We start from the raw sequence: 55,844 nt of genomic DNA, 5'->3' as shown, positions 1-55,844 counted from the left end.
ACGTCCTCGACCCCCTCGACGGACGCTACCGCCGCCTCGATTTCGTCCGTCAGCATCTCGCGAGCGGGACAGCCCGAGTACGTCAGCGTCACCTCGAGGATCGCGACGCCCTCCTCGACCTCGAGCCCGTAGACCAGCCCGAGATCGACGACGCTGATCGGCATCTCGGGGTCCTCGACCGCGTAGAGGGCGTCCCAGACGTCGGCCTCGAGGCCGGTCGCGTCCGCACCGGTCGCAGGCAGATCGGTCGCCGGGCCGCCCTCGCGGTAGTCGGTGTACGCGCAGGGCGTCGTCCCCGTCTCGTCGTCGGCGGGTGGCGTCTCGCCACTCATTCCCGATCCCCCATCAGTTTCGTCGGCGCCTCGCGCTCGAGTTCGCGGTAGGTGTGGGTGAGTTCGTCGTGGAGGTCGACCCACGCGTCGGTGTGGGTGCCGTCTCGGCCACGCTCCTCGGGGAGCGTCGCCGCGGTGACGACGAGCGCGTCCTCCTCGTCGGTTCGCGTCTCGACGGGCACCTCGAGGTCGAGCGACTCGAGGGACGGCACCACCGTCGAGAGCCACGCCTCGCCGAGTTCCTCGAGGGTCGCGTCCCGGAGTCCGAGGTCGACGACCGCGGCTTCGGTCTCCTCGTCGGCCGGTTCGAACAGCGTCAGCGCGTGCGGGAACAGCCGATCGAGGGCGTCCTGCAGCCGCTGGCGTCCGTCCTCGCCCGCAGCGAGCCGTTCGAGCCAGTTCCGGGCGTGCTCGAGGTGGTAGGTCTCCTCTTGGCGAATCTTCTCGACGCGGTCGGCGATCTTGGGGTGGGACGAGTCCACGAGCGCATCGAACCGGAGCTCCTCGGCTGAATCGTAGAGGTACGACCGGAGGACGGCGTCGGCCCAATCGCCCTCGGGGAAGGGCAGTTCGACGAGCGTGCTGTGCCGGAAGTCGCCGGGGTCGCGCTCGTAGACGAGGTCACGCTCCTCGAAGTCGAGGTCGCCGAGCACGTCGTACCAGAGACGCGCGTGGCCGAGTTCGTCCTGGGCGACGTTCGCCAGCGCGAGGTCGGACTCGAGGGTCGGTGCGCGGACCTGCCACTCGGTGTAGCGTTCGGCCAGCACGAACTCGTCGTCGCCCAGGCGCTTCAGCAGAGTCTCGAGGGCCTCTCGCTCGCGTTCCTCGAGGTCGTCCGGATCCTCGAAGCTCATCGGTCGTCACCCCTCCGTCGCTCGGCGGTCGCCTGTTCGTCCTCGGACTCGACGACCTCGCTCGCGTCCCCGGCGGTCGTATTGTACGCCGTCGCCCACCGGTAGATCTTGTCGGTCGTCCCGCCGAAGGCGACCTCGTCGGCGCCGATCTCGCCGATCTCTTCCCGCGGGACGACCCAGAGGCTGTTCGTCGGCTTGCGTCGGCCGTGTTGAATCGCGGCGAACTGCCTGGCCATCTCGCGGTCGGGCGCGTGGACGTTTCCGCAGTGGGCGTGGTACCCTCCCGCCTTCTCCTGGCGGAACACTTCCCAGATCATGGTCAGTCGGCCGCCTGCGGCGCCGTTCCGTCGGCGGCTACCGCGTCGTCCTCGAGCGCGTCGCGAACCCAGCCGACGGCCTCCCGGGCGCGCTTGCGCTCGTCGATCTGACCGACTCCGGGCTCGTACTCGTTTTTCGCGATCGTGAAGAACTCGTCCCAGTCCAGGTCGTCCTCCTCGACCGCGTAGGTGCCGTCGTCGCGCTCGCGAATGCGCGGCTCGTCGGGGATCTCGAGGCCGTGCTTGCGAGCTTTGGGGATGTACTGGTCGAGGAAGGCGTCGCGGAGTTCGTCGTTAGACTGCTGTTTGAGCCCCACTGCGGCCGCGAAGTCGTGGTGGGTGCTGTCGTCGTCGGTCGGCCCGAAGAACTGGATGATGCGGGGCCACCACTCCTCGAAGGCCGCCTGGGTCAGTCGCCGCTCCTTGCGCGAGCCCGTCATCAGCTCCGTGAGAATGTCCTCGCCGTGTTTGACGTGAAAGCCCTCCTCGAAGCAGACCTTGTCCATCGCGTGGGCGTAGGGCTCCCAGCTGGTTCGCCGCAGCGTCGCCTGCCGGCGCATCGCTGCCCCGTCGACGAAAAACGAGATCATCGGCACCTCGACCCAGCTCTCGAGGGGGTAGTGAAAGCAGTTCAGGAACTTCCCGTCGCCGTTCGCGAGGTCGTCGAGCATCTCCTCGCGGCTTTTGACCCCGAGCGTCTCCGCGGCGCGGTACAGCAACTGAGCGTGGCCGATCTCGTCTTGCGTCTTCGCGGAGAAGGCCAGCTTCCGGTCGATGCTCGGCGCCTGCCGGATGAACGGTCGCTCGAGGTACGCCCCCATGATCTCGCTGTTGGCGTGAAACTCGATCATCCGGGTCGCGGCCTCCCGGTACTCCCGCGGTAGCTCGTCGGCGGGGCTGAAGGCCCTGGGCCCCGCGCGCTCCTCGATTGCGTCCAGGTCCATGTCATTATAAATCGGGACAGACTCGCCCTTAGCACTTGACCGCCACATGACGTGGCTTTAAGTCCGAACGGCGGGAAGAACCGAACCGGTTCGCCGTGATCGAGGACTGTCTCGCGGTGGAGTTCGGGGTCCGACACGACGACTGTCCGCTCGCGGAGGCGACCGCGGCGACGGACGCCGAGATCGACGCGCGTCCCCCGCAGCGACGCAGCGACGGGCACGACCTCCTCCAGTTCGAGGCGTCGACGTCGGATCGGCTCGCGCGGGTCCTCGAGGACGACGAGCGGATCTCCTACCTCTACGTCTCGCGGACGGACGGCCGCTCTCGGTACCGCTGTCTGTCGAAACACCCCTGCGTCGTCCGCCGACTGATCGACGGCGGGCTCATCGTCGAGACGCTGCGCTACCGCGACGGCGCGGCGCGGATCGGCGGGGCCGTCGTCGGCCGCGACGTTCTCAAGGGGGTGATGGAGGCGGCCGGGGAGACCGTCGGCGTCACCCTCGAGCGCGTCTACCCCCTCGAGGCCGAGACGGCCGAGTCTCCGGCCCGCCGGTGGGAGCTGACGCCGGCGCAGGAGGCGTGTCTCCGGGCCGCCCTCGAGGCGGGCTACTTCGAGATCCCGCGCGAGGCCAGCTCCGAGGACGTCGCGGCGGAGCTGGGGATCAGCAAGTCGGCGTTTCTCGAGCGGCTCCGGCGGGCGGAGGCGACGCTGTTCGACGGGATGTTCGGCTAGCCGTCCCGATCTCGGCGGGCGATTCTCGAAGTAAATTATTTATACTGAGGTTTTAATGAGTGTCGCATGGCCTACAGCTACGAGCCCCACTACTTCGAGGACTTCGAGGAGGGACAGACCTTCGAGAGCGTCGGGCGGACGGTAACCGAGGCCGATTTCGTCATGCACTCCGCGTTGGCCGGGGACTGGACGGAACTGCACACCAACGCGGAGTACGCCGAGGACAGCGCGTTCGGCGAACGGATCGCCCACGGTCCGATGACGTTCGTCCAGGCGACGGGGTTCGTCTACCGAACCGGAATCGTCGAGCGGACCGCGTTCGCGTTCCTCGGGATGAACTACATGGATCTGCCGAACCCGGTCTACATCGGCGACACGCTCTCGCTCGATATCGAAGTCACCGAGACCAAAGACGCCGGAAGCCGCGACGACGCCGGGCTGGTCGTACTGGACACCGAGATGACCAATCAGGACGGTACGGTCGTCTTCCAGGGCGACATGAAGTTCCTCATCAAGACCGCGGAGTGACAGGCGACCGGAGTCGGAGCCGCTCCCCGATTTCGGCTCGCCCGTCGATCCGGGCGGGCGTCGTCGTTCCGCCTCGGACCGATTGCTCCAGACCGAACATTTACTTCCGCCCTCAGTGTGGGTAGCCGTAATGTCGCTTCTCGTTCCGTTCGACGGTTCGGTGCTCGCCCGCAAGGCCCTCGAGCGCGCCTCGACGTTCGGCGACCTCCTCGAGGAGGAGGTCGTCGCCCTGACCGTGATCCCCGACGACGAGGGGTACGCCCGCGATCGGGGCTGGATCGGCAAGGGGGAGCCGTTCGACGCCGAGGCGATCGCTTCGGGGATGCAACGCCGGGTCGAGGACGTCGCGCCGGAGGCGACGTTCCGGGTCGAGCGCGTCAACTCCGACGAGCCGACCGCGACCGCGACGACGAACGTCGTCCGCGAGATCAAACGGATCGCCGGCGAGCTCGGCGCCAGCGTCGTCTTCATCGGCTCGGAGAACGCGGGATCGGTGATCTCGCCGCAGTCGAGCGTCGGCAGCCCCGTCGCGAACGACCACCGCTACGACGTCTACGTCGTTCGTCACTCCGAGTCCGAGGCCGGCGACATCGAGGACGTCGACTCCGTCCGGTCGTAGCGCTCCCGACGGGGCGGCCGGAGGAACGTTTATTCGACTGAGCAACCTCGGGTCAACTAAGACATGGTCGACCGCAACGGGTGGGACGCCGACGCGTCGGTGCCTACCGGTCCGTCCCACGACCCGCCCGCGTCGTTCGTCGAGCAGGCGAACGTCGCGGACGAGGCCATCCACGAGGCGTTCGAGCGGGAGTGGCCCGACTGCTGGGAGCGGGCGGCCGACCTGCTCTCCTGGGACCGCCGGTACGACACCGTCCTCGAGGAGGGCGAGGCCCCCTTCTACGAGTGGTTTTCCGGGGGGAAGCTCAACGCCTCGTACAACTGCCTGGATCGACACCTCGAGGCGGGCCGGAAGACCCACGCGGCGATCCGGTGGGAGGGAAAGCGCGGCGAGCGCGAGACCTACACCTACCAGGACCTCGCGACGGCGGTCAACGAGTTCGCGGCGACGCTGCTGGATCTCGGCGTCGAGGAGGGCGATATCGTCACGCTGTACCTGCCGATGATTCCGGAGCTGCCGATCGCGATGCTCGCCTGTGCACGCATCGGCGCGCCCCACTCGGTGGTGTTCGCGGGGCTGTCCGCGGACGCGCTGGCGACCAGGATGGACGCCGCCGACAGCGAGTACCTGGTGACCTGCGACGGCTACTACCGCCGGGGCGACGCGTTCAACCAGAAGAGCAAGGTCGACAACGCCCTGATCTCGCTCGAGCAGGACGTCGAGACCGTCGTCGTCGATCGGCTCGGCGAGGACCTCCCTCACGTGCTCGGCGAGCGGGAGTACGACTACGACGAGCTGGTTGCGGCCCACGCAGGCGAGACCGTCGAGCCCGTCACGCGGGACGCCGAGGACATGCTCTTTCTGATGTACACCTCGGGGACGACGGGCGAGCCCAAGGGCGTCGTCCACACCACGGGCGGGTACCTCGCGCACGTCGCCTGGACCTCGCGGGCGGTGCTCGACGTCAAACCTGCGGACACCTACTGGTGTGCGGCCGACATCGGCTGGATCACGGGTCACTCCTACATCGTCTACGGGCCGCTGGCGCTGGGCACGACGACGGTGATGTACGAGGGCACCCCCGACTACCCCGACCGGGATCGGCTCTGGGAGATCGTCGAGAAGAACGCCGTCGACGTCTTCTACACCGCGCCGACGGCCATTCGAGCCTTCATGAAGTGGGGCGAGGAGTACCCCGAGAAACACGACCTCTCCTCGCTGCGGCTGCTCGGGACCGTCGGCGAGGCGATCAGCGCTCGCCCGTGGCGCTGGTACCGCGAGCATATCGGCGGCGGGGAGGCGCCGATCGTCGACACCTGGTGGCAGACCGAGACGGGCGCGATCACGGTTTCGACGCTGCCGGGCGTCGACGGGATGAAACCCGGCTCCGCCGGCCCCGCCCTGCCGGGGATCGACGCTCGAGTCGTCGACGCCGAGGGCGATGAGGTCGACCCCGGCGAGACGGGGTATCTCACGATCGCCCGCCCGTGGCCCGGGATGGCCCGCACCCTCTACGACGGCGACGACCGCTTCCGGTCGGAGTACTGGAGCCAGTTCTCCGATCCCGACGACGACCGCTGGTGGTACTTCAGCGGCGACGCGGCGACGATCGACGACGACGGCTACATCACCGTCCTCGGCCGGGTCGACGACGTGATCAACGTCTCCGGACGCCGGCTGAGCACGATGGAGATCGAGGGCGCGATCACCGGCGTCGACGGCGTCGTCGAGGCCGCGGTCGTCGGGCGCTCGAGCGACGGCGACACCGAGATCTACGCCTACGTTAGTACGGAGGCCGGCTGCGATCCCGACGGAACCCTCCGCGAGCGGATCGTCGAGAGCGTCGAGTCCTCGATCGGTCCCATCGCCACTCCCGCCTCCGTGGTGTTCACCCCCGAGCTGCCGAAGACCCGCTCGGGCAAGATCATGCGTCGCCTACTCGAGGACGTCGCGAACGACAACCAGCTGGGCGATACGAGCGCGCTGCGAAACCCCGAGATCGTCGGCGAAATCCAGTCTTCGGTCCGAACCGAGTAAACGGTTCGCGTACGCGACGATCGCGAACGCCAGACCTGGCCACAGCTCGAGGGGAAAGCGGAGTATCAGTCGCTTACTCGACCGGTGCCGATACAGTTATTTTCGCGCGTTCAAAATACTCGAAACGTGAGTCTCGAGGAGCCCGAACCCGAGTCCGCCGCGCTCTCACGCGAGGGGTACGAGTCGCTTCTCGACGCCGCCGAAACCTACCGGGAGGCGCTCGTCGTCCGCTGTTGTGGCGAGGTCGGGCTCCGCCCGGCCGAACTCGCGGACGTGACTCCGGGGGCGATCGACCGGGTGCGGACCGACCCGCCCCGCTACCTGCTCCGACTTTCCGGCTCGCGGGTCGCGTATCTCCCGACGTCCCTCGAGCGGGAGCTGCGGCGGTACGTCCGGAGCAACGGGATCTCGAGCGACGAGCCCGTCTTTTCGGTCTCGGCCCGACGGCTCCAGATGCTCGTCGCCGAGGTCGCCGAACGCGCCGGCGAGCGGTTCGACGAGCCGACCCTCGCGTCGGTCTCGACGGAGGACCTCCGGCGGTACTTCCTCGAGACCGCGCTGATCGACCGCGGAATCAACCCGCTGGTCGTCAAGCGGGTCGGCGGCTGGAGCAGCTTCGAGGCCCTCGAACCCTACCTCTCGAGTCCGACCGACGACGAGATCGTCGAGGAGTTCGCCGCCGTCGAGGCGAACCCGAACCCCGACTCGGGCGGCGAACGGACGGTGAGCGACGGGAGCGTCGTGCGGTCGCTGCTGACCGCGAGCGACCGCTGCGCGCTGGTCAGGCTCGAGTCCGACGGCTACGTCGATCGGTGGAACCGCAGCGCCGAGTCGACGTTCGGTTACTCCGCCGGCGATATCGTCGGCACCCACGTCTCGGCGCTGTACGCCGACGAGGCGGTCGAGCGGGGTCTGCCCGGCCGGGCGCTTACCCGCGCCCTCGAGGAATCAAACTACGAGGGCGACGACTGGTTCGTTCGCGAGGACGGGAGTCGGTTTCGCGCGGTCGCGGTCGTCACGCCGCTGCGCGACGACCGACACCGCTCCCGGGGGTTCGCCCTGCTGGTCTGTGACGTCTCGCAGCACCACGAGCGCCTCGAGGCGGTTCGATCGGATCGCGAGGACCTCGAACGGACGTCCGACGTCGCCGCCCGCCACCGAGCGCTGACGGACGCGCTGCTCGAGGCGACGAGCCACGAGGAAGTCGAGACTGCGACCTGTACCGTCCTCGCCGACGGCCGAACCTACGACGCCGCCTGGATCGACCGGACGACCCACTCGGACCGCCGCGGCGAGTGGCGGACGGCCGGCGGGCTCGAAGCCGACGAGGTCGACCGACTCGTCCCCGACGAGTGGGGCGAACCGCGGTCCTCGGCTCGGGACCGGCGTCCGAACGGAACGGGCGTTTCGGAGAGCGACGACCCGGGAGACGGGATCGCCGAGGCGACCGGAACCGGGGCGGTCGCGGTCGCGACGGGGATCGAAGCGACAGTTGCGGACGGCTCCTTCGCGGGTCGCGTCGCGGCCGTCCCGGTGTGGTACGGCGACACCGTCTACGGGCGGTTGACGGTCGCGACCGAGCGCGCGGCGGCGTTCGACGAGACGGAGCGAGCCTGGCTCGAGACGATCGGCCGACAGGTCGGATACGCCGTCGCCGCGATCCGCCGGCGCAACCTTCTGCTGTCGGATCGCGTGGTCGAACTCGAGTTCGTCTGCCGGGACGAGGACTCCTTTTTCGTCGAGACGAGTCGACGGTTCGACTGTCGCGTCGAACTCGACTCGCTGGTACCGCTCTCGGATTCGACGCAGCTGTACTACGTCCGCCTCGAGGGAGCGTCGCCGGCCGACGTCTTCGAGCGCGCGGAGGCGGTTCCCGGGATCGACGACTGTCGGCTCATCGAGACCTACGAGGACGCCTGCCGCCTCGAGTTCGTCGTCGAGGGGTCCTCGCCGACGCTGACGCTGACCGAGTACGGCGTCACCGTCCGCGAGGCGCGCTTCGAGGAGGGAACCGGAACGATCGTCGCCGAGTGCGCGGCCGACGCCGACATCCGGACGATCGTCACCGGACTCCGGTCGGCGTTTCCCGACTCGGAGCTGGCCGGCAAACGCGAGACCGAACGCCCGGTCCAGACGGGTCGGGAGTTCCGGGAGGGGCTCGAGGAGCGACTGACCGACCGCCAGGAGGCCGCCCTGCGTGCGGCCTACTCCGGCGGGTACTACGACTGGCCCCGCGAGAGCACGGCCGAGGAGATCGCCGACGCGATGGGCGTCTCCTCGCCGACGCTGCACAGCCACCTCCGCAAGGGTCAACGCGAGCTGTTGCGGACCTTCTTCGACGATCCCGCCGACGAGTAGCCGTCGACGATCGACGAACGGATCGACGACGAGAACCTAGATCTTTAGCGTCCCCTCGCAGCCCGCCGATCCCGTCGCGCGGTCGCGACCGCCGCGTCGGCGGACGTCCGGATCGAACCGCCGATCGACGCTACTTCCACACTATATTTGGTGAAAATAGAACTGTCGCCACCGCGTTCCGCGGCGTTTGGAGGGATCGTTTTGTACAACTAGAGGCAGGCTTTACTATGGCTGTTGTTCACTGAGTGGTTGTACCATGTCACAGGACGACGTTAGTCTCGAGGCGCGGCTCGAGGAGCAGGACACCTTCGAGCCGCCCGAGTCGTTCGTCGAGCAGGCGAACGTAACGGACGAGGGGATCTACGAGGAGTTCGAGGAGAACTGGCCGGAGTGTTGGGAGGGGGCAGCCGATCTGCTCTCCTGGGAGCGGGAGTACGACACCGTCCTCGACGAGGGCGAGGCGCCGTTCTACGAGTGGTTCTCGGGCGGGGAGCTCAACGCCTCCTACAACTGCGTCGACAGACACGTCGAGTCGGGCGACGGCGACCGAACCGCCGTCGAGTGGGAGGGCGAACTCGGCGAGACCCGCTCGTACACCTACGAGGAGCTTCTCGAGGAGGTCCAGGCCGTCGCCGCGACGCTCCAGGACCTCGGCGTCGAGGAGGACGACGTCGTCACGCTGTACATGCCGATGATCCCGGAGCTGACGATCGCGATGCTCGCCTGCGCCCGCATCGGCGCGCCCCACTCGGTGGTGTTCGCCGGCTTCTCCGCCGACGCGCTCGCGACCCGGATGAACTCCGCTAACAGCGAGTACCTGCTCACCGCCGACGGCTACTACCGCCGCGGCGACGCGCTCGATCACATCTCGAAGACCAACGAGGGCCTCGAGGACGTCGACCACGAGACGACGACGGTCGTCGTCGACCGCCTCGGCGACGACCTCGACCACTCGCTCGAGGACGGCCAGCACGACTACGAGGAGCTGGTCGCCGACAACCGCGGCGAGACCGTCCAGCCCGTCACGCGGGACGCCGAGGACATGCTGTTCCTGATGTACACCTCGGGGACGACGGGCCAGCCCAAGGGGGTCAAGCACACGACCGCGGGCTACCTCGCCTACACGGCCTGGACCTCCCAGGCGGTGCTCGACCTCGAGCCCGGTGACACCTACTGGTGTTCGGCCGACATCGGCTGGATTACGGGCCACTCCTACATCGTCTACGGGCCGCTGGCGCTGGGCACGACGACGGTGATGTACGAGGGCACCCCCGACTATCCGGACAAGGACCGGTTCTGGGAGATCGTCGAGAAGAACGAGGTCGACGTCTTCTACACCGCGCCGACCGCGATCCGGGCGTTCATGAAGTGGGGCAAGGAGTACCCCGAGAAACACGATCTGTCCTCGCTGCGGCTGCTCGGGACCGTCGGCGAACCGATCAACCCCCGCGCCTGGAAGTGGTACTACAAGCACATCGGCAACGAGGACTGTCCCATCGTCGACACCTGGTGGCAGACCGAAACCGGCGGCCACATGATCACCACGCTGCCGGGGGTCAACGAGATGAAACCCGGCTCCGCCGGACCCGGCCTGCCCGGCGTCGACGCGCGGATCGTCGACGCGCAGGGCGAGGAGGTCGACGCCGGCGAGGCCGGCTACCTCACCGTCCAGAAGCCGTGGCCCGGAATGTTGCGCACGCTCTACCGGAACGACGACCGCTTCATCGAGGAGTACTGGGAGGAGTACTCCGACCCCGACGCCGACGAGTGGGTGTACTTCCCCGAGGACGGCGCGAAGATCGACGACGACGACTACATCACCGTCCTCGGCCGGGTCGACGACGTGATCAACGTCTCCGGCCACCGGCTGGGGACGATGGAGATCGAGAGCGCCATCGTCGGCGTCGAGGGCGTCGCCGAGGCCGCCGTCGTCGGCGGCGACCACGAGGTGAAAGGCGAGGCCGTCTACGCCTACGTCATCACCGAGGACGGCTACGAGGGCGACGACGACCTCTCCGAGGAGATCATCGAGGGTGTCGTCGACGCCATCGGCCCGATCGCAAAGCCCGAAGAGGTCGTGTTCACGCCCGAACTCCCCAAGACCCGTTCGGGCAAGATCATGCGCCGCCTGCTCGAGGACATCGCCAGCGGCAACGAACTCGGTAACACGTCGACGCTTCGCAACCCCGAGGTCGTCGACGACATCCAGCAGCAGGTCGAATCGAACTGACGAGTTCCCTCCGAGGGGAATTCTTCGAACACCGAAAACACGTGGTCGACACGCGACACGCGCGACTATGTCAGAGAAAACCAACCACGACACGGACGACCCCCACGACATCGCAACCGACGGCGGACTGAGCGATGTCGAACGAGAACAGCAGATCGACTATATGGACGTCGAAATCAACCTCCTGAAGCCGGCGACACCCTTCATGCGGGATCACCTGCGGATCATCTGGACCGGCTTCGCCATCTGGGTGTTGACGACGTTCGCGCCGATTACGGCGACGCGTCTCGCACCCGACCTCATGACGAGTCAGATGCCGCTGATCGGATTCCCGTTACACTACTTCTTGCTCGCGATCGTCGGGCCGGGGGCGGCGCTCGTCCTCTCGGTCTGGTACGCGCGCAAGCGGGATCAGATCGACGACAAGTACGGTATCGAACAGGGCGTCGTCGAACCGGAGACGACCGATTCCGTCCCGGACGACGCGGCAGCAACTGACGGAGGTGTCGACGAATGATCGACGGCGCTCCGTTGCTGGCGGATCTCGCGGCCGGCGCGACGGACGGAATCGTGTTGCAAACCGACGAGGGACTGCTTCCGGAGGGGCTCAACGTCTCGTTCAAACCCATCCCGTCGGTCATCGTCATGGGTATGATGCTCCTGTTCATCGTCGCCGGCTTCATGTTCAAGGTCGCCGACACCGACGACATGTGGGTCGCCGGCCGTTCGATCGGGAACATCGAGAACGGGATGGCCATCGGGGCCAACTGGATGTCTGCGGCGACGTACCTCGGCGTGGCAGCCACCGTCGCCATCTCCGGCGTCTACGGGCTGGCGTACGTCGTCGGCTGGACGACGGGATACTTCATCCTGCTGATCTTCATGGCCGCCCAGATGCGTCGGTTCGGGAAGTACACCGCACCCGATTTCGTCGGCGATCGCTTTAACTCCGACACCGCACGTGCCCTCGCGGCCATCACCACGTTCCTGATCGGGTTCGTCTACGCGCTCGGACAGGCCCGCGGGATGGGACTCGTCGGGATGTATATCCTCGGCGACTGGTCGGCGCTCACCGGCGGCGCGCTGTCGGCCTACCAGACGATGATGGTGGTGTTCATGGTGATCACCGTCGGGTACCTCTCGCTGTCGGGGATGCTCGGCGCGACCAAGAACATGGTCCTCCAGTACGTCATCCTCATCGTCGCGTTCCTGCTCGGGCTCCTCGTCACCGGCTGGTCGGCGGGGTACACGACGATCCTCCCCCAGCTCGAGTACGGGATGATGATCGACGGTCTCGCCGCCGAGTTCTCGGAGCCGTTCGCCGGCGGGAGCTACTACCTGTGGATCGCGACGTGTTTCAGCCTGGTCTTCGGGACGTGCGGACTGCCCCACGTGCTGGTCAGGTTCTACACGGTCAAAAACGAGCGCGTGGCCCGCTGGTCGTGCACCTGGGGGCTGTTTTTCATCTCGCTGCTGTACCTGAGCGCGCCCGCCTTCGCCGCGATCGGCACCGCGCTCTACGGTGAGGAGATCGGCGCCGTGTACGGCGACCCCGGCATGACCGGCGCCGCCGGCGACGTCCTCGTCGTGCTGGCCGCACAACTCGCCGAGTTGCCGTCGTGGTTCGTCGGCTTCGTCGCGGCGGGCGGGATCGCCGCGGCGGTCGCGACGACGGCCGGACTGTTCATCGCCGCCTCCTCGGCGATCTCCCACGACATCTACGCGAACATCATCAACGAGGACGCGACCCAGCGCCAGCAGGTGCTCGTCGGCCGCCTGAGCATCATCCTGATCGGCCTGCTCACGATCGTCTTCGCGATGAATCCGCAACAGCCGATCGCGGCTCTGGTCGGGTTCGCGTTCTCGCTCGCGGCCATCGTGCTGTTCCCGATGTTCTTCCTCGGCCTCTGGTGGGAGAACACGAACCGTCCGGGCGCGCTCGCCGGCATGACGACCGGGATCGTCGTCTGGTTCATCCCCATGTTCAACGAGGGGAACTTCGGCCTCATCGACGGCGGACTCGGCATCGACGTTATCGCGACGTGGATGCCGGCCATCGGGTCGGCGCTCATCGGGACGCCGATCGTGTTCGCGGTCACGATCGTCGTCTCGCTGGTGACCACCGAGCCGCCGCTCGAGACCAAACAGATGGTCAGGCAGTGTCACAGCCCCGACCCGATGCCGAAGGACAAGACGGCCGCCGACATCGTCGCCGAAAAGAACGGAAGCGGAAACACTCCCGCGGACGACTAACCGATGTACGAACGCATACTCGTTCCGACAGACGGCAGCAAGGTCGCTGAGGCAGCGGTCGAACACGCGATCGATATCGCCGAGCGCTACGGCGCCGACGTCCACGCGATATTCGTCGCCGACACCGACGCGATCGCGTACGGGCTGGGAACCGAACAGGTCGATCGGATCCGTCAGGGCCAGTTCGAGGGCATGACGGAACTTCGGGAGGACGCCGAGGAGGCGACCGGGTACGTCACGGACGCGGCCGAAGCCGCCGGCCTGACCGCCTACGAACGCCACGCCGGCGGCCAGCCCCACCGACTGATCGCCGACTACGCCGAGGACAACGACATCGATCTCGTCGTGATCGGCAGTCACGGTCGCTCGGGCGTCCGCCGGGCGCTGCTCGGGAGCGTCACCGAACGGGTGCTCCGGTCGACGCACGTTCCGGTGCTGGTCGTCGACTACGAGCCCGACGACTGAGCGGACGCAAGACTGAGGTTCCATCGAACCCACGCTCTCGACATGAGACGGCTACGATCCACGCACGCCGGAGGGCCGACGCGATGAGCGTCGTCGATCGCGTGCGCGAACACGTCGCCGAGAACGGAACCGGCATGCTGTACGACCTGCTGTTCGCCGTCGTCTGGGTCGCGCTCGTGAGCTTCCTGTTCGATTTCGTCTTCACGAGCGCGCCCACGTGGGCCTTCTACATGTTCATGGCCGCGGGGATCCCGGCGTACTTCGGGTTCTTCTTCTCGCTCGAGACGGCCAAGCGACAACGCGACTGAGCGAGTTCGCCTTAGGGGACTACGGCGGAACGGACTCAGTCGTCGCCCCTGGCCTCGATCGCCCGCCGTCGCAGGCGGAAACACAGGATGGCGGCGCCGCCGAAGATGATCGGCGTCAGCAGGTCCTGCGGCGATCCGGACAGGGCGGGAAACACGCTCATTCCGGCCATTACGGCGAACAGCAGCGCCAGCAATCCGGCGATCGGAACGATGAACCCGTCCGTGAACGTCGTCCACCCCTCGTCGTTCGGTTCGTTGCTCATACGCACCGTCGGCCGTGTGTTACCTAATAACTACGCGTTCCGACCGTGGCTCCCCGCCCGTTCGCAGGGACCTTCGGCCGGGGGCTGCGCGGAAAGCGAAACCCCCTAACCGTCGCCCGAACTCCTCGTAACCATGCACAACGATAGCGAGGTCGCCGTCCTCCGGCTCGGCCACCGGCCCGGTCGGGACGAGCGGATGACGACCCACGTCGGGCTGACGGCGCGTGCGCTCGGGGCCGACCGCGTCTGGCTCCCCGACAACGCCGGCCAGTCCCTCGAGACCGTCGTCGACATCACCGACCGGTTCGGCGGTCCCTTCGAGGCCGAACTGACCGACTCGCCCCAGGCGCGCATCCGGAACTGGGAGGGGCGGGTCGTCCATCTCACGATGTACGGCGAGCGGATCCAGGACGTCGAGGACGAGATCCGTTCGGCCCGGGAGGACGACGGGGAGCCGCTGCTGGTCGTCGTCGGCTCCGAGAAGGTTCCGTTCGACGTCTACGAGGCCGCCGACTGGAACGTCGGCGTCACCAACCAGCCCCACTCCGAGGTGGCGGGTCTGGCCGTGTTTCTCGACAGGCTGTTCGAGGGCCGCGAACTCGAGCGCGAGTGGGTCGACGCCGACCGCGAGGTGATCCCGATGGAAACGGGCAAGCGCGTCGAACCCGCCGAGGAGTCCTAGAGCAGCCCGGTCTCCCAGAGGACCGTCAGCACGGCGACGAGAATCCCGAGCAGTCCGGCGATGAGCGCCTTCCGCGAGTCGTCCATACCATCGGCGTGACACCGATCCGGCATATGCTTTGTCTCTATTCAATACGCAGTGAATTAAACCACCTCTCGAGCTACGGCTTGAGCGGGCCCAGCAGCCCCAGCGGTCGACGGAGTCGACGGCCGACCGCGCGGGCGATCGATCGGATCATTGCCGCCGTCCCGGTCTCCGACTCGTCGAGGACGTAGCCCGTGCCGACCCGCTCGAGCGGGCCCGTATCGCCGACGGTTTCGACGACGCGCTCGAAGTCCTCGTCGGGCAGTCCCGTTCGATCCTGTAGCTCCCCGCGCGACAGCGGGCGGCCGGCCTCGCGAAGCTCCCGGAGGACCGCCCAGCCGTGGGCCGAGACCAGGTAGTACTCGTCCTCGGAGAGGTCGTCGTCAGGGTCGCTCGAGCGGTCGATTCCGTGACGGAGGTCGTACAGCGAGTCGAGACAGAGCCACGCGGCGACGGCGGCGAGGACCCCGTAGACGACGGCACCGTCTCCGATCGCGAGGGAGGCGAATACGAGTCCGCCGACCGCACCGAGGACGACTCCGGCGGCGGCGTCCGGATAGTCGCGTGCGGTGCAGACGGCCCTGAGCGCGTCGAGTGCGACGAGTCCCGCCGGGATCGCGATCACCGAGCCCGCAGAGAAATCCGTCATAACCGCGAAAACGGCGAGGACAGCCGTGACTCCGACGACCGCTTTCGGATCGAGTTCGTCGCCTATCGCCGCTCGAAACGACGTCATCGTTCGGTCGTACGTCATATCAATCCATATATCTTTGTGGATCGCGGATACCCGAATCGGAGCCGTCGACTCGGTACGGCGTCGCTCAAAAGACTTAATGGGCCGATCGCGCTACGTGTAGGCAATGGCTTTTGAGGACCTGCTCGAGGATCCGGTCATCCAGAAGTACTTGCACGAGCTGGTCGGTCCCACGGGGATGCCCGTCGCGGCGGCGCCGCCGGACGGGGAAGTGACCGACGAGGAGCTCGCCGAGGAGCTGGATCTCGAGTTGAACGACGTCCGGCGCGCGCTGTTTATTCTCTACGAGAACGACCTCGCCAGCTACCGCCGGCTGCGCGACGAGGACTCGGGCTGGCTCACGTACCTCTGGACCTTCGAGTACGACAACATCCCGGAGAACCTCGAAGAGGAGATGTACCGGCTCCACGACGCCCTGGAGGATCGCCGGGAGTACGAGCGCAACCACGAGTTCTACCTCTGTGAGATCTGCTCGATCCGTTTCGAATTCGGCGAGGCGATGGACTTCGGATTCGAGTGTCCCGAGTGTGGCTCGCCGGTCGAATCGATGGACAACGATCGCCTGGTCGACGCGATGGACGACCGCCTCGACGCCCTCGAGGACGAACTGAACATCGACGCCGACGCCTGATGGTCGTACTCGCAACCAAGCTCTACGTCGAGGGCGACGCCCGCGAGCGCGCGACCGATTCGCTGCGCTCGCTGATCGACAACGAGATCGGCGGGCTCGACGTCGCGTTCGACCTCTCGATCCGGGACGACGACTTCCCCGAGGTCGCCCTCGAGGGCGAAGACGTCGTCGTCGCGGGTAACGTCCTCCGCGAGGAGTTCGGCGAGATCGGTACCGACCTCGAGCCCGGCGAAACCTACGTCGGGACGCTCGAGTCCTGGAGCGACGAGGGGTTCGTCCTCGACGCCGGCCGTCCGATCGAGATCCCGGCCGACGAACTCGGGCTCGGCCCCGGCTCGCCGACCCAGATCCGCGAACGGTACGGGCTGGTCCAGCACCTCCCGCTGCGGTTCGTCTACCGCGAGGACGAACCGCCCCGCCTCGCCGACGAGGAGCGCGACCACCTCTACGAGTGGACCCGCGGCGACGGTCGGCTCAACGTCAACAGCGCCACGCGTGCCGAGGTCCGGGCGACGCTCAACCGCGCGGGCCACGCGCAGGACTACGTCACCGTCGAACGCCTCGGTCTGCTCGAGCAAAGCGTGATCTGTACCGAAGGAACGGATCCGCCGGGCCTGCTCGCGAGCGTCGGCGAGTACCTCCCCGCGGAGCTGCGATGCGTCGTTCCCTAGCATGAATCGGCGGCTCGCTCTCGCGGCGATCGCGGTCGCGTTGCTCGCGACGACGGCCGGCTGCTCGGCGATCTTCGGCGGCATCTCCGACGAGGAGCTCGACCGCGACCAGGAGTACGACGATCTGCGGGACGGCGACGCCGACGTCGCCGTCGACGTCGAGAGCGGAAGCTTCCTCACCAGCGGCGAGTTCCGCGCGGTCTACGACCTCAACGAGACCGAGGAGCTGTCGCTGTACCGTTCGAGCCTCTACCGGGAGGAGGCCCTGGATGTCCACAGCGTCCGCTACTGGTATCCCAACGGAACCGAGGTGACTGGATCGGAACTCGAGATCGAGCAGGGTCGCTCGAGCACCGACGTCGCGGTGCCGGACGGAAACGGCACGCTCGCCTTCTCCGGGGACACCGGTAGTCGAACCTTCCAGCTGCCGGCGTACGTCTCCGGTTCCTACGAGGTGACCCTTCCCGCGGGGTATCGAACGACGAACTTCCTGTTCGGCGACGTCAGCCCCGGCGAGTACGAACGCGAGATCGTCGACGACCGGGAACGACTGGTCTGGGACGAGGTCGATAGTACGATCTCGCTTCGGTACTACCAGACCCGAGACGTTCCGCTGTTTGCTGGCCTCGTGGGAGCCGTCGTCCTGCTCGGCGGCGCCGGCATGCTCTACTACTACCGGAAGGTCCAGCGGCTTCAACAGCAACGCGAGGAGATGGGGCTCGACGTCGAACTCGAGGACGACTCCGACGACGGGCCACCGCCCGGATTGAAGTAGTCGACGCCGCCCCGTCCTCCGAACTCACGTCTCGATCGAGACGGTCGTCACCGTCAGCCGCAGGCGGTCAGCGCCGCAGCCGTCCAGTTCGTCCTCGACGTCGTTCCACGCTCGCCGGTAGTCGGTCTCGAGAGCCGACACGGCGACGTTCTCCTCGATTTTGTGCGTTTCACTGCTCCGGTTGGCGACTCGAGCCGTCACCGTCGTCCGCCCGCCGGTACGGACCGTCCGATCGCCCGCTTCGACCCGCACCAGCGAGATCGTCGCGGTCCCGCCGCGACACGACACCGTCGGTCGCGTTCGGAGTCGACTTCCCCGCTCGTCGGCTCGGATCACCGCGCCGCCGTCGTAGGCGACCGTTCCGGCCGCCGACCGGTAGGCGAGTTCCCCCAGCCGGATCGGTGCGCCGACAGGGTCGCCGTCGACCGCGACCGTGACCTCGGTCCCGCCGTTGGCGACGGTCAACTCGCCGTCGCCGAGCGCCACGGCGGCGACGCGTCGCTCGAGACCGCCGTATCGCGCGAGCGCGTCGAGCTCCGCCGCGAGGGTCGTCATCCCCCGTTCGGCCGCGCGGAGCTGCTCGGCTTCCCGGTGATCGTCGACGACCCCGAGTCCCGCGACCGACAGGACCCCGACCGCTGCGAGAACGAGCCCGAAGACGAGCACGAACGAGAGCACCTCCGAGACGGCCCTCTCGTCCGATTCCGCCCCGTCCGTTCCCGTTCGGGCGCGGATCACCGCTCGCTCACCTCGAGCGCGATCCGCCCGTCCGCGGCGACGACTTCGAGCGGTCCGCCCGGGACGGTCCCCGCCTCGAGGTCCGCCGCGGTCGAAACCGGGACGACGACCGCGACGTCGACGCCGTGGGCGTCCAGTCGGAGACAGCCCGTCCCGTCCGCAACCTCGTCGCACTCGGTCCGAACGGCGACGTCATACCCGCTTCCCGCGACCGTTCGAGGCGCGCCGACTCGAGCGACGGCCTGGTTCCCGCCGACGGCGATCCGATCCGCGGCCTCGATCTCGCCGGCTAGCTCCTGGCCGACGGCTTCGAGCGAGCGCTCGGCGGCCCGTTCCGTCTCGGCCTCGAGCGCGGTTCCGGCTCCGGCCAGCAGCAGTGCGATCAGCGCCGCCGAGATTCCGAGCGCGAGGACGTACGTAACGGTCATCGAGACCCCTCGCTCCGCCACCCGACCGTCGATCACGGCTCCCCCTCCGGACAGGCCGCCTCGATCGTTCGCGTCCGCTCGGAGCGCCGATTTGGCGCTTCGATCGTCGCGCGAACGGTCGCGTTTTCGACCGCGTAGGTATCGTCGCGGCGCGTTATGGAGACGTCCTCGAGCTCGAGTCCGATCTCCGTCGACGTCGCTCCCGTACGGACGGTTCGGTAGTCGTCGGCGAAGACGTCGAGTTCGGCCTCGACGACCCGCTCGAGCGAGTGAGGCGCGGTCGACGCCGACCGGTCGCTCGCGCGCTCGAGCAGGCAGCCGATCCCCCGCTCGAGCTTGGCCTCGACGACCGCCTCCTCGCCGGCGTCCGGGCTCGCGGGCGACGAGGCGACTCCGACCGTTCCCGCCGCGGCGACGAATCCGATCGCGATCACCGCCAGTGCGACCGCTCCGAACACCAGGAGCTGCCCCCGGTCGCGGGACGATCGACCGGGCCCGCGACCGATCGATCCTACCATACGGTTACGCGCACCTCCACGACGGCGTAGACGGCGCCGCCCCCGGCGGTCGGCGCGATCGGATACTCCTGGGTCTCGCGGGCCGTCTCGAGGTCGACGTGGTTCCCGTCCGCGGTCAGGCGGTCGCCCTCGAACAGGGTTACCGCGTAGCTCGCGGCGACAGCCTCGGCCGACGGCGACCCCTGGTCGACGAGCGTCGTCGTCTCGGGACCGTCTTCGTGGTGGGTGACGAGTTCGACGTCGTAGTTCCACCCGCGGTCGGCGAAGCGCGCCTCCAGGATCGCCCCGAGCGCGGACCGTTCGGCGAAAGCGTCTACCCCGTAGGTTCGTTCGCCGTCGCCGTCCGCGGACGGACGATCGGTACCGTAGAACGCGCTCCGGCCCGCTTCGGCGCTCCCGTTCCAGGCCGTCGCGTCGGGGTGCCAGCTTCGAACCGTCGCCGAGAGGTCGCCCTCGCCGGCGACGACGAGCGCGTCCCGGGTCTCCTGCTGGAGCTGCGACCGGGGAGTCCGATCGTCCGCCCCGTGGGACACGAGCGCCGCCGACTGCGCCGCGACCAGCAGCGCCGTCAGCAGAATCGTCGCGGCGACCGCGCCCTCGAGGGCGTACGCCTGTCCCCTGTCGGCTCCGGTCACGGGTACACCTCCACGACGAGTCTGTAGGCCGGATCGTCCGCCCCGACCTCGAGTTCGATCGATCCGTCGAGCGAGACGATGCGGGCCGCGCTCGCCGCGGGTCTGCCGTCGGGGGCGGTCGGCTCCGCCACGAGCGGGACCCCTCCGTCCGCGTGCTCGAGGAGCGATCCGTCGAGCCGCTCGAGGCGGACGCCGACGTCGTCGCCGACCCCCGGCGGACGCCCGGGGTCGTCGCCCTCGAGCGCCGCGACGACCCGCGCGCCGTCGAGTTCGTTGTGCGTCGCGAACTCGGCGAGGAACCGATCCGCGATCCGCTCGGCTCGCTCGCGCTCGGCGTCGGCGGCGTCGGACGGCGCGAGCGTCGGGAGCGCGGCGAAGACGAGCGCGACCGAAAGCAGGAAGACGCCGATCCCGACGGCGAAGTCCTGGGTCGTTTGCGCGCGGTCGTCCGCGGGCGCCACGTCAGACCACCACCGTCCAGCCGACGAGCGCGACCGTCGACAGCCCGAGCGCGTACTTGAGTCCGCTCACCGGCTCGAGGGTGCGGACGTATCCACACAGGAATCCGGAGACGATCGCCTGCAGCGTTACCGCGTGGAACAACAGGAGACCGACGACGTCGGCGCGAACGGCGCCGCCGGACGCGGCACCGGCGTTCGACGCCCGGATCTCGCCGAGTCCGGCCCCGGCCACCGAGTCGAGAAACCGCGTCTCGAGGATCGCGATCACGGCGAACACCGTCATGAAGGTCATGACGATGACGACGACCTGCATCCGGGTTCGCGATCTGCGCTCGCGCTCGAGTTCGTCGTGGATCTCGCTCGTCCGGGCGGCGGTCCGAAGGACCGGTGCGATCCGGTTCGACGCGGCCTGGCTCTCCGCGATCAGCCGCGTCGTCCTTGCCAGGCGGGGCGTCGGGTAGGCGTTTGCGAACTCGACGAGCGCCCGCTTCAGGTTCGTTCCGTAGTCGACCTTCCACCGTATCCGCTCGAGCTCCCGGCTCAGCCTGCCGGTTCCGGTCTCGGCGACCGACTCGATCGACTCGAGCAGCGTCAGCCCGGTCTCGTTCGCACTCGAGAGCTTCCACAGCTCCGCGGAGAGCGTCTCGAGGACGGCCCCGCGGCGGCGGACGTTCCACTCGTGGGCGAGCGCGAGCGGAGCGCCGACGACGTACAGCGGGAGGTAGGCGTAGACGGCGGTTCCGTAGAGGGGACGCTCGACCAGCCCGCTCCAGCTCGTCGGCGCCGACCCGCTCGCGACCGCGAGCGCGATGGCGCCAAGCGACGCGGGAACGGTGACCGCGAGCGTGTACGACGGGTTGTCCCGGAAGAACAGGTGGGGGCGACGCGCCGCCGTCGCGACTCGACGGATCCGCTCGCGGAACGCGATCCGCTCGAAGACGGCGTACTCCCCGGACCGGTTCGGCGCGCTCGGGCCGAACACGTCCCGTTCGCCGTCCGCGTCGAGGACGAGCGTTCCGTCGCCCGGGTCGTCGTGCGTAACCGTCGATATCAGGACGAGAAAGGCGATCCCGATCAGCGGGACCAGTCCGTAGACGGTCAGGTACAACACCTCGCTGGGCACGGCCGCGTTCGGAAGCAGCTGCATGACGACCGTGACGATGAGCAACAGCAGCGGGAACAGCGAGAGGGTCATGTACAGCTCGCCGAACAGCTCGAGAGTTTCGAGCGTGCGCTCCTGTTCGCCCTTCGCGGCTCGCTCGAGTTTCGTTCGCTTCTCCTCGAGGAACCGCTCGACGTCGCCCCCGCTGTCGAGGATCGAGAGCAGATCGGTCAGAAACCGGGCGAGGTCGTCGCTGGGCGTCTCCCGGGCCCGTCGACGGATCGCGGTTCGGTAGTCGCCGTCGGCGTAGGCCGCCTCCCTGTGGACGGTTCGATACTCCCGGGCGACCTCGCCGTAGGCGTCGTCGGCCCGCGCCGTCGCCTCGACGATCTCGAGGCGGTTCAGCCCGCCGACCGATAGGGCGTACATAAACGAGACCGCGTCGGGGAGCAGCATGTTGATCTCCCGCCTGCGCCCCGCAGCGCGCGCGTAGGGGATCGCCACCAGCGAGCCGAACCCGGCGAGAAACCCCAGCGTCCCGAACGCGAGCCCGGTAGCCGTCACGAGCGCAGGTACCTTGAGCGTCTCGACGATCGCGACGGCGGTTCGGTTCGGCAGCGAAACGCCGAGGAGCTCGCCGACGCCGACGACCCCGGTCCCGAACAGTCCGTAGCCGACGAGTACGCCCAGAACCGCCAGACAGAGACCGGCGACGACGCCGATCCCGATCGCCCGCGAGAGGTAGTGCTCGACGGTGGCGTCGATTCTGGCCTGGGCGAGCTTTCGCTCGAGGCGAGCGACGAACCGGCCGTCCTCGGCGAACGCGCGGGCGGACACCGGGAGGAACCGATCGCCCAGCGAATCGGCGCTCGGGAGCGACTCGGAACCGCGGCTCATTCCGTAACTCCGCTCCGGTAGCGGTCGAACAGCGACTCCTCGGCCCGCTCGAGCACCGTCGCCGCCGTCCGCGCCGTTCCCGCCGACGGTTCCGGTCGGGAGACGCGGTCCTCGATCGCCGGATCGACGTCGATCGAGACGCTCTCGAGCTCCCTGAGCGCCGGGAGCCGCGCCGCGAGTTCGCCGCCGGCGATCGCCGCGAGGAGCGCGTCGGGCTCGTTCATGTACGCCTGGACGGTCGCGGCGACGTCGGCGTAGGCGTCGATTCCGTTCGCGACGAGGTGGGCGAGCACCACCGTCCGCTCGAACAGTTCCCGCTCGAGGCGGCGCTCGCTCCAGCCGCGGTCGAACGCGATCTCCTCGAGGGTGCTCGAGGCGCCGACCCGCCGAAAGTCGTCGCCGTCGGGCTCCCACCGGTAGACGTCCTCGACGTTGATCTCGTCGCGCTCCGGATCGTAGCTGTTGATCTCGGTCAGCGACCGATTCCGCCGGACTCTGGTGCCGTCGACGCGGGTCTGGGTCTGGACCGCGACCAGGTCCAGCGCGGTGAACATCGTCTTCGAGACGTCGATCGGCGCCGTCGTGAACCGCTTGAGCACCTCGTCGACGGAGTCGGCGTGAAAGGTAGTGTGCGTGGTGTGGCCCGTCGACATCACCTGAAACAGCGTCCGCCCCTCCCGGCCGCGAACCTCGCCCATCACGATGTGGTCGGGGCGCTGTCGGAGCGTCGCCTCGAGCAGGTCGAACTCGTCGACCGCGTCCGCGCCGTCGTCGGCGAAGGAGGGGCGGGTTACGCTCGCGATCCAATTGCGCTGTGGCAACTCGAGTTCGCGGGTGTCCTCGATCGAGACGACCTTCGTGCCCGCGGGGATGAACAGCGAGACGGCGTTCAGGCTCGTCGTCTTTCCGGAGGCCGTGCCGCCGGCAAAGAGCAGGCTCTTGCGGTTCTCGATCGCCAGCCACAGTAGCGCCATCTGATCGATCGAGAAGGTGTTCCAGTTGACGAGGTCGACCGGGGTGAACGGCACGTCGGTGAACTGGCGGATCGTGTAGTTGCTGCCGTGGTCGGAGACCTCCCGGCCGAGCGTGAGCTGGGCGCGCGAGCCGTCGGGCAGCGTCGCGTCGACCTGGGGACGTCGCTTGCTGATCCCCGCGCCCGAGCGCTGGGCGAGCGAGACGACGAACTCGTCGAGCTCGTCGGTGCCGTGTCGGACGTTCGTGACGAGCTGTTCGTACTCGGCGTGGTAGACGAACACCGGCGAGTCGTAGCCGTCGCAGGAGACGTCCTCGATCGCGGCGTCGCGTTTGAGCCCGTCGATGCGCTCGTAGCCGACGAAATCCCGCGTCAGGTAGTACCGTAGCTTCTCGATCTGGTACTCGCTCAACGTCTCCGGATCGGCCTCGAGGATCGCCCGCTCGGGGCGGACCTCGGCGCCCTCGAGCCCGGCGTCGGCGTCGCGGCCGCCGGCTCCGAGGGCGCTTGCCACCCTACCGAGCAGTCCACCGCCGTCGGCGGGCTCTCGGACGAGGCCGTACCGCTCGAGCAGCCGCCGGAGCTCCGACTCGACGACCGACCGCCGACCGCCGTCGTCGCCCTCGGGGGACTCCCCGTCGGCGTAGGCGATCGACGTCCGCAGCCGCTCGGCGAGAAACGTCCGGAGCTCGCGCTCGATCGCGGTCAGGGACGGCTCGATCAGGTAGTACTTCCGCTCGTTCTCCCGCTCGGAGCGAAAAACGACGACGAAGGCGAACGGCTCGTTCACCCAGTACCGCTCGAGCTCCCGGAGGTGCGGTTTCTCCCCGTCGGGAACGGCGCGCTCGAGATCGTACCGGCTCGCGACCGTCGGCGTCCCGTCGTCGCGGGAGAAAAACGCCGCCTCGTCGACCCCGTCCCGGACGGAGACGGTTCGATCTCCGACGAGCGCCTCGAGCTCGCGCCCGCTTCGGACGCCCGCCGCGAGTCGGTCCTCGAGCGCGGACCGCGCCTCGCGTCCGCGGCTCGGTCGCCGACCGATCCGTTCGGTACCGTCGGTGTGCATGGCCCGACCCTCGCCGCCCGATAGTACAAAAACTCGCGGCCCGCGAGCGACGCCGCGCCGGACCGAGAGTCGCCGTCGCCGCGATCCGCGGGGGCTCTGGTACGGTCGTCAAACCGTCGATCCCTCGAGCGGTCGGATCAGCTCGTTCGCCGTCGACTACGGGGTTACCAGCGAAAATCTAGAGCGGGTAAGATGAAAACGATGGTGTGGTGTCCCCGTCTGTGGGTATCGAACGTAACTACCACCGCTACGTCGCTGAGCCGCGAACCGAGCCGCGGCGGTCGGTCGCACTCGCTCTCGAAACGGATGCGAGACCGTCGGTTTCGTCGTCGGACGGACCCGCGCTCGAAACGCGGCGGGAGTGACGGGACGCGGCGACTGCGATCGCGCCGGCTCCCGTCTCGAGTTCGCCCTCGCGAGTCGGTGACACGTCACCGCGCTCGGCTCGAGAACGGGCGTGGCGGGAGTGAGCGAACGCCTCGCGTTCGCGAGCTACGTCACGCTCGCGAGACGGAATTCGAACCACGGTCGTTTCGCTTCGCTTCACTCCCTGATTCGAACCCACCATGCCGGTTCGCTCGCCACCACGTGGCTCGCTGTACGGGCGTGACGGGATTCGAACCCGCGATCAGAAGGTTAGGAACCTCCTGCCCTCTCCGCTAGGCCACACGCCCCGTCGAAGAACAGCGTTAGTTCGGCTCCGTGTCGGTTTCGTCCTCGGTGGTCACGGGCTCCGTGTCGACGAAGTCGTCGTCGGTATCGCCGAACTCGTCGTCGCCGAGATCGTTGTTCTCGCCGTCGTAGCCCTCGCGCATCTCCTCGAGTTCCGTTTCGACCTTTTCACGCCCCTTCTGGAATTCGCCCATCGCCTCACCGGTCGACCGCGCCAGCTTCGGGATCTTGTTCGCCCCGAAGAGCAAGATGGCGATGAAAAGGATGATCAGTAGTTCCGGACCCCCTGGAATAGGGGCAAACAGCGGTGCGATTTCTACCATCTCTATCCGTGGCTTACGGGCTGGCAATTATAACCTTTTTGGACCGGACGGTAAATCCGCCCTCCTGGCGGTCAGAGCGGCGAAACGCACGTCTTCGGAGGAGATACAGTCTCGACGCGGCTGCGGCGAAGACAGTCCCTCGACCCGCATCGATATCTCCCCGAATCGCTCCCGAGTGGCCCCCCGGATCGTCGGTCGTCTCGCCGCAGTGTACGGACTCGAGTCCAATCGTCCGGGTTGCCGGTATCTATATATGTAAGAATTACTGATAGTAAGTTAGTGTGATGGGAACGAGGACGACCGCCGACGGCTCGCGATCGCACGAGGACCGACCCGGGACGAGAAAACGGGACGGTGATCGGCGTGGGTGAGTCGATCGTTCTCGAGTGGACGCCGCTGAACGCGTGCCGGCGTCGACTCGTCTTCGAACCGCGGGATCTCGGCGGGTGGACCCGAACCGAGGAGGAGCGACGGGACGAGGAGTGGCGAGTCGTGGATCGGGAGGTCGTCACCCACGTCGAACTCGAGAGTTCGGGTTCCGACGGGGATTCGGGCGTAACGACCTATCGCGGTCCGTAGCGGGAACTCGCCTCCCGCGTGGACCGATCGGTTCCCGAACGGCGTCGAACCTCCGCTTCCGGGAGCGAAACTGTCTTTCCGGTCTGGGCGTAAGTCCGGGGCGATGGTAGATACCGGAGACGCTGCGCCCGACTTTACCGCACCGCTCGCGAACGGGGACGTCGACTCTATTACGCTCTCCGAGCGCCTCGAGGACGAGGCGCCGATCGTCCTCGCCTTTTTCCCCGGCGCGTTCACGGGCGTCTGTACCGACGAGATGTGTACGTTCCAGGACCGACTCTCGGCGTTCGACGACGTCGACGCGACGGTGTACGGTATCAGCCGCGACACGCCATTCGCCCAGAACGAGTTCCGCGAGCAAAACGACCTCGAGTTCGGCCTCATCAGCGACCTGAACAAGGAGATCATCGCCGACTACGGCGTCGAAATGGACTTCGCGGACATGGGCGTCTACGGCGTCGCCAAACGCTCCGTCTTCGTCGTCGACGCCGACGGCGAGATCACCTACGCGTGGGTCAGCGACGACCCCGGCGTCGAGCCCGAGTACGCCGAAGTCGAGGACGCCGCGGCCGACGCGGCCTGACCTACCCGTAGTCCTTTTTAAGCCGGACCGCCTCGTGCGGGTATGAGCGATTCTTCGACCGACGAGCAGACGGGTCGTCTCTACGTTCCGACTGCGGACCACCATTTCCCCGACGAGAAGCTCAACCGCGTCCTCGAGTTTATCGACGAGGACGAGGAGATCCAGACCTACCTCGAGGCCCAGAACGTCAACGCCGTCGACCGAATGCGGTACAACGACCACGGCGTGAAACACATCGAGATCGTCCGCAACCGCGCGCTCTGTCTGTACGACCTGTTGAAGGCGGGCGACGTCGAGTTCAACGGCGCCAGCGAACAGGGGCTCGCGGAGGCCGACGAGGCGGTGATCGTCGCGCTCGCGGCGACGCTTCACGACGTCGGCCACGTCGTCCACCGCGACCAGCACGCCTACTACTCGATTCCCCTGGCCGCGGACATCCTCGATCGGGTGCTGCCGGAGTTCTACGACGTCGCCGAAACGGTCCGAATGAGAGGCGAGGTCTTGCACGCGATCCTCTGTCACCACACCGCCGAGACGCCCCTGACCACCGAGGCCGGCGTCATCCGCGTCGCCGACGCGCTGGACATGGAGCGGGGTCGCTCCCGCATCCCCTACGAACAGGGCGGGCGCGGCATCAACACCCTCTCGAGCCAGGCGATCAGTCGCGTCTCCCTGTACGAGGGCGACTCCCGCCCGGTGATGGTCGAAATCGCGATGACCAACGCAGCCGGCGTCTACCAGGTCGACAACCTGCTGAAGTCGAAGCTCCGCGATTCGGGCCTCGAGGACGAGATCCGGATCGTCGCCGTCAACACCAACGAGAACCACGAACAGCTGGTCGAACGAATCGAACTGTAGCGCTCTCAGGCGAGGCGGTAGCGGCCGTCGACCCGCTCGACGTAGTCGCGCTCGCGCAGCGTCCGCGCGACCGAGAGGAAGGCTCCTTTTTCGACGCCGAGCGCCGCGCAGACCTCGTCGGCGCTCGCGTTCGGCCACTCCCGCAGGTAGAGGTAGATCAGCTTCGCTTGCGCCGAGTCGAAGTCGTCGGGAATCGAAACCGTCGGTCGCGAGTCGAGTCGCATAGTTCACCATCCGTAGTTCGACGATATTAAAACTGAGTATCGTCGATCGTCGAACGGCTGTGCGGACCTCGATCGAGTCAGGATCCTTTTCCCGTCGCCGCTCGTTTCGGCCGGTATGAATATTCCGCTCATCGTTCTCGGCCTGTTAACCGGGGCACTCACCGGAGCCTTCTTCGCGCTCGTCGACGTTCCGATCCCCGCGCCGCCCGAACTCCCGGGGCTGATGGGGATCGTCGGGATCTACCTCGGCTACAGACTGGTCGAACTGTCGGGGGCGAGCCTGGACGCCCTCGAGTCGATCGGGCTCTAACGTCGACTGTCGAATCCGGTATCGTCAGGGAGCGACGTCCAGCCCGGCGGCGAACTCGCGGGCCCGCTCGCGGATCGCCGCGGCATCGGCGACGACGACCTCGCCGTCGCGCTGGAGGACCTCGCCGTCGACCATCGTGAAGGTCACGTCGTCGCCGTGGGCCGCGAAGGTCAGGTGCGAGAGGACGTCGTGGATCGGCGTCGCGCGCGTGAGGTCGGTCTCGAGGCCGACGATATCGGCCTTCCACCCCGCTCGGAGCTTCCCGACGCGGTCGAAGCCGGCGGCTTCGGCGCCGTTTACCGTCGCCATCTCGAAGACCGTCCGCGCGGGCAAGGCCTGGGGTTCGAGGCGATCGACCTTCTGTAAGAGCGAGGCCTGGCGCATCTCGGTGAACGGATCGAGCGCGTTGTTACACGGCGGCCCGTCGTTGCCCAGCGCGACGTTGATCCCCCGGTCGAGGTAGTCGAGCACCGGAGCGACGCCGCTGGCCAGTTTCATATTCGAGGACGGGCAGTAGGTGACGTTCGTGCCCGTCTCGGCGAGCACCTCCCGCTCGCTCTCGTCGGTCCAGACGCAGTGGGCCAGCACGACGTCCTCGCCGGTGAGGCCGACCTCGTCGAGCCAGTGGACGTTCCGGTAGCCGGTTTCTTTCTCGACGGTCTCGATCTCGCCGCGGTTCTCGCTGGCGTGAGTGTGGATCCGAACCCCGTCGTAGGCGTCGGCGAGCTCTCGACTGCCCCGCAGACAGGCCTCGGTACAGCTCACGGCGAAGCGGGGCGTCACCGCGTAGCGGAGCCGTCCGTCCGCCGCGCCGTGGTACCGCTCGATCAGCCGTTCGCTCTCGGCTAGGGCCGCGTCGGCGTCCTCGAGCAGCCCTTGGGGCGCCTCCCTGTCCATCAACACCTTCCCGAGTCGACCCCGGACGCCGAGCTCGCGGGCGGCCTCGAACGCTTCGTCGGCGTGGGCGACCGAGAGGTGATCGATGCAGGTCGTCGTCCCGCTCTCGATCAACTCGAGGTAGCCCAGCTCGGCGGCCGCGCGCATCTCCTCGGCCGAGAGCTCGGCCTCCATCGGCAGCACGTACTCGAACAGCCAGTCCAGCAACTCGGTGTCGTCGGCGATCCCGCGCCCGAGACTCTGGACCGAGTGGACGTGGGCGCCGACCGTGCCCGGCATGAGCACGTCACAAGCGTGGCGCTCGTGGTCCGGATACGTCTCGAGACACCGCTCCAGTTCCCCGACGGCGACGATCTCGTCGTCCGCGACGACGACTGCACCGTCCTCGATAACGGTGTCGGCGTCGGCGACGACGGTTCCCGACAGCAACATTCCCTCTCCCGGTAGCCGATCCAGCGGCTTATCTCTGTGGGTGTCTCGCCGCACGCTCTCGTCGCTCAGGAGGATCGCAACCGCATCGAAGCCCTCGAGAACACCCACGCGAAGCAGATCAGCCCGGTGAACGTGATGTAGGCGACGCCGAACGGTACCACGATCACCGGCAGGGAGTCGGCGAACAGGTAGCCCGCGAGGACCAGCGCCGGAATGAGAACGAGGTGCAATCGGACGAATCGCTCGAGTCCCATTACCTGAACCAACGGACGAGCGAACGTATAGCCCTGCTGGTCTCGATTCGAGCCGAAAAGGGACGGTTCGGTCAGTAGCTGCGCTCTTTGGGCTCGTAGGTTTTGTCCTGGCCCTCGAGGATGACGGGCCGGTAGAAGATCGACGGCTCGCCGTCGTCCCACGAGATCAGCGTGTGCTTGAGCCACTCGTCGTCGCGTCGCTCCTGGTTTTCCTGGCGCCAGTGGGCGCCGCGGAACTCGTTGCGCACCAGGGCGCCGAGCGCGATCGTCTCGGCGACGTCGATCAGGTTGCGCGTCTCGTAGGTCTGCTGGAGATCGGTGTTGAAGGTGCGGGAGGGGTCGTCGACGTAGACGTCCTGGTACTCCTGGCGACACTCCCGGATCACCCGCAGCGCCTTCCTGATCCCGTCGCCGGTGCGGAAGACGTTGACGTAATCGGTCATCGCCTTCTGGAGTTTCGCGCGGATCTGGGCGTGCTGGACGCCGTCGTCTTTGTCCATCAGACGGTCGACGCGGGCCCGTTCCCGTTCGACGGCGCGCTCGAGTAGGCCGTCGGCCTCGGCGGCGACCCCGCCACCGTCGGCCGCGACGCCGCTCGAGGTGTCGAGGCCGGCTTCGCCCGGTCTGACGGGCAGTTCCGTCTCGGTTTCGTCCTCGACGTCGTCGCCGTACCCCGTCCGGATCCGGGCCTCGCCGAGGTCCTCGCCGGCGGCGTGGCGGCCGGCGCGCTTGCCGAAGACGATCAGTTCGGGGAGGGCGTTCCCGCCCAGTCGGTTGCCGCCGTGGACGGAGACGCAGGCGCACTCGCCGGCCGCGTAGAGGCCGCCGATGTTGGTCTGGCCGTTCTCGTCGACGTCGATCCCGCCCATCGCGTAGTGCTGACCGGGCTTGACCGGCATCGGCTCGACGAGTCCGTCGACGCCCTCGAAGTCCTCCGCGAGGTGGAGGATGTTCTCGAGGCGGTCGAGGATGCGCTCCTCGCCGAGGTGGCGCATGTCGAGGTGGACGTACTCGTCCTCGACGCCCCGTCCCTCGCCGACCTCGGTGAGCTCGGCGCGGGCGACGACGTCTCGCGAGGCGAGTTCGCCCGAGTTGTTCGCGTAGCCGTGCTCGAACATGAACCGTTCGCCCTTCGCGTTGTAGAGGATCCCGCCCTCGCCGCGGACCCCCTCGGAGATCAGAACGCCCGTCGACGGCAGCGACGTGGGGTGGAACTGAATGAACTCCATGTCCTCGAGTGACGCGCCGGCGCGGTAGGCCATGGCGTGGCCGTCACCGGTACACGAGACGGCGTTCGTGGTGTGATCGAACGCCTGGCCGGGACCGCCGGTCGCGAGGACGACCCCGTTGTTGGCCTTGAACCCCTGGACGTTGCCCGACTGGACGTCGTAGGCGACGACGCCGTGACAGGAGCGGTCGTTGGGGTCGGCGGCGTCGTCGGTGACGAGGTTCATCACGTACCACTCGTCGTACACCTGAATCCCCCGTTTGACGACCTGCTCGTACATCGTGTGCAGCAGGTGGTGGCCGGTTTCGGCGCCGGCGTAGGTCGTCCGGGGGTAGGAGAGGCCGCCGAACGGACGCTGGGAGACCCGTCCGTCCTCCTCGCGCGAGAAGGGCATCCCCCAGTGTTCGAGCTGGATCGTCTCCTCGGGGGCGTCCTGGGCCAGGGTCTCGACGGCGGGGGCGTCGGCCAGGTAGTCCGACCCCTTCATCGTGTCGTAGGCGTGGAGTTCCCAGTCGTCGCCCTCCTGGAGGGCGGCGTTGATCCCGCCCTCGGCCGCGCCGGTGTGGCTGCGGACCGGGTGGAGTTTCGAGACGATCGCCGTGTCGGCGCCCGCCTCGTGCGCTGCGATTGCGGCCCGGAGGCCGGCGCCGCCGGCGCCGACCACGATAACGTCGTGTTCGTACATCTTACCAGAACTTCAGGTTCTTCTTGACTGCCTCCCGCTTGAGCTCCTGAATGTGCTCGGTCAGGGGGATGTCCTTCGGACACACCTCGGTACAGGAGAACTGGGTCTGGCACCGCCAGACGCCGTGTTCCTGCTCCAAGATGCGGAGTCGGTGCTCTTTGATCTCCGCGCCCTCGCGGTCGTCCATCGCGAACTTGTAGGCCTTGTTGATCGCCGCCGGCCCCAGGTACTGGTTGTCGCCGGCCGCGATGTTACAGCTTGACATGCAGGCGCCACACCAGATACACCGCGAGGACATCTTGATCTTCTCGCGGTTCTCGGGGCTCTGGCGCTGTTCCTCGAGGTCGTTCGTGGCCGGGGTATCCTCGTCCTGGAAGTACGGCTCGACGGCGTGCATCTGGTCGTAGAAGTGGTCCATGTCGACGACCAGGTCCTTGACGACCTCCTGGTGGGGCAGCGGCTCGACCCGGACCGGCTGCTCGAGTTCGGAGATCTGGGTCTTACAACCCAGGCGCTGTCGGCCGTTGACGAAGAAGGCGTCGGAGCCACAGACGGCCTGCCGACAGGAGTGTCGGAAGGTAAGCGAGGAGTCGAACTCGTCGCGAGCGTACATCACCGCGTCGAGGACGGTCATCCCCTTCTCGAAGGGGACGTAGAAGTCGTCGAACCGGGGCTCCTGTTTGCCCTCGACTTCGGGGTCGTAGCGGAACACCTTGAGGTGTACCGTCTCCCCCTCGACGTCGGACTCGTCGACGGCCTCGGCCTGAGCGAGTCCCTGTTCTTTCTCCTTGAGCCGCTCCTGCTGTGGCGACTCGGCGCCCCGCATCTCGGGGTCCTCCGGTGCTTCCTGCGATTCGGGTTCTTTCGGTTGTTCCTGTTGCGTACTCATGTTAGGTCCACCCCGCCATGGCGACCGCGACCCAGACGCCCTGTGCGACGAGCGCGATTCCGGCCAGCGAGAGCACGGCAAGCACGAGTTTTTTCGGCGTTCCCTCGAGTCCCTGGTTGACCAGCGCGTTGTAGACGCCGTTGACGCCGTGGAACGCGCCGGCGACCAGGAACAACACCATCGTCACGAAGTACCCGATGGTGCTCATCCGCTCTTGTGTCCCGGCGAACGTAACTTCTGCGGCGTGGTTGACGAAGTGCAACTGGAAGAAGTGAAACGCCAGCACGACGACCAGAAACGCCGCGGTAATCCGCTGGAGCAGCCAGCCGGTACCGCCGCGGGTAAACGAGGAGTATCGCTCCGCCATCAGAGCGCCACCCCGTCCAGGAACGTCGGCACGCTCGCGACGGTGATGATCCCGGTCAACACCAGCGAGGCGTAGAAGCTCTTGTCCTGTGCGGTGAGGCCGACGCCGAGGTCGACCATCAGCAGTCGAATCCCGTTCAGGATGTGGAAGACGGCCACCGCCAGCAGCCCGACCTCGAGTATGCGGATAATAAACAGCGACTCGAGTCCCTGGATAGTCTGGGTGTAGACGTCCGTTTCCTGCTGGATCAGTGCCACGTCACCGCTGGCTGCACCGATGGCCGTACTCAGCACGGCGATGTGGGTAAACAGGTAGCCGATCAGCATCCACCCGGTAAACTTGTGGAAAATCCACGCCCACATTCCGGCCGAGAACTCCTTCCAGCGCCCGAAGTCCTCGATGAGACCGCGATTGTAAGACTGACTCATACACTCATGTGGACGGTTTGACCGGGGAGGTATAGAAGTTACCTTTATCGGCCGGTTTACCGGGTTCCGAAGGTCGGTCCTTGCGGCGCCGTCGCCGACCGCTCACATCGGAAGCTGGGACTGCGACCCGGTTCTCGTCTTCGTGCGGTCGTTTTCCAGGGCCGTCCGCGTGTCGGACTCGAGCCCGACCAGGTGACAGAGCGGGTTCCCCGGGTAGACGACCGGGTTCTCGAGGACGCCGACGATAAGCCCGGTAAAGGGGGCCTCGACGGTGACGATGTCGTCTTTCTCCTTGAACGGGTTCGTGATGGTACAGATCACGTCCCCCTCCTCGACGAGCGATCCCCGTCCGTGTTTCATGTCGACGATCCCGCCGGCGTCGGCCCGGAGCCAGGTCTTCTCGTCGTCGGTGTCGATGACGGTCCGCCAGCCGGGCCAGTGGACGGCCGCACCCGGGTGGAGCCCGAACTCCGCGAACACGCTGGCGACGCCGGTGAGCGCGCGGTCGATCAGCCGCCGCTGGAAGCGGTGTGCCTCGCCCATCTCGATCGTGACGGTCGGAATGCCAGCGTCGGTCGCCTCGCGGCGCAGGGTGCCGGAGGGCCCCTGACCCGCGATGATGACGTGGGAACTGAACGCGCAGGCGACCCGCGCGGCGTCGGAATCGTCCATGTTCGCCCGTGCGTGGAGCATGTTCGTCCGTCCTCGCGTCGAGGTGTGGAAGTCGATCCCCAGGTCACAGGGCTCGATGAAGTTCGTGAAGATCCGGTGGGCCATCCGCCTGGCGCTGGTCGACCCCTCCCGGCCGGGGAACGATCGGTTCAGATCCCGATCGTAGATCGGCAGGTACCGCTCCTGGGCCAGAAAGCCGGGGACGTTCATCACCGGCAGACAGACGAGCGTGCCGTGAAGCTCGGCGTGATTCCAGTCGTGAGCGACCTCGCGCACGACCTCGATCCCGTTGAGTTCGTCGCCGTGTGCCGCCGCCGAGAGGAACGCCGTCGGTCCGGGGTGGTTCCCGTTGATGATCGTAACCGGGATCCGCACGGGATCGCCGAGGTACGTCTCGCTGATTCCGTACCGGATGTTCGCCGACTCGCCGGGATCGACCCGGCCGCCGTCGTACGTAAAGACGTCGTCGTCGATCGGCGGCGAACCCGACGACTCGCTCGAGTCGCCGTCCGCCGCGTCGTTACCGCCCATAGGTGCCCACTGGGTCGGCACCCTCGTGAATCTTTGTTCGCCGTCTCGACGCGCCCGCGATTCGGAAACGTAGCGAGAAAAGTACGTAAGACAGTTGAAATTCAGGGCATAGATTTTGTATGCCCGAACGGTACGGTACAGGCATGGAGATTCGCGAAGCGACCGACGCCGACACCGACACGATCCGTTCGATCGCCCACGACTCGCTCTCGTCGACCTACACGGACTTTCTCGGGGAAGAAACGATCGAGGACGCCGTCGAACAGTGGTACGGCGAGGAGTTCACCGAGGATATCGCCGACGACCACTCGCTGATTCTGGTCGTCGAGCGCGACGGCGAGGTTATCGGCTTCTCCCACAGCGAACTGGTCGGCCAGCAGTACAGCAACGGCCGGCTGCTGTGGCTCCACATCGACCCCGACGCCCGCGGCGACGGGATCGGCGTCCGGCTGCTCGTGCGCACCCGCGAGAAGCTCCTCGACGCCGGCGCCGACCAGGTCCAGTGTTTCGTCCTCGAGGACAACGAGGGCGGCAACGCGTTCTACGCCGACCACGGCTTCGAGCAGGCCGACCAACGCGAGGTCGAGATCGGGTCCGAGACGTTCACCGAGAACGTCTACGTCGAGGGCGAGATCGAAAGCGGCGACGACTGGACCGCGATCGACGAACTCGAGCTCGACGGGGAGACCGTCTACGTCAGCTACGGCGAGGCCAATCGGGGCTCGAAGGCGCCGTTTTACGGCGCCTACGAGAGCGAGGACCAGTCCGAGCGCTACGGCTGGCTCTGCGGGAACTGCGACTCGATCGACAACGCGATGGACACGATGGGGCGCATCGAGTGCAACGCCTGCGGGAACCGCCGCAAGGCGACGCGGTGGGACGCCTCCTACCTGTAGCGAAGCGGTAGCCCCGACACGTCTCCCTCGTCCGTGACGTTCGTCTCGTTGGGCCTGTAGGCTCCGCCTACCCGTCGATACCGACGGTCGCGGGCCGTCAGCGTGGACTTCGAGCGCGTCGCTGCGGCCGTCCTCCCGGAGTTGTCTCCGCATTACAATTGGGTCCCCGCTGGTCGTCTCCCTCGAGTCGCGGATCGCCTCCGACCTCGTAGCACGGCGTTCGACGGCCCACCTCCAGTATGAACAGACAGGATCACATCGTTCGCGGGTTCAAGGCGACGCTGGTCTCGCGGGCGATATACATGGTCTCGAGCGCGCTGTTGATGCTCGTGCTGGCGCGGTTTCTCCTCGACCCGGACGGCTACGGTGCGCTGTACTGGGCGATCGGCGTCCTCGCGGTGATCCAGCTCGTCGCGGACCTCGGCCTCGGCAAGTCGGCCGCACGCTACTTCTCGGAGTACCGCGAGCGGGACCCGGGCCAGATACCGCACCTGATCCGGACGACGCTGGCGCTGAAGATCGCGCTGCTCTCGATCGTCACGACGGCGCTCCTGGCGTTTCACGAGCACCTCGCCGCGGCGCTTGGCGATCCCGGCGCCGCGCCGTTTCTCGCGGCGGGGGCGCTGTACATCGTCGCCTTCTCCTTTAGCACGACCTCCCAGATCGCGCTGCAGGGGTTCAATCGCCTGGGGTACAGCGCGGCGATCCAGGCGATCAGCGGCGCCGGCCGCCTGGTGTTCGCGGTCGCGTTCGTCGTCCTCGGAACGGGGGCGCTGGGCGCGCTGTTCGGCTACGTCGTCGGGTACTCGATCTCGGCCGCAGTGGGGCTGACGATCCTGTACCTCGAGTACTACGCCCGCTACGAGCCCGCCGAGACCTACGAACCCGGGCTCGCGCGGCGTCTGGCCGAGTACAGCGTCCCCCTCACCGCGACCAGGAGCGCGAACGTGATCGACAAGCGCATCGACGTCGTCCTCGTGGGAGTCTTCCTGACCCCCGCCGCGGTCGCGTTCTACCAGCTGGGCAAGCAGATCACGGACTTCGCGCTCGCGCCCGCGGAGGCGCTCGGGTTTACGATCTCGCCGAACTTCGGCGAGCAGAAGGCGACCGGGCAACTCGAGTCCGCCCGACGGATCTACGAGACGTCGCTGACGAACGTGCTCCTGCTGTACGTCCCTGCGGCGGTCGGACTCGTCATCGTCGCCGACCCGTTCGTCACGATGGTGTTCGGCGCCGACTACGCGGGCGCGGTGCCCGTCCTGCAGGTCCTCGCGGGGTTTATCGTCCTGCAGGCGATCACGAACCTGACCAGCGACAGCCTGGACTACCTCGGGCGCGCCCGTTCCCGGGCGGTCGCGAAGGGGGCGACGTCGGTCGCGAACTTCGGGCTGAACCTCGCGCTCATCCCGACCTTCGGCGTCGTCGGCGCCGCCGCGGCGACGGTCGCGACCCACTCCGTCTACGTCGCCGTCAACCTCTACATCGTCCACAGCGAGCTCTCACTGCGGCTCGAGCGGCTCGGTCGGACCGTCGCCCGCGTCTGCGGAATCACTGGCGTGATGGCCGTCGCCGTCTCGCTCGTGACGCCGCTGATCTCGAACGTCGTGATGTTGTTCGTCGCGATCGCGCTCGGGGCGGCCACCTGGGGGGTGCTCGCGGTAACGACGGGGATGATCGACGCCCAGCAGGTTCGGTCGGTTATCTCCTGACGACCCCGGGTCTTCCGACGCTTGCTATCGCTCATGAACGCTTATCAATACCGTCGCTCACTATACTGTATGGCTGTTTCCGATTCCGTCACCGTCGGCGTACTGAGCCTCCACACCAGCAAGGAGACGAAGGCGATCCTCAACGCGGTCGAAGAGCTGGGCCACGACACCGAGTGGCTCCGCGCCGAGAACACCGCCGTCAGCGTCGCCGACGGGAGCGCCACCCTCGAGCCCGCCGTCGACGTCATCGCCAACCGAATGCTGCTGTCGAACACAGAACAGCCCTGCGAGGAGCTCGGCCTGGCGAACACCGTCTCGGGACTGGTGCCGATGCTCAACGAGCCGAAGTCGGTGCTGACGGCGATTCACAAGCTGTCGACGGCGACGGCGCTGGCGGCGGCCGACGTCAGAGTTCCCGACGTGACGCTGGCGCTCGGCAACCAGAAACTCGCCGAGGCGCGGTCCCGGTACGGCGAGGAGGCCGTCTACAAGACGGCGATCGGAACCCACGGCGGCGGGACCTGGAAGGTCGGTCCGGACGACCCGATCAACGCGAAGGTCGGCAACCGGTACGCGTTCCTCCAGGAGCTCGTCGACCTCGAGGACGCGCGCCACCGCGACGTCCGCGTCTACGTCGTCGACGGCGAGATCATCGGGGCGATGTACCGCTACGCGCCCGACAACGACTGGCGGACCAACGTCGCGCTCGGCGGGAGCGTCGAGGACGCGACCGACGACCTCCCCGAGACGGCCCGCGAGATGGCCCGACGGGCCAGCGACGCCGTCGGGCTCGACTACGCCGGCGTCGACCTCGTCGAGGGCGAGGAGGGCTGGTTCGTCCTCGAGGTCAACCCGACTGCGGGGTTCAAGGGGCTGTACGAGGCGACCCGGATCAGTCCCGCCCCCTACATCGCCAAGCTCGCGATCGAGCAGGCGGGCGGCGAGGTCGACGACGACCGCGTCGCGGAGCTGTCGGCGGTGCTCGACGACTCGCGGCCGTCGGCCCAGCCGTCCGACGCGTCGGCGTTCGACGGGGAGCCGGCGGTGATCGGCTACACCGAGGAGGTCGTCCTCTCGGGGACCAGCGGCTCGAAGACGGTTCTCGCGAAATCCGACACCGGCGCGACCCGGACGAGCATCGACACGTCGCTGGCGGCCGACATCGGCGCCGGCCCGATCAAGTCGATCACGCGGGTCAAATCCGGCAGCAGCAAGACCTCGAAGAGCCGCCCCGTCGTCGACGTCGTCGTCGGCGTCGGCGGCAACCAACACACCGTCACCGCGAGCGTCGAGGACCGCAGCCACATGGACTACCCCGTTTTGCTCGGCCGTGACATCCTCGAGAACTACCAGGTCGACGTCAGCCGGCGGATCGACCGCGACGCGCAGGACAGACCCGAGGAGGAGGAGTAATCGGCCGCGGGCGGCGGGACCCCGGACCCGACGGCGGACAGCCGCGAACCCCAGACGGGTCCGATCGACCCCATTCGGGCCGTAGCCAGAGATCCTCATCGCGAGCGGCGCGGTTCCGCCACGGATAAAAGTTCGTGAATGAGAAAGATCGGTTGGGCGATAGCGAATAGTTCCTTATCGGATTAGACAATCTTAATACGCGAAAGCCACAATCGAACTACGATGACGAGGTCCAACCAAGACTGGTGGCCGAACCGGTTGAACGTGGAGATCCTCGACCAGAACGCCTGTGAGGTCGGGCCGACGGACGAGGACTTCGACTACGCCGAGGCGTTCGAGGAACTCGACTACGAGGAGCTGAAGTCGGACATCGAGGACGTCATGACCGACTCCCAGGAGTGGTGGCCGGCCGACTACGGCCACTACGGCCCGCTGTTCATCCGGATGGCCTGGCACAGCGCCGGCACGTACCGCATCAGCGACGGTCGCGGCGGTGCCTCGGGCGGTCGACAGCGCTTCGCGCCGCTGAACAGCTGGCCCGACAACGCGAACCTCGACAAGGCTCGCCGCCTGCTCTGGCCGGTCAAGCAGAAGTACGGCCGCAAGCTCTCGTGGGGCGACCTGATCGTCCTGGCCGGAAACGTCGCCCTCGAGTCGATGGGGTTCGAGACGTACGGCTTCGGCGCCGGGCGCGAAGACGAGTACCGACCCGACGAGGCCGTCGACTGGGGCCCCGAGGACGAGTGGGAAGCCTCCGAGCGCTTCGACGAGGACGACGAACTCGAGGGTAACCTCGCCGCCACCGTGATGGGGCTCATCTACGTGAACCCCGAGGGTCCCGACAGCGAGCCGGACCCGGAGAAATCCGCGGAACGGATCCGGGAGTCGTTCGGCCAGATGGCGATGAGCGACGAGGAGACGGCCGCGCTCATCGCCGGCGGACACACCTTCGGGAAGGTCCACGGCGCCGAGAACCCCGACGAGCACGTCGGTCCCGAGCCCGAGGCGGCTTCCATCGACCAGCAGGGACTGGGCTGGGAGAGCAGCCACGGCTCCGGGAAGGGCGCCGACACGATCACCAGCGGCATCGAGGGTCCCTGGAACACCACGCCGACCCAGTGGGACATGGGCTACATCGAGAACCTCCTCGAGTACAACTGGTGGCCCGAGCGAGGTCCCGGCGGCGCCTGGCAGTGGACCACCCAGAACGGCGAGCTCGACGAGGCCGCCCCGGGCGCCGAGGAGCCGGCGGAGAAGGAGGACGTGATGATGCTGACGACGGACGTCGCGCTCAAGCGCGACCCCGACTACCGGGAGATCCTCGAGCGCTTCCAGGACAACCCCAACGAGTTCCGGAAGGCGTTCGCGCGGGCCTGGTTCAAGCTGATCCACCGCGACATGGGTCCGAAAGAGCGATACGTCGGTCCGGAAGTTCCGGAGGAGGAGCTGATCTGGCAGGACCCGATCCCCGACGCCGACTACGAGCTGATCGGCGAGGACGAAGCTGCCGACCTCAAAGCGGAGATCCTCGAGACGGACCTGTCGGTCTCCCAGCTGGTCAAGACCGCCTGGGCGTCGGCCTCGACGTACCGCTACGGCGACAAGCGCGGCGGCGCCAACGGCGCCCGCATCCGCCTCGAGCCCCAGCGCAGCTGGGAGGTCAACGAGCCCGACCAGCTCGAGACGGTGCTGTCGACCCTCGAGGAGATCCAGGAGGAGTTCAACGGCTCGCGATCCGACGACGTGCGGGTCTCGCTTGCGGACCTGATCGTGCTGGGCGGCAACGCGGCCGTCGAGCGGGCGGCGGCCGACGCCGGCTACGACGTCGAGGTCCCGTTCGAGCCGGGCCGGACCGACGCCTCCCAGGAACAGACCGACGTCGACTCCTTCGAGTCACTCAAACCCGTCGCGGACGGGTTCCGCAACTACTACAGCGACGAAGCCGACCGGTCCCAGGAGGAGCTGCTGGTCGACAGGGCTGATCTCCTGAACCTGACGGCGCCCGAGACGGCGGTGCTCGTCGGCGGCCTGCGCGCGCTGGGCGCCACCTACCAGGACACCGACCTCGGCGTCCTCACCGACCGTCCGGAGACGCTGACCAACGACTTCTTCGTAAACCTGCTCGACATGGACTACGAGTGGGAAGCGTCCGACGGCTCCCAGGACATCATGGGCTGGGAGGCGACCGCGGAGTCGGACACCGACGAGGTGTTCGGCCTGCGCGACCGCGAGACGGGCGAGGTCGAGTGGGCGGCGACCCGCGCGGACCTCGTCTTCGGGTCGAACTCCCGCCTTCGCGCCGTCGCGGACATCTACGCGTCCGAGGATAGCGAGGAGAAGTTCGTTCGGGACTTCGTCGACGCCTGGAGCAAGGTCATGCAGCTCGACCGCTTCGACCTCGAGTAACGCTTCGGCCTCGAGTCGCCGATATTTTTCGCCGACTACCCGTCCTCGAGCTCCCGCCGGAGCACCAGCTCGTCGTCGGTGATCTCGCCGACCTGCGACCGCCGGACGGAGCGATCGTCGTCGTCGCGCTCGAGCCAGCCCAGCCGCGCCTTGATGCGATCCGTCAGCCCGGGCTCCGGGTCGACGTAGGCGGTGTCGCCCTCGACGGCGGTGACGATCCCGATCCGTTCGCCGGCGTCGTCGACGACGGCTTTCCCCGCGTCGTCGTCCTCGAGTTCGCGGACGATCGGCTCGGTTCCGGGGACCGGTTCGGCGGTCGCCGTCGTCTCGGCGCCCTCTGCGCTCGGCTCGGCCGTTCCGTACTCCTCGGGGTCGACGAGCTCGCCGTCCAGTACGTCGCTGTCGAGGACGTCCGAGTCGAGCACCTCGGTGTCCTCGAGCGCGAACCGCCTGCGGACGCGCTCCTCGACCCGCTCCTCGACGGTCCGACGCTCGAACAGCTCGCTTCGGACGAGGTCGCCCGCTCCGTCGACGGCCTCGTTCCGGAGCTCCCGATCGACCGACTCGGCGGCGGCGTCCGACCGCGCCACGTCCTCGAGGACGGACCGTGGGACACTCTCCGGATCGGCATCCGCGTCCGGCTCGACCCGTGGCTCCTCGCGGGCGACGTCGACGCCGACGACCTCGCTCTCGACGGCGTAGCGTTCGACCTCCTCGATCGTCTCGACGCGGGATTCCGCCGTCGTCACCGCGACGGCGCCGTCGCCGACGAACTCGGTGTCGACGACCGTCCGCTCGAGGAGCTCGGACTCGATCAGCTCCCGGTCGACGACCTCCCTGTCGACGACCTCGCTTTCGACCGTGTCGCGTTCGACGACCCGGCTCTCGCCCTCGACGTCGCTCTCGACGACCTCGGTCGTTACCGTCTCGCCCCGCCGGAGGGCATCCTCGAGTTCGGACCGCTCCTCCGAGGCCCGCTCGAGGGCCGCCTCGCGCTCGAGGAGCTCGAACTCCTCGAGTTCCCCGGGGTCACCGGTCGACCCGCCGCGGTAGAGAAAGACCAGTTCGCCGTCCCGGAGGTGCTCGTCGAACTCGGCCCAGGCGTCCGACGCGTCCTCGTCCGCGTCGAGTTCCCCCCGCCGGGCGAACGAGTAGCCGTGTCCCTCGCCTCCGTGGGTCGATACCGGGACGGCGTCGCGCGACTCCGCCCACTCGCGGATCCGATCGGGATCGGTCGTCATCCGGCGTCGCTCGCTCCCGCCGGAGATCGTCTCGTCTGTCATACAGACGTTGGCGCCCGGCCGACGCTTCAGCCCGTTGCCGGCGTCTGCTACTCGGACTCGTACTCCGCCCAGATGTACCGCGTCGCGACGCTGCGGTAGGGACGCCAGTCCTCTGCGATCTCGCGCATCTCCGCCCGGGCGAGCTCGTCGCCGTTTCCGTACAGGTTCTCGATTCCGCGTCGAACCGCCAGATCGCCCAGCGGGAGCACGTCGGGGCGCTCGAGGACGAACAGGAGGTACATCCGCGCGGTCCAGTCGCCGACCCCCCTGATCTCGGTGAGCCGATCGATCACCGCCTCGTTCGAGTACTCCGCGAGCCCCGCCCGCGTGTAGTCGCCGTCCCGAAACGCCCGGGCGGCGTTTCGGACGTACTCGATCTTGCTGCGGGAGAGCCCGGCCTCGTAGAGCGCCTCCTCGTCGGCGGCCAGGACGGTCTCCGGCGTCACCTCCCCGCCGAGCACGTCGAACACCCGTCCACGGATGGCGGCCGCGCTCGCGGTCGAGACCTGCTGGTTGATGATCGAGATGCAGAGTCGCTCGTACTCGGTCCAGTCGGGTTCGACGTACGGGTCGTGTCGATCGACGAGCTCGGCCATCACGGGATCCTGACGGAGAACTGGGGCTGCCTCTTCTATCATACCGGTGGGAGACGGAATAAGGGATCGCGAGCAGATATACGTCTCGCTTGCGCGGCGGTCCGCTCAGTCCGACTCGAGGGCTTTCTCGTCGGGCGTCTCGGGTTCGACGCCCGCCAGCCGCATCGCGTTGCCCGTCACGCCGAGGCTCATCCCCATGTCGCCGACGACGACCGCGTGGATGACGGTCACGATCCCGAACGGCGCGCCCGCGGCGAGGACGGCCTTGACCGCCAGGCTCGCCCAGACGTTCTGACGGATGACGCCGGTCGCCTTCCTCGAGAGCGCATAGAGGTACGGCAGCCGGGAGAGGTCGTCGCTCATCAACGCGACGTCGGCCGTCTCGAGGGCCGTGTCGGTCCCCGCGGCGCCCATCGCGACGCCGACGTCGGCGGTCGCGAGCGCGGGCGCGTCGTTGATCCCGTCGCCGATCATGGCGACGCGGGGCTCGTCGGACTCGCCTTTCAGCTCGCGGATCAGCTCGAGTTTCTCGTCGGGCAACAGCTCGGCGTGGTACTCCTCGATTCCGACCCCGTCGGCGATCGCGCGGGCGGTGCCCTCGTTGTCGCCGGTGAGCATCACGACCCGGACGCCCCGCTCTTGCAGCCGGGAGACGGCCCACTTCGCCTCCGGACGGACGCGATCCGCGACGGCGACGACGCCGATCGGGCCGTCCTCGGTGCCGACGACCACGACGGTCTTGCCCTCGGCCTCGAGGTCGGGCACGACCTCGCCGAGCACGTCCAGACAGCCCTCGCGGTCGCACTGCGAGTCGGTCTCGTAGCCCATCGATTCCAGGGTGAGCCCCCCGTCGGTCGTCGCGTGGGTGTGCTCGAGGTCGGCCAGCCCCTCGAAGAGGTCGGGTTTGCCGACGTAGTGGGCGGTGCCGTCGACGTCGGCGCGGACGCCCGTCCCGGTAAGCGCCTCGAACGCCGCGACGGTCGCGCCGTCGGGGTCGAGTCCCCGATCCGCGGCGCGGTCGACGATCGCCCGGGCGACCGGGTGCTCGCTCCGTCGCTCGACGGCGCCGGCCCGCCGGAGGACCTCGTCGGCGTCGGCGCCCTCGAGGGGAACGACGTCGGTCACCGACAGCTCGCCCGTCGTCAGGGTCCCGGTCTTGTCGACCGCGAGGACGTCGCTCTCGCCGACGGCCTCGAGGTGGCGCCCGCCCTTGATCAACACGCCGTTTTTCGCGGCGCTGGTGATCCCGGAGACGACGCTGACGGGCGTCGAGATGACGAACGCGCAGGGACACGCGATCACCAGTAGGGTGAGCCCCCGAAGGAACCACGCGTTCCAGGAGGCACCGGTGAGAAGCGGCGGGAGCGCGGCGACGGCGACCGCGAGGACGACGACGATCGGCGTGTAGACGCTCGCGAAGCGGTCGACGAACTGCTCGCGGTCGGTCCGCTCGCGCTCGGCGTCCTCGACTGTGCGGACGATCCGGGCGATCGTCGAGTCGTCGGCCGCGCTCTCGACGTCGACCTCGAGGTAGCCCGACTCGAGGATCGTCCCGGCGAAGACCTCGTCGCCCGGTTCCTTGTCCTCGGGGACGCTCTCGCCGGTGATCGGCGACTGGTCGACCGCGCTCGACCCCTCGAGGACGACGCCGTCGGCGGGGATCTTCTCGCCCGGACGGACCACGACGCGGTCCCCGACCTCGAGGTCGTCGGCGGGGATCTCCTCCTCGGTGCCGTCCTCGCGACGCACCGTGGCGGTGTCGGGCGAGAGCTCCATCAGCTCCCGCAGCGAGTCCCGAGCGCGATCCATCGAGAACCGCTCGAGCAGTTCGGCGACGCTAAAGAGTACGGCCAGCATCGCCCCCTCGAAGGGGTGGTGGGCCGCCACGCTGGCGACGATCCCGACGCCCATCAGGAAGTCGATGTCGAGGCTACGGTTGCGCGCGGAGTAGTAGCCGTTGCGCAGGATCGGCGCCCCCGCGACGGCCGCGGCCGCGACGAAAGCCGCCTGCGAGAGCGCGTAGCTCCGCCCTCCGATCGCTCCGAGCGTCGGGTCCAGCGCCGGAAACCCGAACTGGAGGACCATCCCGACCGCGACGAGGACGGCGCCGACGCCCGTTCCGACGGCTCGACGGCTCCGCCAGACGGCGGTCGGCTCGGCCACCCCGTCGTCCCCGTCGGCGATCGACGACGCCTCGTAGCCGGCGGACTCGACCGCTTCGACGAGGGGTTCGACGTCGGTCCCCGGAGCGGTTTCGACGGCGACCCGACCCGTCGCGGGCCGCGTCTCGATCCGACCGACGCCGTCGACGTCGGCCAGGGCGTTCTCGACTTTCGTCGCACAGGAGGGACAGTCCATCTCGGGGACCGACAGCGAGCGCTCCGCGGCCGCGGATTCGATCGCGTACCCCGCGGCGCGAACGCGCTCGCGGATCTCGGACTCGCTCGTGCGGGTCGGATCGTACGCCACGACGAGGCGGCCGCTGGTCACGCGGGGGTCGATCCCGTCGATCCCCTCGAGACGCTCGAGGCTGTTTCGCACCTTGCCCGCACAGGAGGGACAGTCCATCTCGGGGACTCGCAACTCGAGGGTGCGACTCGAGTCGGCGGGATCGGCGTCGCTCATGACACGTCAGTACTCGGTCGAACGCTATACGGATTATTTGGCGTGCGCCAACTCGGTCAGAGCGCCCCGCTCGTGCCGGCGGCCGCCAGCGTCTCGATCGACTCCTCCCCGTCCACGAACGCCGCCGCGAGGGCGGCCTCGGCGCGCCGGAGGCGGTAGGAGAGCGTCGACCGCGGAACGTCGAGCACCTTGGCGAGGTCGTCGAGTTCGATCCGTCGCGGCGTCTCGTAGTAGCCGTGTTCGACGGCCGCCCGGAGGGCCTCGCGTTGCTCCTCGGGGAGCGACTCCTCGCGGTCGGCGTCGAAGCCGCTCCGATCCGGATCGAGCTCGGTCAGGCGGAGCATCTCCATCCCCGTACACTCGCCGACCTCCTCGCCCAGGGCGTCGAAGAACTCGTGGATCGGGGCGTCGCCGCCGAGGACGATCCGCCAGCGGTAGCGTCGGCCCTCGCGGTAGGTCTCGAACAACAGCCCCTCGCCGAGGTGCTCGAGGGCGACGTGGGGAACCGACGTACAGACCTGGGTCCGCTCCCAGTAGGTGTAGACGACGAGCGCGTCGCTCGACCGATCGAGGACCTGCGTCTCGACTTCCGCCCCGCAGTGGTCCTTCACGAGACAATCCGCGAAGTAGTCGGCCGTCTCGTAGGCCGCCTCGAGCTCGGCGAGCGCCCCCTCGGGACCGGTCGCGAGGTCGACCCGCCAGAGGCTGTCGGCGGAGACGTGACACGACAGCGACCGCACCGAGGCGTCGGGGTGTGTCGCGAGCACGTCCGCGACCGGATTGGTTCCCGGATCGTACTCGAGGGCGAAGACGAACTCTCTCATGGCCGTCCTACGGGCCCGAGCGAAAAATGATTCCCGATCGTCCGCGTAAGTGGTGTCGTGACCTCGACGTGATTACGTGGTTTCGCGGCCTGTGGCAGTTCTACCTCGCGTACACGAAGACCGGCGTCCACGCGGCCGCGGCCGCGGCGCTGGCGATCTTCGGGATACTCGTCTTCGTCGACGGCGCGTTCGCGATCCTCGCGATCGCCTCCTACGTGCTTCCGCCCGTGGTCCTCTACGTCCGCGCGGACGACGCGGCGCCGGCTTTCGAGGCGGGAACGGACTCGCTCGAGACGCCGGAAACCGACCGTCGCGGCGGAGAAACCGATCGGCGATCGACCGCTTCGGTCCTCGTCGACGAGCGGCGGGACGACGGCCGCGCCGCGGCGTTCGACGGCGACACGGACTCCGACAGCGACGACGGCGACACGGACTCCGACAGCGACGACGGCGACACGGACTCCGACAGCGACGACGGCGNCGACGGCGACACGGACTCCGACAGCGACGACGGCGACACGGACTCCGACAGCGACGACGGCGACACGGACTCCGACAGCGACGACGGCGACACGGACTCCGATAGCGACGGATGAACGATCCCCGCGGATCGCGTTCGGAAGGGGGTCGTTCGATTCACTCCGGCGAGGAGGCAGCGAAGTCCCCGTTCCCGTCGAACTCGACGGGCGTCGGTTCGCTCACGACCCGGAGGTCCTCGCGGTCCCGCGCGGCCTCGACCAGCGGCGCCGAGGCGTAACACCGCTTCAGGCGCATCGTGTCGGTCGCCCTGAGAACGCGGGCCTCCTCGCCCGGGACGGGGCCGATCGTGCCGAGGCTCGCGATCAGTCCCGCCCGATCGGTTTCGACCACCGGCGGGAGCCGCACGCCCCGAACCGTGCTCGCGGTGATCGCGTTGATCAGCGACTTCGACCAGTCCAGTCCCGCCAGCACGTCGCGATGTGCGAAGTCGGCCTGGCCCATTCCCATCGCGTTGCCCTTCGTCTTCTCGGTGAACCCGCGGGCGAAGATCCGCTTCACGTCGGCGGTCTCCGGCTCGGGCTCGTCGATCGTGAAGTGGCGCCGTCCCGTCACGTTGGTGTCCATCCCCTGCCCGCTGACGTCCTTGCCCAACCGATCGACGACGAGGACGTCGAGTTCCTCGAAGGGGAGTTTCGGCATGAGGTCCCAGGCCTCCTCGAGCAGCTCCGCTTCGCGCTCGAGAAAGCCCGACGGCGCCACGCCCTCGAGGCGGGTCGTCTCGTCGAGTTGATCCTCGACGATCGCGACGCCGCCGGCGACCGGGAGCGCCTCGAGGAGCTGACCGGTGATCTCGGGGAGCATGTTGCGCAGGCTCCAGTCGACGGCCCAGTCGTGGGCCATCTTCGCGCCGCGTTGTTTTCCCATCCCGATGACGAGCATCTTCGAGAGCCCGCTCTCGACGTCTCCGCTGAAGTCGGTGTGGGGTTTGATGCGGTTCACCGGAACGATGGCGTCGGCCTCGACGGCGTGAGCGTCCGCGTACACCGGGACCCCCCGCTCGGGCGTCTCGCCGACCGTGACGACGTCCATCGTCGCCCGGATCTCGCAGCCGATCGCCTCCTCGGTGACTCCCAGCGTCGCGAGCTTCTCGCGTTGCCCTTCCGCGGTCGCCCCGCCGTGGCTCCCCATCGCCGGGAAGACGAACGGCTCGTATCCTCGCTCCTGCAATCCGGCGACGACCCCGCCGACGATTTCGGGAAGGTTGGCGATGCCGCGGCTGCCGGCGCCGACGGCGACCTCGCCGCCCGCGGGGACCTCCTCGAGCTCGAGGTCCCCGACCGCCGCGGCCGCCTCGGCGGCGACCGATTCCGGCGGGATCGGGTCGGTTTCCCAGCGCTGCTCGAGGACGCCCATCTCCGGGAGCGCGACGTCTCCGCAGGCGGTTCGGACGGTCGACTCCGACACCGTGAGATCGTCGATCATGCACGAACAGTGCGGGGAGAGGGAGAAAAGCGTACCGAGGGGTCGAACTGCCGAAACGGCGGTGCCGGGCGAGCCGAGGCTCCGTCTCGGGACGCGTTAGAAGCCCTTGCCGAGCATCTCGCGGGCGATGACGTTCTTCTGGATCTCGCTGGTTCCCTCGTAGATCTGGGTGATCTTGGCGTCGCGGTAGAACCGCTCGACGGGGAAGTCGTCGACGTAGCCGGCGCCGCCGTGGATCTGCACCGCCTCGTCGGCGACGTCGACGGCGACGCGGGAGGCGTACTCCTTGGCCATCGAGGCGAGCTTGGTGATGTCCTCGCCCTGGTCGACCTTCCAGGCGGCCTTGTAGGTCAGGTTGCGCGCGGCCTCGGTGTCGGTCGCCATCTCGGCGAGCTTGTGCTGGATCGCCTGGAACTCCGAGATCGACTTGCCGAACTGCTCGCGGTCCTGGGCGTACTCGAGGGCCGCACGCGTGGCGCCCTTCGCGATGCCGACGCCCTGGGCGGCGACGGCGGTGCGGGTCTCGTCGAAGAACTGCATCTGTTGCATGAAGGCGGCGTCTCTGGTCCCGACGAGGTTCTCCTCGGGAACCCGAACGTCGTCGAAGACCAGCTCGGCGGTGTCGGAGGCGCGAATCCCGAGCTTGCCGGTGATCTTCTCGGCCGAAAAGCCGTCGCGGTCGGACTCCACGATGATCTGGCTGAAGCCGTTGTACCGGCCCTCGGCCTCGGGATCGGTCTCACAGAGGACGACGAAGAAGTCGCCGACGGTGCCGTTGGTGATCCACATCTTGTTGCCGTTTACCACCCACTCGTCGCCGTCCTTCTCGGCCCGCGTCGAGACCGAGGAGACGTCGGAGCCGGTGTCGGGCTCGGAGATCGCCGCGCCCGAGATCTTCTCGCCGAGCGCGACGGGCTCTAAGAACCGTTCCTTCTGGTCCTCGGTCCCGAAGTTCATGATCGCCTCGCAGCCGAAAGAGGTCGAGACGATCGAGAGCCCGATCCCGGGATCGTACGAGAACAGCTCCTCGGTGATGATCGCGGTGTCGAGGATGGAGTAGCCGGCGCCGCCGTACTCCATGGGGATGTAGGTCCCGGTCAGGCCCATCTCGGCCGCCTGGTCGACGACGTCGTGGGGGTATTTCTCTTCCTCGTCGTACTCGCCGGCGACGGGAACGATCTCGTTCTCCGCGAACCGAGCGACTTCGTCGCGGATCTGTTGTTGCTCTTCGGAGAGTCCGAATTCCATGGACGATAGTTATCTATGATTGGGTAAAGATGTTTGTAACCGGAAGTAAACGGAACTGTAGTTTCATTTACGAAAGAGGGAAACGTTCAAACGGGTCCGCATTGCATACGATACCATGGAGATCGACGATATCAACACCGTCGCAGTTCTTGGAGCGGGCAACATGGGACACGGTATCGCGGAGGTCGCCGCGATGGCCGGCTACGACGTCGCCATGCGCGATATCAACGAGGAGTTCGTCCAGGACGGCTACGAGCAGATCGAGTGGTCGCTGAACAAACTCGCCGAGAACGACCAGCTCTCTCGGGAGGAAGCCGACGCCGCCCTCGAGCGGGTGACCCCGCTGGTCGACATGGAGGAAGCCTGCGGGAACGCCGATATCGTCATCGAGGCCGTCCCCGAGAAGATGGAGATCAAGAAGGACGTCTACGGGGAACTCGAGGAGGTCGCGCCCGATCGGGCGATCTTCGCGACGAACACCTCCAGTCTCTCGATCACCGAACTCGCCGAGGTGACCGACCGTCCGGGGCGGTTCTGTGGGATGCACTTCTTCAATCCTCCCGTCCGGATGCCGCTGGTCGAAGTGATCTCGGGCGCCGAGAGCGACGAGGAGACCCTCGAGATCGTCGAGGCCCTGGCGGAGGACTTCGAGAAGTCGCCCGTGCGCGTCCACAAGGACTCGCCCGGGTTCATCGTCAACCGCATCCTCGTCCCCCTGATGAACGAGGCCTGCTGGCTCGTCGAGGAGGGGGAGGCGACCATCGCCGAGGTCGATTCGACGACGAAATACGAGATGGGGCTGCCGATGGGGAGCTTCGAACTCGGCGATCAGGTCGGCAACGACGTCAGCTACCACGTCCTCGAGTACATGCACGACGTCCTCGGCGAGGCCTACGAACCGTGTCCGCTGCTCGAGCGCAAGGTCGAAAACGAGGAGCTGGGTAAGAAGACCGGGAAGGGATTCTACGACTACGAGGACGGCGACGGCGTCGACATCCCGACCGACGAGGTCTCCGAACTCGTCGAGGAACGGCTCGTCGCCACGATGGCAAACGAGGCCGCCAAGCTGATCGGCGGCGACGTCGCCCCGCCCGAATCGATCGACGAGGCGACGAAACTCGGCGCGGGCTTCCCCGACGGCCCCGTCAAGCTGGCCGACGAGTTCGGCCTTGAGAACGCCCTCGAGGCCCTCGAAGAGGCCTACGAGGAGACGGGCCACGAACGCTACGCTCCCGCCGACTACCTCGAGGAGCGCGCGAGCGAGGGCGGCTTTTACGACCGCGCGTCGGACGGGGACGGCGAGATCGCGTTCGACGCGATTCGCGTCGAGTACCCCGGCGAGATGGTCGGCCACGTCGTCCTCGACCGCCCCCACCGCATGAACACCATCAGCGAGGAGCTGCTCGACGAACTCGAGGACGCGATCGAGGTCCTCGAGGACGACGACGAGGTTCGGTCGATCCTCCTCACCGGCGAGGGCGACCGGGCGTTCTCCGCGGGCGCGGACATCCAGAGCATGGCCGCCGGCGGTGCGGACCCGATCGAGACGACCGAGCTCTCGAAGCGGGGCCAGGAGGTATTCGGCGCGCTCGAGGCCTGCGAGATGCCCGTCGTCGCGGGCATCGACGGCTACTGTCTCGGCGGCGGGATGGAGCTGTCGATGTGCGCCGACCTCCGGGTCGCCAGCGCCGGCTCGGAGTTCGGACAGCCCGAACTCGACCTCGGACTCATCCCCGGATGGGGCGGCACCCAGCGGCTCTCCGCGATCGTCGGCGAGGGTCGAGCGAAGGAAATTATCCTCACCGCCGACCGCTTCGACGCCGAGACCCTGGAGTCGTACGGGTTCGTCAACGAGGTCGTCGACGGCGAGGAGCTCGAAGACCGCGCGCTCGAGCTCGCGGCCGACCTCGCCGGCGGGCCGCCGATCGCCCACCGGTACGCCAAGCGAGCGATGCTGGCGGGCCGCGACGACACCGACGCCGGCCTCGAGTACGAGGCGTCGGCGTTCGGCCAACTGATGGCGACCGACGACCTGATGGAGGGAATCACGGCGTTCATGGGCGACGGCGAGCCGGAGTTCGACGGGAAGTAAGACGACTTCGGAACGCTCCGGCAGAGGAGCCGGTCTGCGGGGCTCGGGGTCGACTCCGTAGACGGCGTTTCAGTCCGATCGCTCCTCGTTTTCGTCGTCCTCCGGGTCGTCGAATCGAGTTCCGGCCGCTGCTGGCGGTGAAACGGGACAAGCCGAGCTTGCGGACAGCGACGAATACCGCGAACTCCGCGATCGGATCGACGAACTCGAGGCGAGCCTCGAGGAGACGGTAGACCGGCGAAACAGCGCTTTCCCGCCCGCGACGGCGCGCTCGTCGAACGGTCCGAGTTACGGCGCCTGACCGTAGATCAGGTTCCGCTGGACCTCGTTCGCGCCCTCGTAGATGACCGGGACTCGAGCGTCCCGGTAGACCCGGGCGATCCGTCGCTCGTCGAGGATCGATCGCCCGCCGTGGAACTGCATCCCCTGCTCGGAGACGTCGACGGCCGTTTCGGTCGCCGCGGTCTTGGCTAACGCCGCCCAGTAGCCCGCGCGGTCGTTGTTCGCGACCTTCTCGCACGCGCGCCAGGTGAGCGCCCGCGCGCTCTCGAATCCGATGAGCATGTCCGCGAGCCCGTGCTGGACCGCCTGGAACTCGTTGATCGTGCGGCCGAACTCCTCGCGGTCGTGGCTGAACTCCCAGGCCTCCTCGATTGCGGCGGCGGCGATCCCGAGACCGTGTCCGGCGACCATCACGCGGCCGTGGTTGAAGAAGTCGGCGAGCATCATGAACCCGGCCCCCTCGTGGCCGATCAGGTTCTCCTCGGGAATCCGGCAGTCGTCGAAGGTGATGTGGGCCTGCTTGGAGGCGCGCATCGCCATCTTCTCGGGGATGTGTTCGGCCTCGTACCCCTCGGCGTCGGTCGGCACGATGAACATCGAGTGGTTGCTGTACTTGTTGTCCTCGTCGTCATCAGAATCGGTTTCCGATTCTGATTGGCTCGAAAGACCCTCGGTCTTTCGAACGTCGCCGGTCCGCGCGTACACCGTGATCCAGTCGGCCTCGACGCCGTTGCCGATCCAGTACTTCTCGCCGTCGAGGACGTACTCGTCACCCTCCTTTTCGGCCCGCGTCCGCATTCCCGCCAGGTCGCTCCCGGTCTCGGGCTCCGAGACGGCGAGCCCGGAGATCTGGTCCCCCTCCGCGACCGGACGAACGTACTCCTCGCACTGCTCGTCGGAGCCGTACTCGTAGGTGATCTCGCAGCCGAAGCTGGCGAGTTGGAGCGTCAGCGCGATCCCCGCGTCGGCCCGGTAGAACTCCTCGGTGAGCGCGAGCAACTGCGGGAGGTCGAGCCCGCGTCCACCCCACTCCTCCGGAATATCCTGGGCGACGAGGCCGGCCTCCTGGCCCGCCTCGAGTATCTCGTGGGGGTACTCGCCCGACTGGAAGAACTCCTGAGCGTTGGGTTCGATGTGCTCGCTGGCGAACTCGCGAGCTTCGGTCTTGATGTCGCGTGCGTGCTCCGGAACGATGCTGGGATCGAGGAGATTCACGATACGGTTCTTGGTGGGTGTCCCCAAATAACCGACGGCCGGTGGAGGCCGGGTTCACCGACGCGACGGGACGGTTTCGTCGACCGAAACGTCCGCTCGTCGTCCCAACCGCCGGATGTCCCAGACGACGTCGGCAACGACGTGGGCGTAGAGGACGGCCGCCGTTACGACGGCGAGCGGAACGGCCACGAGCGCCAGACCGATAACTGCGATTCCGGCGAGCAACAGGTGGCTCAACAGGCGCGAGAGCGCGCCCACGTCGCCCCCTTCGAAGATCCGATCCTGCTCCGCGAACGCGGTCAGCGGATGCGAGAGACAAAACCGAAACGAATCCCACGTTCCGGTTCTGTACCGAGCGATGACGAAGTGGTCGAGATCGATAGCGACGCCGAGGACGGTTCCGTAGCCGACGACCGCGGTCGCGGGAACGACCGCTCCGGCGAGTTCGACCGGCCCGACCGCGACGGCGACGATCCCGGCGACGACGAACGAAACGATCGCGTGGTGGATCGAATAAATGGGCGCTCACCCACCGCGGAGAACGTCGTCGAGCCACTAAACCTCTCGCCGTTAGCCGGCGAATCCCGAGAGCAACCACTCGCCGTTCTCGCCGTCCTCGTCGGCAATTCCGGGCGCGCTGACGAGAACGAACGCGCTCTCGTCGTCGCCGTTTCGGATCTGGCGGGTCGACTCCGGCGGGATCCACAGCGCGTCGCCGGTTTCCATCTCCACGGGATCGTCGTCGACGACGACCGTCGCTCGTCCCTCGATGAGGACGTACACCTCCTCGTGTTCGTTATCGGCGTGGTCGTGCGGCCGACTCTTCCATCCCGGATCGCAGCGCGCGACCGTGACGCCGACCTGCTCGGTTTCGAGCGGATCGCTGAGAAAGTGCATCGCGCTCGAGACCTGATCGACGTCCTCGTAGTTCACCTTCCGATAGGACATAGCTGCCAGTACGACGGGATCCCAGTAAAACTACGCGTTCCTCGCCCGAACGATTCCCGTCTCACTTTCCGTGTCCGTTCTGGGAGATCGGATCGAAGCTGTCGACCGGAGTCACCGAGTAGTCGACGGTCAGCGCGTCCTTCGTCGCTCGGATCTTGCCGACGAACGTCGAGATATCCTCGAGTTGCCCCTCGAGAACGAACAGCTCCATACAGTAATGATCGCCGACGTGGCTGTGGAAGTTCGAGGCGACGAGGCCCTCGTGTTCGTGTCTGAGCTGCATCATCCGTTCCTCGACGGTCGTCGTCTCGTAGTCGAACAGGACGGTGACGATCCCCATCAGCTCTCGGTCCTCGAGGCGGGTATCCTCGAACTCTCCCAAGAGGTTGCGGGAGGCTTCCCTGACGACCTCGCTCCGACCGGTGTACCCGTGCTCGTCCGCGAACTGGTCGAGTCGCTCGAGAAGCTCGTCCGGCATCGAGACGCTGACGACTGCCATATATTAATCCGAAGCCCATTTACTATTAAGGTTTGCTATCGTTTCGTCCTCGCGCTCGCGAAGCGAACCCGTTCCCGCGTCTCAGGATCGGACGGAGTAACACAACGTTTTGACGGTTCGGCGTGAGAGTACAGTATGTTCCTTCCCCACCAGTCCTGGCCCGATCTCGCCGACTACGTCGCCGACGAGTCGCTCGCGGTCGTCCCGCTGGGCTCGACCGAACAGCACGGTCCGCACCTCCCCGAAGGAACCGACTACCTGATCGCGGAGGCGCTCGCTCGAGCGGCGACCGATCGGACGGGTTATCTCTGTACCCCGCCGATTCCGGTCGGCGTGAGCCCCCACCATCGGCAGTTCCACGGTACCATGTGGGTCGACCCGCCGGTCTTTCGAGACTACGTGGAGAGTCTCTCGCGAAACCTCACGTACCACGGGATCGATCGCATCGTCTACGTCAACGCCCACGGCGGAAACGTCCAGCACCTTCGTGAGGTCGGCCGCCGACTGCACGAGGACGAGACCGCCTTCGCTATCGAGTGGATGTGGGACGAATCGATCCCCGGGCTCATCGAGGAGGTCTTCGAGACGCCGGGTCCCCACGGCGGCCCCAAGGAGACGGCGATGATCATGCACATCGCCGCGGAACTCGTCCGCGAGGACCGACTCGAGGACGCCCGCGACGGCGGCGCAATTTTCGACTACGAGGCCGAACTCGTTCACGGCGCCCGGATCTTTTACGACGCCATCGAGAACAGTCCGAACGGCGTCTTCGGCGACCAGACGGACGCGACCCCCGAGATCGGCGAGCGACTGTTCGAGGCCGCGACCGAACAACTCGTCGCCCTGCTCGAGTGGCTCGACGACCAGCCGTTTTCGGACCTCGTCGCGTCCCCCCACGTCGATCCACAGTCGACGTAGTCGGGACGCGACTCGCGTCGATCGTGGAGGGACGATGTGGACGGTCTCAGTGCGGGCGCGCAGATCGTTTTAAGTTTGACGGGCACTCGGAAACTGCCACTCAGTTCACAGGACGACCGCACGACTGCGACGTGTTTGTGAGTGCCTGTCGGCGAGGGTCGGGTTCGAAGGCCTTATGTAGTAACCGGGAACTCTGATATAATACGCAGAAGATGAGGACTTCACCCCTGCGGTCCGCCGCAAGATGAGGTCTGATGTGAGCCTTGGTAGTTCGGTGACGCCCGATCGGTCCGCGATCGCGGCCGAACCGAACGTGGACCCATTCAAGTGAGTGTGATT

The 55,844-nt window shown here is 67.4% G+C and carries 57 protein-coding genes, 1 tRNA gene and 1 pseudogene (1 of these 59 running past the window's edge); 26 read left to right on the top strand and 33 right to left on the bottom strand.

Features of this window, described 5'->3' with window-relative positions:
* The 4 genes in view from paaD to paaA are tightly spaced (at most 2 nt apart) and all read right to left on the bottom strand, a layout consistent with a single transcriptional unit that may run on beyond the window.
* Positions 1–332, bottom strand: the 5' portion of a protein-coding gene (gene paaD / locus C492_RS18310) for a 1,2-phenylacetyl-CoA epoxidase subunit PaaD (protein WP_008426333.1). 94 nt of this gene lie to the left of the window's left edge; 332 of the gene's 426 nt are visible here — the first part of the coding sequence; the start codon lies at positions 330–332; its stop codon lies off the left edge, out of view.
* On the bottom strand, positions 329–1,186 hold the full coding sequence (paaC, locus tag C492_RS18305) for a 1,2-phenylacetyl-CoA epoxidase subunit PaaC (protein WP_008426331.1): 858 nt from the start codon (positions 1,184–1,186) through the stop codon (positions 329–331). Before paaC ends, paaD begins: the two co-directional genes overlap by 4 nt.
* Positions 1,183–1,503 (bottom strand): 1,2-phenylacetyl-CoA epoxidase subunit PaaB, encoded by a 321-nt coding sequence (gene paaB, locus C492_RS18300; protein ID WP_008426328.1) that lies wholly within the window; start codon positions 1,501–1,503, stop codon positions 1,183–1,185. Before paaB ends, paaC begins: the two co-directional genes overlap by 4 nt.
* A gap of 2 nt (positions 1,504–1,505) precedes the next feature.
* The gene (paaA, locus tag C492_RS18295; RefSeq protein WP_008426326.1) at positions 1,506–2,447 is read right to left on the bottom strand and encodes a 1,2-phenylacetyl-CoA epoxidase subunit PaaA; all 942 of its coding nucleotides are present in this window, start codon (positions 2,445–2,447) and stop codon (positions 1,506–1,508) included.
* A 95-nt stretch (positions 2,448–2,542) separates the two neighbouring features.
* On the opposite strand from paaA, the gene C492_RS18290 reads away from it, so the two are divergent.
* The 10 genes from C492_RS18290 (at position 2,543) to C492_RS18245 (ending at position 13,979) form a co-directional block, all read left to right on the top strand.
* On the top strand, positions 2,543–3,181 hold the full coding sequence (locus C492_RS18290; RefSeq protein WP_008426324.1) for a helix-turn-helix domain-containing protein: 639 nt from the start codon (positions 2,543–2,545) through the stop codon (positions 3,179–3,181).
* Positions 3,182–3,247: 66 nt separating this feature from the next.
* Complete coding sequence (locus C492_RS18285) at positions 3,248–3,709, top strand: MaoC family dehydratase (RefSeq protein WP_008426322.1); 462 nt, start codon at positions 3,248–3,250, stop codon at positions 3,707–3,709.
* A 130-nt stretch (positions 3,710–3,839) separates the two neighbouring features.
* Positions 3,840–4,328, top strand: a complete 489-nt coding sequence (locus tag C492_RS18280) for a universal stress protein (protein ID WP_008426320.1) — start codon at positions 3,840–3,842, stop codon at positions 4,326–4,328.
* Positions 4,329–4,391: 63 nt separating this feature from the next.
* Complete coding sequence (gene acs / locus C492_RS18275) at positions 4,392–6,365, top strand: acetate--CoA ligase (RefSeq protein WP_008426318.1); 1,974 nt, start codon at positions 4,392–4,394, stop codon at positions 6,363–6,365.
* 126 nt (positions 6,366–6,491) lie between these two features.
* Complete coding sequence (locus C492_RS18270) at positions 6,492–8,723, top strand: bacterio-opsin activator domain-containing protein (protein ID WP_008426316.1); 2,232 nt, start codon at positions 6,492–6,494, stop codon at positions 8,721–8,723.
* A 256-nt stretch (positions 8,724–8,979) separates the two neighbouring features.
* Positions 8,980–10,953 (top strand): acetate--CoA ligase, encoded by a 1,974-nt coding sequence (gene acs, locus C492_RS18265; RefSeq protein ID WP_008426315.1) that lies wholly within the window; start codon positions 8,980–8,982, stop codon positions 10,951–10,953.
* Positions 10,954–11,020: 67 nt separating this feature from the next.
* Positions 11,021–11,470: a DUF4212 domain-containing protein gene (locus tag C492_RS18260; protein WP_008426314.1), complete on the top strand. Its 450-nt coding sequence runs from the start codon at positions 11,021–11,023 to the stop codon at positions 11,468–11,470.
* Positions 11,467–13,206, top strand: coding sequence for a sodium:solute symporter family transporter (locus C492_RS18255; RefSeq protein WP_008426312.1), 1,740 nt, complete (start codon positions 11,467–11,469; stop codon positions 13,204–13,206). The genes C492_RS18260 and C492_RS18255 overlap by 4 nt, the downstream gene beginning before the upstream one ends.
* Positions 13,207–13,209: 3 nt before the next feature.
* On the top strand, positions 13,210–13,671 hold the full coding sequence (locus C492_RS18250) for a universal stress protein (RefSeq protein WP_008426310.1): 462 nt from the start codon (positions 13,210–13,212) through the stop codon (positions 13,669–13,671).
* Positions 13,672–13,754: 83 nt separating this feature from the next.
* Positions 13,755–13,979 carry a hypothetical protein gene (locus C492_RS18245; protein WP_008426309.1) on the top strand — a complete coding sequence of 75 codons (225 nt, stop codon included), beginning with the start codon at positions 13,755–13,757 and terminating at the stop codon, positions 13,977–13,979.
* Positions 13,980–14,014: 35 nt separating this feature from the next.
* Here the strand turns inward: C492_RS18245 and C492_RS18240 are convergent, their stop codons facing one another.
* Positions 14,015–14,242 carry a hypothetical protein gene (locus C492_RS18240; protein WP_008426306.1) on the bottom strand — a complete coding sequence of 76 codons (228 nt, stop codon included), beginning with the start codon at positions 14,240–14,242 and terminating at the stop codon, positions 14,015–14,017.
* A gap of 133 nt (positions 14,243–14,375) precedes the next feature.
* On the opposite strand from C492_RS18240, the gene C492_RS18235 reads away from it, so the two are divergent.
* Positions 14,376–14,924, top strand: a complete 549-nt coding sequence (locus C492_RS18235) for a tRNA (cytidine(56)-2'-O)-methyltransferase (RefSeq protein ID WP_008426304.1) — start codon at positions 14,376–14,378, stop codon at positions 14,922–14,924.
* Positions 14,925–15,084: 160 nt separating this feature from the next.
* Here C492_RS18235 and C492_RS18230 read toward each other — a convergent pair whose 3' ends face one another.
* The gene (locus C492_RS18230; RefSeq protein ID WP_152424947.1) at positions 15,085–15,744 is read right to left on the bottom strand and encodes a hypothetical protein; all 660 of its coding nucleotides are present in this window, start codon (positions 15,742–15,744) and stop codon (positions 15,085–15,087) included.
* 124 nt (positions 15,745–15,868) lie between these two features.
* Here C492_RS18230 and C492_RS18225 point away from each other — a divergent pair, with 124 nt between their 5' ends.
* From C492_RS18225 to C492_RS18215, 3 genes are read left to right on the top strand one after another with little or no spacing between them, the layout of a single operon-like run.
* A complete protein-coding gene (locus C492_RS18225; protein ID WP_008426300.1) occupies positions 15,869–16,393 on the top strand; it encodes a transcription factor TFIIE subunit alpha in 525 nt (174 codons plus the stop codon).
* Positions 16,393–17,064, top strand: coding sequence for a DUF2110 family protein (locus C492_RS18220; protein WP_008426298.1), 672 nt, complete (start codon positions 16,393–16,395; stop codon positions 17,062–17,064). The genes C492_RS18225 and C492_RS18220 overlap by 1 nt, the downstream gene beginning before the upstream one ends.
* A gap of 1 nt (position 17,065) precedes the next feature.
* Positions 17,066–17,839: a DUF5803 family protein gene (locus C492_RS18215; RefSeq protein ID WP_008426296.1), complete on the top strand. Its 774-nt coding sequence runs from the start codon at positions 17,066–17,068 to the stop codon at positions 17,837–17,839.
* Positions 17,840–17,863: 24 nt separating this feature from the next.
* Here the strand turns inward: C492_RS18215 and C492_RS18210 are convergent, their stop codons facing one another.
* The 9 genes from C492_RS18210 to tatA all read right to left on the bottom strand — a co-directional run bounded on the left by C492_RS18210 (position 17,864) and on the right by tatA (position 25,652).
* The gene (locus tag C492_RS18210) at positions 17,864–18,577 is read right to left on the bottom strand and encodes a DUF7289 family protein (RefSeq protein ID WP_008426294.1); all 714 of its coding nucleotides are present in this window, start codon (positions 18,575–18,577) and stop codon (positions 17,864–17,866) included.
* Positions 18,574–19,026, bottom strand: a complete 453-nt coding sequence (locus tag C492_RS18205) for a DUF7266 family protein (RefSeq protein ID WP_008426291.1) — start codon at positions 19,024–19,026, stop codon at positions 18,574–18,576. The genes C492_RS18210 and C492_RS18205 overlap by 4 nt, the downstream gene beginning before the upstream one ends.
* 11 nt (positions 19,027–19,037) lie before the next feature.
* Entirely contained in the window at positions 19,038–19,523 is a 486-nt protein-coding gene (locus tag C492_RS18200) for a hypothetical protein (RefSeq protein WP_008426289.1), read from the bottom strand.
* Positions 19,517–20,158, bottom strand: a complete 642-nt coding sequence (locus tag C492_RS18195; RefSeq protein WP_008426287.1) for a DUF7288 family protein — start codon at positions 20,156–20,158, stop codon at positions 19,517–19,519. Before C492_RS18195 ends, C492_RS18200 begins: the two co-directional genes overlap by 7 nt.
* Positions 20,155–20,619, bottom strand: coding sequence for a DUF7287 family protein (locus C492_RS18190; RefSeq protein ID WP_008426285.1), 465 nt, complete (start codon positions 20,617–20,619; stop codon positions 20,155–20,157). Before C492_RS18190 ends, C492_RS18195 begins: the two co-directional genes overlap by 4 nt.
* Before the next feature lies 1 nt (position 20,620).
* Positions 20,621–22,618: a type II secretion system F family protein gene (locus tag C492_RS18185; protein WP_008426284.1), complete on the bottom strand. Its 1,998-nt coding sequence runs from the start codon at positions 22,616–22,618 to the stop codon at positions 20,621–20,623.
* On the bottom strand, positions 22,615–24,657 hold the full coding sequence (locus C492_RS18180; protein ID WP_008426283.1) for a type II/IV secretion system ATPase subunit: 2,043 nt from the start codon (positions 24,655–24,657) through the stop codon (positions 22,615–22,617). The genes C492_RS18185 and C492_RS18180 overlap by 4 nt, the downstream gene beginning before the upstream one ends.
* A 601-nt stretch (positions 24,658–25,258) precedes the next feature.
* Positions 25,259–25,331: transfer RNA gene (locus C492_RS18170), tRNA-Arg, on the bottom strand.
* A 15-nt stretch (positions 25,332–25,346) separates the two neighbouring features.
* The gene (gene tatA, locus C492_RS18165; protein WP_049893178.1) at positions 25,347–25,652 is read right to left on the bottom strand and encodes a twin-arginine translocase TatA/TatE family subunit; all 306 of its coding nucleotides are present in this window, start codon (positions 25,650–25,652) and stop codon (positions 25,347–25,349) included.
* A gap of 354 nt (positions 25,653–26,006) precedes the next feature.
* Between tatA and C492_RS18160 the strand changes: the two genes are divergently transcribed.
* The 3 genes from C492_RS18160 (at position 26,007) to C492_RS18150 (ending at position 27,672) form a co-directional block, all read left to right on the top strand.
* The gene (locus tag C492_RS18160; protein ID WP_008426280.1) at positions 26,007–26,231 is read left to right on the top strand and encodes a hypothetical protein; all 225 of its coding nucleotides are present in this window, start codon (positions 26,007–26,009) and stop codon (positions 26,229–26,231) included.
* A gap of 103 nt (positions 26,232–26,334) precedes the next feature.
* The gene (locus C492_RS18155) at positions 26,335–26,814 is read left to right on the top strand and encodes a redoxin domain-containing protein (protein WP_008426279.1); all 480 of its coding nucleotides are present in this window, start codon (positions 26,335–26,337) and stop codon (positions 26,812–26,814) included.
* A gap of 42 nt (positions 26,815–26,856) precedes the next feature.
* A complete protein-coding gene (locus C492_RS18150) occupies positions 26,857–27,672 on the top strand; it encodes an HD domain-containing protein (protein WP_008426278.1) in 816 nt (271 codons plus the stop codon).
* A 5-nt stretch (positions 27,673–27,677) separates the two neighbouring features.
* Here the strand turns inward: C492_RS18150 and C492_RS18145 are convergent, their stop codons facing one another.
* Positions 27,678–27,896 carry a helix-turn-helix domain-containing protein gene (locus C492_RS18145; protein WP_008426277.1) on the bottom strand — a complete coding sequence of 73 codons (219 nt, stop codon included), beginning with the start codon at positions 27,894–27,896 and terminating at the stop codon, positions 27,678–27,680.
* Between the two features lie 115 nt (positions 27,897–28,011).
* Here C492_RS18145 and C492_RS18140 point away from each other — a divergent pair, with 115 nt between their 5' ends.
* Complete coding sequence (locus C492_RS18140) at positions 28,012–28,206, top strand: XapX domain-containing protein (protein ID WP_008426276.1); 195 nt, start codon at positions 28,012–28,014, stop codon at positions 28,204–28,206.
* A 24-nt stretch (positions 28,207–28,230) separates the two neighbouring features.
* Here the strand turns inward: C492_RS18140 and C492_RS18135 are convergent, their stop codons facing one another.
* From C492_RS18135 to C492_RS18105, 7 genes are all read right to left on the bottom strand, one after another.
* Positions 28,231–29,535 carry a 5'-deoxyadenosine deaminase gene (locus C492_RS18135; RefSeq protein WP_008426275.1) on the bottom strand — a complete coding sequence of 435 codons (1,305 nt, stop codon included), beginning with the start codon at positions 29,533–29,535 and terminating at the stop codon, positions 28,231–28,233.
* A 65-nt stretch (positions 29,536–29,600) separates the two neighbouring features.
* Positions 29,601–29,789: a hypothetical protein gene (locus C492_RS18130; protein WP_008426274.1), complete on the bottom strand. Its 189-nt coding sequence runs from the start codon at positions 29,787–29,789 to the stop codon at positions 29,601–29,603.
* Positions 29,790–29,860: 71 nt separating this feature from the next.
* Positions 29,861–31,702: an FAD-binding protein gene (locus C492_RS18125; RefSeq protein WP_008426272.1), complete on the bottom strand. Its 1,842-nt coding sequence runs from the start codon at positions 31,700–31,702 to the stop codon at positions 29,861–29,863.
* A gap of 1 nt (position 31,703) precedes the next feature.
* Positions 31,704–32,591, bottom strand: coding sequence for a succinate dehydrogenase/fumarate reductase iron-sulfur subunit (locus C492_RS18120; protein ID WP_008426271.1), 888 nt, complete (start codon positions 32,589–32,591; stop codon positions 31,704–31,706).
* 1 nt (position 32,592) lies between these two features.
* The gene (locus tag C492_RS18115) at positions 32,593–32,958 is read right to left on the bottom strand and encodes a succinate dehydrogenase subunit D (RefSeq protein ID WP_008426269.1); all 366 of its coding nucleotides are present in this window, start codon (positions 32,956–32,958) and stop codon (positions 32,593–32,595) included.
* Positions 32,958–33,386 carry a succinate dehydrogenase, cytochrome b556 subunit gene (gene sdhC / locus C492_RS18110; RefSeq protein WP_008426267.1) on the bottom strand — a complete coding sequence of 143 codons (429 nt, stop codon included), beginning with the start codon at positions 33,384–33,386 and terminating at the stop codon, positions 32,958–32,960. Before sdhC ends, C492_RS18115 begins: the two co-directional genes overlap by 1 nt.
* A gap of 102 nt (positions 33,387–33,488) precedes the next feature.
* Positions 33,489–34,589 carry a succinylglutamate desuccinylase/aspartoacylase family protein gene (locus C492_RS18105; RefSeq protein ID WP_008426266.1) on the bottom strand — a complete coding sequence of 367 codons (1,101 nt, stop codon included), beginning with the start codon at positions 34,587–34,589 and terminating at the stop codon, positions 33,489–33,491.
* A 143-nt stretch (positions 34,590–34,732) separates the two neighbouring features.
* Here C492_RS18105 and C492_RS18100 point away from each other — a divergent pair, with 143 nt between their 5' ends.
* From C492_RS18100 to katG, 4 genes are all read left to right on the top strand, one after another.
* Positions 34,733–35,485: a GNAT family N-acetyltransferase gene (locus C492_RS18100; protein WP_008426264.1), complete on the top strand. Its 753-nt coding sequence runs from the start codon at positions 34,733–34,735 to the stop codon at positions 35,483–35,485.
* Positions 35,486–35,724: 239 nt separating this feature from the next.
* Positions 35,725–37,194 (top strand): oligosaccharide flippase family protein, encoded by a 1,470-nt coding sequence (locus tag C492_RS18095; protein WP_008426263.1) that lies wholly within the window; start codon positions 35,725–35,727, stop codon positions 37,192–37,194.
* A 69-nt stretch (positions 37,195–37,263) separates the two neighbouring features.
* A complete protein-coding gene (locus C492_RS18090; protein ID WP_008426262.1) occupies positions 37,264–38,607 on the top strand; it encodes an ATP-grasp domain-containing protein in 1,344 nt (447 codons plus the stop codon).
* A 222-nt stretch (positions 38,608–38,829) separates the two neighbouring features.
* Positions 38,830–41,013 carry a catalase/peroxidase HPI gene (gene katG, locus C492_RS18085; RefSeq protein ID WP_008426261.1) on the top strand — a complete coding sequence of 728 codons (2,184 nt, stop codon included), beginning with the start codon at positions 38,830–38,832 and terminating at the stop codon, positions 41,011–41,013.
* A gap of 35 nt (positions 41,014–41,048) precedes the next feature.
* Here katG and C492_RS18080 read toward each other — a convergent pair whose 3' ends face one another.
* The 4 genes from C492_RS18080 to C492_RS18065 form a co-directional block, all read right to left on the bottom strand.
* A complete protein-coding gene (locus tag C492_RS18080) occupies positions 41,049–42,296 on the bottom strand; it encodes a hypothetical protein (RefSeq protein WP_008426260.1) in 1,248 nt (415 codons plus the stop codon).
* 47 nt (positions 42,297–42,343) lie between these two features.
* The gene (locus C492_RS18075; RefSeq protein WP_049893177.1) at positions 42,344–42,934 is read right to left on the bottom strand and encodes a DNA-3-methyladenine glycosylase family protein; all 591 of its coding nucleotides are present in this window, start codon (positions 42,932–42,934) and stop codon (positions 42,344–42,346) included.
* Positions 42,935–42,997: 63 nt separating this feature from the next.
* On the bottom strand, positions 42,998–45,517 hold the full coding sequence (locus tag C492_RS18070) for a heavy metal translocating P-type ATPase (protein ID WP_008426258.1): 2,520 nt from the start codon (positions 45,515–45,517) through the stop codon (positions 42,998–43,000).
* A 56-nt stretch (positions 45,518–45,573) separates the two neighbouring features.
* Positions 45,574–46,341, bottom strand: a complete 768-nt coding sequence (locus C492_RS18065) for a helix-turn-helix domain-containing protein (protein ID WP_008426257.1) — start codon at positions 46,339–46,341, stop codon at positions 45,574–45,576.
* Between the two features lie 26 nt (positions 46,342–46,367).
* Here C492_RS18065 and C492_RS23910 point away from each other — a divergent pair, with 26 nt between their 5' ends.
* Positions 46,368–46,937: a hypothetical protein gene (locus tag C492_RS23910; RefSeq protein ID WP_008426256.1), complete on the top strand. Its 570-nt coding sequence runs from the start codon at positions 46,368–46,370 to the stop codon at positions 46,935–46,937.
* Between the two features lie 40 nt (positions 46,938–46,977).
* On the opposite strand, the gene C492_RS18055 is transcribed toward C492_RS23910, so the two are convergent.
* Positions 46,978–48,303, bottom strand: coding sequence for a lactate racemase domain-containing protein (locus tag C492_RS18055; protein ID WP_008426255.1), 1,326 nt, complete (start codon positions 48,301–48,303; stop codon positions 46,978–46,980).
* Between the two features lie 96 nt (positions 48,304–48,399).
* On the bottom strand, positions 48,400–49,551 hold the full coding sequence (locus C492_RS18050) for an acyl-CoA dehydrogenase family protein (RefSeq protein ID WP_008426254.1): 1,152 nt from the start codon (positions 49,549–49,551) through the stop codon (positions 48,400–48,402).
* Positions 49,552–49,666: 115 nt separating this feature from the next.
* On the opposite strand from C492_RS18050, the gene C492_RS18045 reads away from it, so the two are divergent.
* Both C492_RS18045 and C492_RS23185 read left to right on the top strand, forming a co-directional pair.
* Positions 49,667–51,643 carry a 3-hydroxyacyl-CoA dehydrogenase/enoyl-CoA hydratase family protein gene (locus tag C492_RS18045; RefSeq protein ID WP_008426253.1) on the top strand — a complete coding sequence of 659 codons (1,977 nt, stop codon included), beginning with the start codon at positions 49,667–49,669 and terminating at the stop codon, positions 51,641–51,643.
* Positions 51,644–51,797: 154 nt separating this feature from the next.
* Positions 51,798–51,944: pseudogene (locus C492_RS23185) on the top strand (HalX domain-containing protein); the annotation flags it as partial.
* Here C492_RS23185 and C492_RS18040 read toward each other — a convergent pair.
* The 4 genes from C492_RS18040 to C492_RS18025 form a co-directional block, all read right to left on the bottom strand.
* Positions 51,932–53,140 carry an acyl-CoA dehydrogenase family protein gene (locus C492_RS18040; RefSeq protein ID WP_008426252.1) on the bottom strand — a complete coding sequence of 403 codons (1,209 nt, stop codon included), beginning with the start codon at positions 53,138–53,140 and terminating at the stop codon, positions 51,932–51,934. The pseudogene C492_RS23185 and the gene C492_RS18040 overlap by 13 nt on opposite strands.
* 54 nt (positions 53,141–53,194) lie before the next feature.
* Positions 53,195–53,398, bottom strand: coding sequence for a hypothetical protein (locus C492_RS25435; protein WP_008426251.1), 204 nt, complete (start codon positions 53,396–53,398; stop codon positions 53,195–53,197).
* 312 nt (positions 53,399–53,710) lie between these two features.
* Positions 53,711–54,088: a cupin domain-containing protein gene (locus tag C492_RS18030; RefSeq protein WP_008426250.1), complete on the bottom strand. Its 378-nt coding sequence runs from the start codon at positions 54,086–54,088 to the stop codon at positions 53,711–53,713.
* A 61-nt stretch (positions 54,089–54,149) separates the two neighbouring features.
* The gene (locus C492_RS18025; RefSeq protein WP_008426249.1) at positions 54,150–54,587 is read right to left on the bottom strand and encodes a CopG family ribbon-helix-helix protein; all 438 of its coding nucleotides are present in this window, start codon (positions 54,585–54,587) and stop codon (positions 54,150–54,152) included.
* Positions 54,588–54,722: 135 nt separating this feature from the next.
* On the opposite strand from C492_RS18025, the gene C492_RS18020 reads away from it, so the two are divergent.
* The gene (locus C492_RS18020; RefSeq protein ID WP_008426248.1) at positions 54,723–55,505 is read left to right on the top strand and encodes a creatininase family protein; all 783 of its coding nucleotides are present in this window, start codon (positions 54,723–54,725) and stop codon (positions 55,503–55,505) included.
* Positions 55,506–55,844: the final 339 nt, after the last annotated feature.

Origin of the sequence: Natronococcus jeotgali DSM 18795 (assembly GCF_000337695.1) — an archaeon.
GTDB classification, from domain to species: domain Archaea; phylum Halobacteriota; class Halobacteria; order Halobacteriales; family Natrialbaceae; genus Natronococcus; species Natronococcus jeotgali.
Note: the sequence above shows the minus strand (reverse complement) of the source record. Positions and strands in the feature narration are given on the sequence as shown.

Coding starts and splice junctions, on each gene's coding strand:
- paaC (WP_008426331.1), bottom strand. CDS start 1,186: ATGAGCTTCGAGGATCCGGACGACCTCGAGGAACGCGAGCGAGAGGCC.
- paaB (WP_008426328.1), bottom strand. CDS start 1,503: ATGATCTGGGAAGTGTTCCGCCAGGAGAAGGCGGGAGGGTACCACGCC.
- paaA (WP_008426326.1), bottom strand. CDS start 2,447: ATGGACCTGGACGCAATCGAGGAGCGCGCGGGGCCCAGGGCCTTCAGC.
- C492_RS18285 (WP_008426322.1), top strand. CDS start 3,248: ATGGCCTACAGCTACGAGCCCCACTACTTCGAGGACTTCGAGGAGGGA.
- C492_RS18280 (WP_008426320.1), top strand. CDS start 3,840: ATGTCGCTTCTCGTTCCGTTCGACGGTTCGGTGCTCGCCCGCAAGGCC.
- acs (WP_008426318.1), top strand. CDS start 4,392: ATGGTCGACCGCAACGGGTGGGACGCCGACGCGTCGGTGCCTACCGGT.
- acs (WP_008426315.1), top strand. CDS start 8,980: ATGTCACAGGACGACGTTAGTCTCGAGGCGCGGCTCGAGGAGCAGGAC.
- C492_RS18260 (WP_008426314.1), top strand. CDS start 11,021: ATGTCAGAGAAAACCAACCACGACACGGACGACCCCCACGACATCGCA.
- C492_RS18255 (WP_008426312.1), top strand. CDS start 11,467: ATGATCGACGGCGCTCCGTTGCTGGCGGATCTCGCGGCCGGCGCGACG.
- C492_RS18250 (WP_008426310.1), top strand. CDS start 13,210: ATGTACGAACGCATACTCGTTCCGACAGACGGCAGCAAGGTCGCTGAG.
- C492_RS18245 (WP_008426309.1), top strand. CDS start 13,755: ATGAGCGTCGTCGATCGCGTGCGCGAACACGTCGCCGAGAACGGAACC.
- C492_RS18240 (WP_008426306.1), bottom strand. CDS start 14,242: ATGAGCAACGAACCGAACGACGAGGGGTGGACGACGTTCACGGACGGG.
- C492_RS18235 (WP_008426304.1), top strand. CDS start 14,376: ATGCACAACGATAGCGAGGTCGCCGTCCTCCGGCTCGGCCACCGGCCC.
- C492_RS18230 (WP_152424947.1), bottom strand. CDS start 15,744: ATGACGTCGTTTCGAGCGGCGATAGGCGACGAACTCGATCCGAAAGCG.
- C492_RS18225 (WP_008426300.1), top strand. CDS start 15,869: ATGGCTTTTGAGGACCTGCTCGAGGATCCGGTCATCCAGAAGTACTTG.
- C492_RS18220 (WP_008426298.1), top strand. CDS start 16,393: ATGGTCGTACTCGCAACCAAGCTCTACGTCGAGGGCGACGCCCGCGAG.
- C492_RS18215 (WP_008426296.1), top strand. CDS start 17,066: ATGAATCGGCGGCTCGCTCTCGCGGCGATCGCGGTCGCGTTGCTCGCG.
- C492_RS18200 (WP_008426289.1), bottom strand. CDS start 19,523: ATGGTAGGATCGATCGGTCGCGGGCCCGGTCGATCGTCCCGCGACCGG.
- C492_RS18185 (WP_008426284.1), bottom strand. CDS start 22,618: ATGAGCCGCGGTTCCGAGTCGCTCCCGAGCGCCGATTCGCTGGGCGAT.
- C492_RS18180 (WP_008426283.1), bottom strand. CDS start 24,657: ATGCACACCGACGGTACCGAACGGATCGGTCGGCGACCGAGCCGCGGA.
- tatA (WP_049893178.1), bottom strand. CDS start 25,652: ATGGTAGAAATCGCACCGCTGTTTGCCCCTATTCCAGGGGGTCCGGAA.
- C492_RS18155 (WP_008426279.1), top strand. CDS start 26,335: ATGGTAGATACCGGAGACGCTGCGCCCGACTTTACCGCACCGCTCGCG.
- C492_RS18150 (WP_008426278.1), top strand. CDS start 26,857: ATGAGCGATTCTTCGACCGACGAGCAGACGGGTCGTCTCTACGTTCCG.
- C492_RS18145 (WP_008426277.1), bottom strand. CDS start 27,896: ATGCGACTCGACTCGCGACCGACGGTTTCGATTCCCGACGACTTCGAC.
- C492_RS18140 (WP_008426276.1), top strand. CDS start 28,012: ATGAATATTCCGCTCATCGTTCTCGGCCTGTTAACCGGGGCACTCACC.
- C492_RS18135 (WP_008426275.1), bottom strand. CDS start 29,535: ATGTTGCTGTCGGGAACCGTCGTCGCCGACGCCGACACCGTTATCGAG.
- C492_RS18130 (WP_008426274.1), bottom strand. CDS start 29,789: ATGGGACTCGAGCGATTCGTCCGATTGCACCTCGTTCTCATTCCGGCG.
- C492_RS18125 (WP_008426272.1), bottom strand. CDS start 31,702: ATGTACGAACACGACGTTATCGTGGTCGGCGCCGGCGGCGCCGGCCTC.
- C492_RS18120 (WP_008426271.1), bottom strand. CDS start 32,591: ATGAGTACGCAACAGGAACAACCGAAAGAACCCGAATCGCAGGAAGCA.
- C492_RS18115 (WP_008426269.1), bottom strand. CDS start 32,958: ATGGCGGAGCGATACTCCTCGTTTACCCGCGGCGGTACCGGCTGGCTG.
- sdhC (WP_008426267.1), bottom strand. CDS start 33,386: ATGAGTCAGTCTTACAATCGCGGTCTCATCGAGGACTTCGGGCGCTGG.
- C492_RS18105 (WP_008426266.1), bottom strand. CDS start 34,589: ATGGGCGGTAACGACGCGGCGGACGGCGACTCGAGCGAGTCGTCGGGT.
- C492_RS18100 (WP_008426264.1), top strand. CDS start 34,733: ATGGAGATTCGCGAAGCGACCGACGCCGACACCGACACGATCCGTTCG.
- C492_RS18095 (WP_008426263.1), top strand. CDS start 35,725: ATGAACAGACAGGATCACATCGTTCGCGGGTTCAAGGCGACGCTGGTC.
- C492_RS18090 (WP_008426262.1), top strand. CDS start 37,264: ATGGCTGTTTCCGATTCCGTCACCGTCGGCGTACTGAGCCTCCACACC.
- katG (WP_008426261.1), top strand. CDS start 38,830: ATGACGAGGTCCAACCAAGACTGGTGGCCGAACCGGTTGAACGTGGAG.
- C492_RS18080 (WP_008426260.1), bottom strand. CDS start 42,296: ATGACAGACGAGACGATCTCCGGCGGGAGCGAGCGACGCCGGATGACG.
- C492_RS18075 (WP_049893177.1), bottom strand. CDS start 42,934: ATGATAGAAGAGGCAGCCCCAGTTCTCCGTCAGGATCCCGTGATGGCC.
- C492_RS18070 (WP_008426258.1), bottom strand. CDS start 45,517: ATGAGCGACGCCGATCCCGCCGACTCGAGTCGCACCCTCGAGTTGCGA.
- C492_RS18065 (WP_008426257.1), bottom strand. CDS start 46,341: ATGAGAGAGTTCGTCTTCGCCCTCGAGTACGATCCGGGAACCAATCCG.
- C492_RS18055 (WP_008426255.1), bottom strand. CDS start 48,303: ATGATCGACGATCTCACGGTGTCGGAGTCGACCGTCCGAACCGCCTGC.
- C492_RS18050 (WP_008426254.1), bottom strand. CDS start 49,551: ATGGAATTCGGACTCTCCGAAGAGCAACAACAGATCCGCGACGAAGTC.
- C492_RS18045 (WP_008426253.1), top strand. CDS start 49,667: ATGGAGATCGACGATATCAACACCGTCGCAGTTCTTGGAGCGGGCAAC.
- C492_RS18030 (WP_008426250.1), bottom strand. CDS start 54,088: ATGTCCTATCGGAAGGTGAACTACGAGGACGTCGATCAGGTCTCGAGC.
- C492_RS18025 (WP_008426249.1), bottom strand. CDS start 54,587: ATGGCAGTCGTCAGCGTCTCGATGCCGGACGAGCTTCTCGAGCGACTC.
- C492_RS18020 (WP_008426248.1), top strand. CDS start 54,723: ATGTTCCTTCCCCACCAGTCCTGGCCCGATCTCGCCGACTACGTCGCC.